This window comes from Nitrospirota bacterium (genome assembly GCA_040755395.1).
Lineage (GTDB): Bacteria > Nitrospirota > Nitrospiria > Nitrospirales > Nitrospiraceae > DATLZU01.
Window position 1 is genome coordinate 1 of record JBFMAX010000004.1, and the last position, 56158, is coordinate 56158.

Consider the following 56158-nt stretch of genomic DNA (forward strand, 5'->3'; position numbering starts at 1 on the left):
TTGGACTCGGCGGGGAACTTACTGGACTGAGGGCTCGTTCCTCCATCGTGATTCCCTCCCTGTGCCCAGAGAGGGAGGAATTTCAGATGAAAACTCAGGGGGGAGTTTCGCATGAAAGCTGACACGGGCTAACGCCCACGCTGAGCGGCCGCGGGCGAGCATCGCGAGCCCGAGGTCCGCTCAAGCGTGATGTTCGGCAACATACTTGAGCGCGACTCAATAGAGAATCGACGGCAGATATGCGCCGGTAGGCGCGTTATACAGGCCGATCGTCATGAGCGTCGCCTGAGCGACGACACGAAGATTGTTGGCCAGGCACCAGCGGAACAACTCACCGTTGCGAGACGGCAAAAGGAATCCGGGCCCAAGAAAGGACTGCGCCGCTCCGATCAACGCCTTCAGGTCATCGTTGGTCTCGCCGACGGCATGATGGAACCAGCCAATCGCAGTCGAGTAGCCAGTAATCCGTCCGAGACGTTCGACGACGTTCGCGGTTCCGTCGCGAATGGCGTCCGCCAACTCCCCGGCCCGGTCGTGGCCGTGTACGTGGAAGCAGAGCGCATTGCAAGCCGGGGCGTCCTCTGGGCGGGCTGGGCGCACGTCATATCCGGGGATCTTCAGGCGGAGAGACGGGCCCTGTAATCCCGAGATTGTCTCGCGGATCTCGAAGCCGAGCTTCGCGTAGAGCGCAAGCGAGCGGTAGTGCCACGCGATTTGCAGGAGGCGGACACCCGGAATACGACGCTCAACGGCTCGATCCATGACCGCCCGCATGAGCTGGCGGCCGAGCGTGCTGTTCATTACTGGGGGATCGACCGAAACTGGACCGATGCCGGCGATGGTCGACCGCTCGTCCAAAAAGTTGCAACCCACGACTCGACCGTCGACCTCGGCTACGACGGAATAGAAGCGAGGATGGGAGAGGAGCATCGTAACGACATCCGTGGCGGCTTCGACCGAGGGGAAATCGGGTGGGAAATTGTGTTGCTGCCCGATCGACTTGAACGCCTCGTACTGGATGCGCCCACATTCCTTGGCGTCTGCCGCAGTGCCAGGACGTAGTCGGACGTTCATGATCCCCTCCTTTGCTGCATCGCCTATGTTGCCGAACTATTAAGTGAGTTGCGACAGGGACCCTGAGGCTGGCGGCCTATTCCTGACAGTCCCCTGACCCCTGTCGAGCAAAAATCGTAGGCATTGTTGTCAGGTACGGAAAGCGTGTCAAGTGCCACGTGCGGGCAAACACTGCCACTCCGCGAAGGCAAGAAAAGGGGTCGGGAGTCGTTTCCTGAATGTCTGTGCTCTATTAAGACTCCCGACCCCGTTTTCTTCTTCCTCGACCCCGTTTTCTTCTTCGCTACCGCGGGGAGGAGGTTGCCGACAACCTATAAATGACTCCCGACCCCTTTTCCCGACCCCTTTTCATTCCCTCGTGAGGGTCGTCCAAACCGGTGCTAGAGCGCAAGTGCAAATCGCAGGGCCTGCCGGACTTGGGACATGCGGTCGGAACTCAATGTTGTGATGAGCGATCCGATCTTACCTTTGGACACGGTCTGGATGTGATCGAGGTTGACGGCGCAGGGTCGGGGCATGCCGTCGGCTTCGGTGAGCAGAACCTCGGACGGGATGTCACGGATCGTGCTGGTCACGGGCGCCACGGTCACTTCCCCAAGGAATTCGAGCGCCGAGTCCCGCGTGAGGATCACTACCGGCCTTCGCTTATCTGGACTGGGGAACTTGTACCAGCGGACCTCGCCGCGTCGCATCAGTCGCCCCAGACCTGCTCACGTTCCCAGACGTCGAACTCCCCTCGCTTGGGCGGCTTCTTGGCATACCCTTCCCGCTGCTTGCGCTCGAGGTCCTGCATGCGGAGCCGCTCCAGCGCCGAACGGAGGGCGTCCCTGGTGAAGGCCGACCGAGTCGTCTTGAGCCGCTTGGCGGCCTTATCGATCAAACTGACCAACTCATCGTCGAGCGTCATTTGTACGGTTCTCATCCTTCCTCCGATACAAGAATAGCTATAATAGACAACATTCATATAGACATCGCTGTCGAAATGCAAGCGCAGGCTCAATCGAGCCGCGTCCAGGCCAAGTCGGGCAAAGTTTCCCCTTTCAGCCGCCTCCCTACTTGGCTGCCGATTTCTTCTTGGAAGGAGTCACTTCCCACTCGATGCAGAAATTAGGTTGCCTTGTGGACCGATCCGAAGAGAGCACTGGAGTCTCTGTCGCGCAGTTCGAACGAATAGGGGCCGAAGTCGGGCAAAGTGAATATCTTGGTCTGATCGGACGGCATGACAACTGGCGGGCATTCTCCGGTCCGTTTGCAGTCCTCTACCGCCGCTACAATGGTATCTTGATTCTCATCAAACTCCTTCATGTCTATATAGTAGTTGCCATGGATACTGTCAGTCGCAGAAATCAGCCCAGGCTTTACCAGTGCGACATTGGCTAGGCGGCAGCGGGCAAAGGCACAGCACGCTGCCGCCAAAAGTGGAGTGGATGTGGGCCACCGATCATAGATTCGCTTATATGCTTCGATTCGCAAGGCCTTGTTCAGGACGACACCAGATCCGAGAGCTAATATCTCGATCAGAGGTTTCGCACCTGCTGGCTTGCGGCTCCAATATGCGTGCATCCACCGGGGATCCGCGTTCCAACCGAGGTTAAATGTGATCCACTCGGAGTCCACTTCAGTAAGTGCAGACGCGTCGAACTGAACCGCACTGATGTACCGCTTCAGATGCGGTATCCCCCAGCGATCGAGCGCTACGCGGGCGTCCTCTTCGGACCGGAAGAAGTACAGGCCGTGGAGCCGCGAGACGCAATCGCGGTAACCGCGCTGTCTGATGTACTCAAGTCGCAGCTCATTCTCGAAACGCTTCGGCTGATGATTTTGGACATAGCTTTGCAGCAGAGAATACGCCCAGAGCGAGACGCCAAATCGCTCGCCGGTGATTTCCGTAACAGACTGCAATCGACCGATAGCCACCTCCCATGCGACCATCGGATGATCGATGTTCAAGTAAGCGAAGAACGTCTCCCTGGTGGCCACGATGGCAGCAACCTAACTGTTAAGTGAGTCGCGACAGGGCTGGCGGCCGATTCCTGACAGGCCCCTGCCCCAGTCGAGCCAAAATCGTCGGCATTGTTGTGAGGTAGGGAAAGCGTGTTAAGGGCCGCGTGCCGGCAAACACTGCCACTCCAGCGGCCAATCTCCCTATTAGCTCGCAGCCTCTTTGTGCCAGCGGGTAAGAAAGGGGGTCGGTGGGTGAAAAAGGGGTCGGGAGTCGTATCATGAGTGTGCACTATTAAGACTCCCGACCCCTTTTTCTCTACTCTTGTTAGACACCGTGGGGATGACTCAGCTTTCGAAGCGCTTCGTCCAGGTCACGCAGTTTGGTTGCTATTAACCCAGTGTTGTGTTGGGCTTGGGACAGCTTGGCAAGCAGATTACTCGCCTCATCCGATTGGCCGTTCTCCAGAGAGGCTGCAAGGGACTGTACCAGTTCGGTAATTGCTTTCCATCTCTTGCCCCCGAAGCGTGTGTTACGCCAAGCGGGATGGCCGAAGAGCTTGTGGAGTTGCTCAAGGTTAACTTTGAACCGTTGTTCAAATGGAAGAAGGGCAGCTTGCACAGTCTCAGCCTGTTTCGCCTCTGAACGAGTGCTTTGCAGCGCCTTCCACGCCTCGTTGCGGTTCTTGGGCAACCCTACAAGATGCTCCCATTGCTTCTTCCATTGCTTCCATTTTTCCGGTTCGACGGCCCGCTCTCGAAGCTCTCGAATGAGATGCCGCACATTGCGCGCCTCGTGGTATACGAGGGCTGTGTAATCGACAAGCAAGGGTAGGTGTTCACAAGCGTTATTCACAGGGGACGGCCTCTCGTTTCTTGCTGGGCGTCTAACGATCGAGCCCTAGCTTGCGTGCGAACGCCTCTAGGATTGCTTTTTGTTCTCGTGTTTCGACCGCATGAGGTCGCGCCGTGCGAACGTGTTGAATCGCGTCCTCCGCTGTCTTACCCTTCGCCACCCAGTAAGCCGCCGCGAACGTGCCGGTTCTGCCGGTGCCGCCTTCGCAGTGAACGACGATCTTCGTTCCGGGAGGCAATCCATCAACGAGTCTGACGAACTGCTCAAGTTGCTCCACTGTCGGAGGACAGAAGTCCTGCACGGGTATGTTGTGTCGCTCATAGCCGAGCGCTGTGATGCGGGCGATGTCATAGCGCGGTGGCTGCTCCTCCTCACAGAGCAGAGAAACGAGCACCCCAAAGCCGTCGCTTCTCAACTGTTCGAGGTCGGTAGTGGTTGGATTCCTGCTACCCAGTAAATGAGGTCTGTCGATCCACCATGTATCCATCGTCGCTTCTGCCTTCAGTGTCTAGAACCTATCTCAAAATTGGAAATCAGCGTTCTGGACCAGAGCAGCTGCGCGAAGTTGAAAAGCCAACGCGTGCGTTTTCAGGCAAATCCGGAACTTTGTGATGCTCATGGTTGTGTTGAGGGAGCTAGGCACTCCCCAAAAAACGATTTTGAGATAGGTTCTAACTATTAAATAAGTTCCGCCACGGACCCTTCTGCTGAAGGCCGATGCCTGACAGGCCCCTGCCCCCTGTCGAGCCAACATCGTCGGCATTGTTGTCAGGTGCAGCAAGCTTGTCAAGGGCCACATGCCGGCAAACACTGCCACTCCGGCAGCCGGTCTCCCTATTGGCCCGCGGCCGCTTCACGACCCTTTTCAGTCCCTCGTGAGGGTCGTCCAAACCGGTGCTAGAGCGCAAGTGCAAATCGGATGGCCTGCCGGACTTGTGCACTATTTAAGACTCCCGCCCCCTTTTTCGCGTGCGATCACTTTTCTTGTGCCCAAGTAGCCTCTAGCGTCTAGCCGCGCCTCGGCCTTTTCGTAATATCACTTTCACCAGTTGATTGGCCGGCGTCTTGTAAATCTCAAACTCAGAAATATTCTTGTCTGTAATACCGATCTGGTATTCGATGCCTCCACGATGTTGGTGGCTGCGATACTTGCTGGCTCTTACTTCGTCGTTCGACATTACCCAATACACGATTTCATCGACCCATACCCCAATGAATACGAAGACATCGCATAGATCAAGTTTGAGCTGCTGAAAGTTCAGCCAGAACGGTTCCCTGGATCGAAAGTGGAGAGCTTTGGACACCAGGTCTCCTCGCCTTTTGGTGTGGATAGCCCTCGCGGCTTTAACTTCAATTCGAACACCATCTAACCAAAGATCATATTGCCCTTCGTGTTCGGGATCTAGCGAACGGTCGGGTTTCTGGAACCTCGGATCAACATCTCGAAGGTGAGTTTCGCCCCATACTTGACCGAAAATGCGAGGTGCCAGACCGAAAAGCCCCAAATATCGGTTGGCTGAAACGTAGTTGTGTCGTAGCTTCTCATATTCCCCGAAGCGGATAACTCGTCGGTCGACAAGGAATGTCAACATGTATTCATATTCGTTGAACGGAAAAACAGAGGTTAGACCTTGGAGTCTCGCCTTCAGCAGGCGCTTGTCCTCCCCTTCCAAGCTAAGGGCGAGGCGATCAAGGTAAGCCCGAAGAGCCTGTAAGTTCACCTGCCGCGGTCCTCTGGGTCGACTTCAGGAAACGGGCTGGCCCATTGCCATCCAGTCCTTCCTGTTTTTCGATAGTGCTCCAGGCGGCGAATTGTTATCTCGGCAAAGATTGGGTCGCTGTCGAAGGTAAACACACGCCTGTTGAGCCGCTCCCCGGCGATCAGGGTCGTTCCTGAATGACAAAAGAAATCGGCTACTAGGTCACGCTCTCTTGTGCTCGCCAGGACTATACGCTCTATGGCTTTCAAAGGTTTCTGAGCATAACATCCGGGCACGTTTTCCTCTAACCTGTAAAACACTTGTTGTATGTCAACCCAGACATTACCCGCACGGATGTTCTCGGACTTGGAGCGCTCCAGGTTTTCTTTGACCTGGCCATTAATGTCCTTGTAGTAGCCACGCAGTATTTTGGGGATGTCTGTGTACTCAGCTTCCACGTTGAAGGAGGGATTGCCCTTGACATAATACAGAAGCTCTTGGCGTACCCACATCCAATTCAGTTGAGTTCCGTAGCCTCGTTGGTTTCTCACTGTTATAAAGTTCCTCGCTTTCACTTGCTCGTGGAACTCACGCATGAGGATCATGAAATCCGGCAGAGGCTGAAATTTGTCCTTGTAATCTGCACCCATCCAGATATATAGGTGCGCGTTGTCATCAAGCGCGTCTAAAGCATTTTTGACCCATGCCCTGGAGAAATCCAAATAGGAGGAGATTTCGACTTTCGACAGGTTAGGGCTGTCTGTGTTCCCGACGATCACATTATAAGGAGGATCGCTGACTACCAACCGCGCCTTTTTAGAGCCCATGATCCTCAAGACGTCCTGGGGATTTGTGGCGTCCAATACCCCGACACGATGTCCTCTGATTGGGTCCTCCCATACTTGCCCGGATTTTAACCGACAGTAGCGCACCAGACGCTTCCTCAAGTCTGGGTTTGCGTCTACCCTTTCGAGACGTTCTCTTGTTTTCCCACCTTGTCGTCCCGTCTTGTCTAGACGAATCGGAGTCGGGCTAACTCGTGGGAACAGAGAACCTTGATCTCGTAGTTTCATTTGACGAACTCCATCAACCTTAACGTTTGCACCTCAGAAGCCCTGTGCGGCCTAACGTCCGCGATGACGCGCTAGAAGCGCACGGCGCTTTCTGGCGTCGCTGTCGATCGCACGGTTAGGCTGATACACTGCGACTCGAGTCACGGTCAGCGCCAGGCCAGATATATTTGAAAGATGAGGCCGATGGTCATGACAAACGTCAGAAACGCAAGAACTCGCGTGAGAATCACAATTTCTTGTGTCTGGCGCGATGCCACTTCGTTGAAATTGCGAATAGTCTCGTGAAGCTCGCGAGTGGCACCAGAACCGGACCACTCCGACAAAGGAATTCCTCCACTGGTCATGGGATATTTCCTTTCGTTTATTTAGCAGCAGCCTAACGTCCCGCTTCAGGCGCGCGCCGCTCGCGGCGCGCCGCTCTGGAAGCGGCGGTTAGCTTGCCCGCCCCCGTAATCCGTAGGCGTTTAGCAAGCGAGGCGTTCGCTCTTTTCCAGCGGCCAAACCAGTTCTTGAGTCCAAGATAGTCCACGTAGCGAATAAGCAGTTCGGCGTCAACGTTCTTCGTTCCGCCGCGTTCAATCTCGGCGAGTCGATATCGGGCTACCTTGAGCGCGGCGGCTGCGGCCTTCAGATCAAGGCCGCGCTCAGCGCGTGCGCTCGCGAGCCGAACAGCGAGCGGGTGAAAGCGGAAATGATCTTCGGGGGAAACGCCGTAACGGTTCAGCATCCCGACCAACAGCTCGCCCATAAGCTGTCTGAATCTTTGCCCGAAAAACCGCACCTCTTCTGCGGTGAGGAGCCTTCGCTGAAGTTTTTCGAGCTTCGACATCGGCACGGTCTCTGTTCGGGGCAATCTAACTATTAAGTGAGTTGCGACAGGGACCCTGAGGACGGCGGCCGATTGCTGACAGGCCGCTAACCCCAGTCGAGCCTAAATCGTCGGCATTGTTGCGAGGTACGGCAAGCGTGTCAAGGGCCACGTGCGGGCAAACACTGCCACTCCGGCGGCCTGTCTGCCTATTGGCCCGCAGCCTCTTTCTGCCCGATCGGAGCACCACGGTCGCCTATCCCTCACCGGTCTGCGGGGTTGCGGATATTTCGTCCCCCTCGATTCTGGACATGCGTATAGATCATCGTGGTGCTTACGTCCTTGTGCCCAGGGAGTTCATGGAAGGTCCTGGTGTCGGAGCTGTCCAGAAGCAGGTAGGCTCCAAACGCGCTAGACAGTATAGCGGCCGGTCCAGCGCGGCATCCTTTTCCTTATGGGGAAGTGGCCATGCTTGCGGTTATGTCATTGATGACATATACGAATCCTATTGGCATCAGCCGGCAAGCCGCTGGTTCGGCTGCATGGACAGGTACAAAGCCCGCCCTTTTCTCCCGCGGCCCGGCTCGAGGCCGGCGTGCTGCTACGCCGTTTGCAACGCGGTGAGAACCTGGAAATGCCACATTCCAGGCCTATGCCCAGCGTCGGCCCGCGTTGCCATGAACTGAGGATTCAGGATGAACGGGCGTCCTGGCGCATTGTGTACCGTGTGGGTTCCGATGCGATCGTGATCGTCGAAGTCTTCAGCAAGAAGACGCAAACCATTCCGCGGTAGGTCATTGAGGTGTGTCAGCGGCGCTTGCGTCTGTACGATCAGGCAGCACGAGAGGAGGTGCGGTAATGGACAAAGCAAAACGCAAGCGGCTTGAAGCGCGCGGGTGGCGAATCGGGACGGCAAGCGATTTCTTGGGACTGAATCCGGAAGAGACCGCGGTGGTCGAGATGAAGGTGTGCTTGAGCCAGGCGCTGCGCTCGCGCCGCGAAGCTCGAGGGCTTTCGCAGGTCGCCCTTGCCAAGCGACTGAAGTCGAGTCAATCGCGAGTGGTGAAGATGGAGGCGGCGGACCAGACCGTTTCGATCGACCTGCTCCTGCGAGGGTTGGTGGTGCTCGGTGCGACGCCGCGGGACATTGCGAGGGTCTTGGGGCGCGACTCCGGGGTGGCCGCTTCACGCCCACGTCAGCGGCTCTTTGCATATCCTTCCATCCTTAAGAGCTCCCCCACATTCTGATCATTGACGTACACGTCGGCGAGCAGGCGGCCGTAGATATCCCGCCCGTGCGGGACGAGGCGGATCTGCCCGTCCTTAAGAAGCCTGGCCAGGCGTTGCGTGGCGTCAAAGCCGCCGGTCTCGGTGAGTTCGGGCGTGTCGATCCCTCTGATGCGAATCCGCTCCATGCCGTACCGAATCGTGTCGCCGTCGATCGCCTGAATGTGCCACGGGTCCAGCAGATAGCCCGGTCCGCCCGTGGCGCTCAAGGCACGATGGGGGAGGGATCGCCGCAGGGATGATCGCGGCGCGCGACTGTGCCAGCGCAGTTTGCGGTGCGGGCGCCGCCCTTTCTTGATGTGATGTCCGTGCAACGGCGTTCCGGCGGACCGGAGTCGGCGTTGGCTGGGTTGAGTCGGATTCCAGCAGAGATCGCAATGGGTGCGCAGGTCGCTTCCTAAGCCTGCCGCGTAGGTGTCTGGTTGCGACGTCGATGAAGGCTGTGGACCGGCCGCGAGAATCGACTCAACGGGCTGTAGGAAAATGACCGACAGCCAGACTGCGCGCAAAACGTGTGTGGAGACCATGGGCGGCTCCGCTCCGTGTGGAATTCCGTCACATGCGCGAGACAAGAAGCACAGCCCGTGCCACTCGAAGATTGTGGCCTCCGCTCGGTTGACAAGGGAGAAAACCGCGTGCTGGAATACCGACAGCCCGATGGGCTGTCGGAGCGAGAGATGCGTGAAAGGCGGGAAATGCGAGACTCGCTTAAGGCGATCCTGGCGGTCCGGCGTTTCGCGCGGGTCTCGCGAGTCGCGCTAGGAGGTTAAAACATGGATATGTTCGGCAAAGTGGGGTTGGTCGAGATCCCTGTCCTGATTGCGCCCGATCAGAAGGCGTGGATGGATAAGATGATCAAAGAGGGCAAGATCGCCATTCCGCCCGGCGGGACCTTGGAGAAGGGCTCGCTTTATTCGATGTTCATCCGCATGCTCCTGCATAACGCGATGGAGGAGCAGAAGCGGCAGGAGGCGCTAGAGGCGCAGGACGAAGATGATGAATAGAAAAACGTGAAGCGTATCTCGTGAAGCGCGCACGACCACCGGGAAGAGACTCGAACTGTATCTTAAACGATCCGGACCTGTATCGTTCCAGATACATCTGGTGGAGTGCGGAGAATGATCGCGCTCTGTTATTCAAGCTGATTTATTAGATGACGAGATACGGCCGTCTAGAGACTTTTGAAGGCCGCGTGCGCGGCTGCGATTGTTTTCTTGATGTCGGCGTCGGTGTGGGCAGTTGAGAGGAACGCCGCCTCGAACTGGGACGGCGCGAAGTAGACGCCCTTCTCCAGCATTCGGCGGAAAAATTTCGCGTAACGCTGCGTGTCCGACTGTTTCGCCGTCGTCCAGTCCACCACCGGCCCCGCGGTAAAAAACGCGCCCAGCATCGACCCCACCCGCGTTTGCGTCAGCGGCACTCCGGCTTTCCGAGCGGCCTCACCCAAGCCCTCCGCCAGCGTCGCCGATCGTTCCTCGAGTTTTGAGTACAAGCCGCGCGCCTTGAGCCGAGTCAGCGTCTCGATGCCCGCTGTGACAGCCAGCGGATTCCCCGACAGCGTCCCGGCCTGATACACCGGCCCGGCCGGCGCGATCAGATCCATGATCTCTTGCTTGCCTCCGTAGGCGCCCACCGGCAATCCTCCGCCGATGATCTTGCCCAAACAGGTCAGGTCCGGCGTCACCCCGTACAACGTCTGCGCGCCGCCGTAGTGCACGCGGAATCCGGTGATCACTTCATCGAAGATGAGCACGATGCCGTGTTGCTCCGTCAGGTGTCGCAAGGCCGGGAGGAAATCCTGGCCCGGCGGCACGACACCCATGTTGCCCGCGATCGGCTCGACGATGATACAGGCCAACCGTTGGTGGTGTTCCCTGACCAGTTGCGTGACTGTTCTGATGTCGTTGTAGGGCGCCGTGAGGGTGTGGCGCGTGAAATCAGCCGGCACCCCTGGCGAATCGGGAAGGCCCAAGGTCGCCAGACCCGAGCCGGCTTTGGCGAGCAGGTAGTCGCTGTGCCCGTGGTAGCAGCCTTCGAACTTGAGAATCGCGTCCCGTTTCGTGTAGGCGCGCGCGACGCGGATGGCGCTCATCACCGCTTCGGTGCCGGAGCTGACCAATCGGACTTTCTGCATCGACGGGATCGCCTCGCGGATCATGCGGGCCAACCGGACCTCCAGCTCGGTCGGCGCGCCGTAGCTGGTGCCGTTCTCGGCGGCTCGCTGAATCGCTTTGATCACCGGGGCCGGGGCATGGCCGAGGATCATCGGTCCCCAGGACAGCACGTAGTCGATGAAGCTGTTCCCGTCCACATCATAGAGCCGGCTGCCCTTCGCCCGCTTGATGAAGAGCGGCCGGCCGCCGACCGAGCGGAAGGCCCGAACCGGGCTGTTCACGCCGCCGGGAATATAGCGTTGCGCTTCGGCAAAGAGCTTCTGGGACTTGGTGGTGTTCATAGTGAACAGCAGGTAGCGAATAGCCAATAGCGTAAGAAAAAAGGCGGTGCAAGGTAACATGCCGCGCGCGAATCGGTCAACGCGTGCTCATGATCGCGTCGCTTCGAGCGGCATTGCCGGAGGTGCGGGAACGGAGCGGCGGCGGTCAACCGAGCGAGTCACCGATGGTCCGTTGAGCCGCGAAGTGCGCGCCGCCGAGAAAAAACGGCTGAGGAAGGGGGCTGGTCCGCGGAAGTCGGGCTCGTGCGAAAATCTCAGCGAAGTTCCGTTCCGTGCATCCGGGCGAACAGCTCCCAATCGAACTGCTTGGGCGCGACGGCGTGCAGAGGAATCGTCTCGATGGTCGCGGGGTCGCGATAGGCCACCATACAGCCGACGATCGACTCCGGCCGTTCCACCAACCGCCGCACGGTCTCGTATGCCAGATGCTGCGCAATCGCCTTGTCCTCGGGAGTCGGCGGCGCACCCCTCAAGGTATGACCGAGAATCGTCGCTTTGGTCGCGAGCGTCAGCGGATAGCGGCCGGGTCTTGCCTGACGCTGCGGCCACCGCGCAATCGTGTTCGCGACGTAGTCGACCAGTCCGTGGACGCCTCCCTCCCGTGCATGGCGGTGGGGCGTGCGTTCGGCCACCACAAACAGATGGCTCTTGTTCGGCACTCCCAGGGTCCGCTTCAGCGTCCCGAGAATGATGTCATCGATGTAGGCGTCGGGATCGGGATGCTCGTTCACCAGGACTCCCTCCGCCCTCGCCTGATAGGCGCAGGCCAGCGCGAGGTGACCCGATCCCGCCCCCATCACCTCGACGAAAAACACGCTGCCCATCGCCGCGCTGGTCGCCTTCAGCGATTCGATGGACTGGTTCGCCAAGGCGACCGCGGAGTGAAAACCGAGTGACGTGGTGCCCGCGATGTTGTTGTCGATGGTGCCGGGAATCCCCGCCACCTGCACGCCGAAGGTTTCGTAGATGGCGCGGGCGCCGCGCAGGCTGCCGTCGCCTCCCAGGACGACCACGGCGCCGTCCTCCAGGTAGGGTTCGAGGTGGCGCATGGCGGCCACTTGAACCTCTTCGTCCTTGAAATCCTCGAAACGGCTGCTTCCGATCGGGCTGCTCGCATGACTGCTCATGCCGCGCGTATCCTCTTCCGTGACCGCCTCGATCCAGTTGTTGGCCAGGCCGAGAAATCCATGGCGGACGAAATAAATGTCGAGTCCCAGGCGGTTCCCGGTCACGCGCAGTTCCTTCAGCGCGGCTCCGGCGCCGGCGAAGTCGCCGCCCGACACCAGCGCGATGAGTCGCTTGAGGCGTCGCGGCTTCAACGTCACCCGGTCCTTCCGAGCCTGTTCGAGGGAGACCCAGGCGTCCCGCGCGGCGCGCTCGCTTTCCGACAGCCCCACCGCGGTGGAGTATCCGGAGAGCTGGCCGTTCTCGAACGTCAACAGGACGACGTTATCTTGCCCCTCCTTGTATTCGCCGAACTCGGTGAAGGCCTCGCGGAACGGCCGGGGGTCGAGGAAAATCCTGAGCGCCCGCAGTGTGGAACTGTGGGTGTACAAGCAGAAGACCGCTCCCGGCCGGGACCGGCCCAAGACATGGAGCCCGTCGATGACGTCGAGATAGAGATCGAAGAACGAGTGTCCTCCGGGATGGCTGTAGAAGGGATGCTTGAGGAGTCGCTTGGCGGTGTTTCCATCCACGCTGAACGCCGTCGCCGCTTCTTCCACTTCGGTTTGCTTGTCCAGTCCGGTCGCCCAGCCGAAATCCTGGGAGTCCAACGCCGGTTCGATCTCGACGCGCGGGCGCTCGGACACTCCGGGGAGCAGCGCGGCGACGATGCGCTCGCAAAGCTGTTTCGTATTGGGCGTGCTGCTGGTGAGATGGAGAAAGGTGCGCGGATCGAGATAATTGTGGAGACGGAGATAGTCCAGTTGCTGGCCCACCACGCCGATCATGCGCGCCAGCGCCGCGCCGACCGCATCCGCCTTCTGCACGCCCCGCTCGGGGTCCAGCACGTTGGCCAGGCGGCGCCCCACGCGATGCGTTTTGCTCTCGACCCGGGAGATGCCGTGACGCATAGTGAAAAACAGGGTGCGACCGGCCAGGTCACGCGGCAGCAACCAGAATCGGTCGTCGCCCAAATCCAGCACGATGCGACCTTCCGCCAGTTGAGGCGTCAAATGCGCGCGCGGAACGATCGCGACAGGCCGGCGGTGGACGGGCTTCTGAACCGCTCCGATCGGCGCCCGGTAGAGCGGCGCGAGTTCGCCTTCCGCGAGGAGTCGGTTCCAGGCGGCGAACCAGACCAGTTCATCGCCTCCGCAACTCTGGGCGAGCAGGGCCCTCCGCTCGGCCCGGTAGATCTGGGCGCTGGGGAGGCCGGCTTGCGCGCGCCGGACGAAGGCCCGGATGCCGTCCATCGCTTCCCGGACACGCTGTGATCGAGCGGGGGAGGGAACGGGAGGCGGCGGGAGGTCGATGCCCTCGCTCGATGTTCGGCGGGCCAGTGCCTCCCCGTACCTCAGTAAGCCTTCAACGGTCACGAAGTCCAACTTGTCCGTCGGCGAATTCATGCTCACCTCTCCGCCTCGTCAGGAGCCGGCAGGTCTGGTTTCCTTCGCGCGCCGGGTCATTCGTCGCGCACGAACGGGTGTTCCTTTGCGGCGGAAAAGCGCGTTTGCTAGAATGGCGGCGAGTTGCGACGGGCGCGGCGACGAATGTTGACGACGCGCCCCCGGACCGCGCCCTTCCGTCTCACCACAAGATGGTCCGCACGATCAATCTTGTCAAGCGGGAAGACCGAGGCATGCGCAAAGCGAAGATCGTCTGCACCATCGGCCCGGCCAGCGATTCCCCCGCGCTGCTCGATCAGCTCATCGAGAGCGGGATGGACGCCGCGCGGCTGAACTTCTCGCACGGCAGTCATGAGTCGCATGGGCGCGCCCTTCACGCGGTTCGCGCGGCAGCCGAGCGTCGCCGGGTCGCGGTGGCCGTCATCCTGGATCTCCAAGGACCGCGGATTCGCGTCGGTGAGCTGGATGACGGTGGGGTGGATGTCGTGCCCGGTCAGCAGGTGATTCTGCAGACCATGCTGTTGCGTTCCGGCGGCCAGATCGGCGCCCACACCGTCGCGCGGGCGGGAACCCCCGGCGACGTTCCCGAGATACCGGTGACCTACCCCTACCTGGCGCGCGATGTCCAGCCCGGGGCCCGGATTTTCATCGATGACGGGCTGGTCGAGATGAAGGCGAATCGGATCTCGGGCGGCGCCGTCGAATGTACGGTCGTCGCCGGCGGTCGGATCGCCTCCCATAAGGGTATCAACCTCCCCGGCACACGGGTCAGCGCTCCGACGCTGACCGACAAGGATCGAGAAGACCTGCGGTTCGGCATCGCGCAGGGGGTGGATTACGTGGCGCTCTCGTTCGTGCGGGGGCCGGAAGACATTCTTGACGCAAAGAACCTGATCGCGGACTGCGGCGGCGATCAGCCGGTCATCGCGAAGATCGAGCGGGCGGAGGCTATCACGGCCCTGGATGCGATTCTGGAGCAAGCCGACGGGGTCATGATCGCGCGCGGCGATCTCGGAGTCGAGATGGGGCCGGAAGCCGTGCCGGTTCTGCAAAAACGCGTCATCGCGGAAGCGAATGGTCGCCGTCGCCTCGTGATTACCGCGACCCAGATGCTGGAATCCATGACCCACAAGACCAGGCCGACCAGGGCGGAAGCCTCGGATGTCGCGAACGCCGTCTTTGACGGAACCGATGCCGTGATGCTGTCCGCGGAAACGGCCATCGGACGGTATCCGGTCGAGGCGGTGCGTGTGATGGATCGCATTATTCGGGCGGCGGAAGAAGGCACCGGGCCGGCGTTCGCGCGTCGGGCCGACGACGGCCGCGGCGAAGTCTCCTTTCCCGAAGCCATCTGCACGTCGGCGTCGGCGGCCGCCTCCGCGGTGGGCGCCAGCGCCATCGTGGCTTTCAGCGAATTGGGCATGACGGCTCGTCTCGTCTCCAAGCAGCGTCCGCACGCGCCGATCATCGCCTTTACCCCGTTCGGAGCGGTCCGGCAACGGATGGCGCTCTATTGGGGCGTGATTCCCCACACGATGCCGCAGATCAACCAGACCGACGAGCGGGTGAGCGAAGCCGAACGACGGTTAAAGGCGGAAGGGCTCGTCAAAGCCGGGCAGCGGATCGTGATCTTGTCGGGGACCCAGATCGGCCGGCCCGGCGGGACCAACCTGATGAAATTGCACGAAGTGACGTGAACACCGATCGTCAACGGTCAATCGTCATTCGTCAATCGATTCAGACCGCGCGCATTCACGATTGACATATGACCAGTGACGGCCGGTGCATCTTGTCGGAATGTCCGCCTGGACCATTGACGAATGACGATTGACGAATGACGAAACACCGGTGGCTGCGACTCACGATAGTGAGCCTCCTGGGTGTCGTGTTGGCGGCGGGCCCGGGGTTCACCCAGACCGGGTCGATCGCGAATTCGCCGGCTGAGGTGGTCAAGAAATACCTTTCGCTGGATGCCCGAGGGGCTCGGTTAGACGGCATGTCCTTCGACGCGGTCGTGCCGTACATCGGGTGGAAGGAAGAACCGGCCTGGGGGCATGTCGTCGTGATCGAGAGCTACGTCGTGCCCGAGCAGTTGAAGCAATGGGAGATCGTCAACATGCTGGAGGTCGTGATTCCCGTCGAGTTCCGGGTGCTCGGCGCCGTCTACCTGGAGACGGCGTCGTTCATCCCGGAGGACGCGACCGAACAGGTCAAGATCCGAGTCCGGGCGGTGAAGAACCGCTGGCGGATCGTCGAGCCGATCCTGCCGCCTCACGTGGGGCAGAAGCGCATGCTCAACTTCGTGCGGGAGGCCATCCTGCAGGAATCCGATGCCGGCCGCCGCGCGCGACTGGCCGCGCTCCGGGACGAATTGCGAAAGGCGAAGTGAATGGCCAAGAAAGCGCCGGTTGATCTCCTGATCTTCGACCTGGACGGGACGCTGATCGAGTCCAAGTGGGACATCGCCCACTCGGTCAACCTCACGCTGGAGGAACTCGGGCTGCCCCGCCGCCCGCAGGAAGAAATCTTCGGGTTCGTGGGGGACGGCGTCAAGCGCCTGCTGCGGCTGGCGGTCGGCGAGGAGAACCAGGCCGAGTACGAGGAGGCCTTGCGCGTCTTTCGCGGCCATTACCTGGCGCACTGCCTGGACCGCACCCGGTTTTATCCGGGCGTCGAGACGGCGCTCGCGCATTTCGCCGACAAGCACAAGGCGGTGGCGACCAACAAATCCATGGAATACACCAAGGTGATTCTGGACGGGTTGGGGAGCCACCACTTCGCTTATGTGATCGGCGGCGACGACGGCTACGGGCTGAAGCCCGAACCGGGGATGCTGCTGAAAATCATGGAGGCGTTGCGCGTCCCTCGGGAGCGGACCGTGCTGATCGGCGACAGCACCAACGACATCAACGGCGGGCACAACGCCGGCATCCGCGTCTGCGCGGTCGGCTACGGGATGGGGAATCGCGAGAAGATGGCGGCCTGCCAACCTGACTGGTTCATCGAACGACCGGAAGAATTGATGGAGATCTTTATATGAAGAAGAAAACGTTCCTCGTCTCTCGTCTCTCGTCGTTCGTCGCTCCTTCCTTGCGAGATACGCTTTACGCTTCACGTATGACGACGCTAATTTTCGTCCTGACCCTCGGCCTCAGCCTTAACCTGAGCCTCGATCTGCTGCACGCCGACATGTCCGGGCTGGCGGAGCGGGTCATCGAGCATCAACTCTCGAACGGCATGAAGGTGCTGATGGTCGAACGGCACCAGACGCCGGTCGTCTCGATCAACCTCACCTTCGGCGTCGGCGGCATGAACGAACACACCGGCCGCACCGGCGTGGCCCATTTCTATGAACACATGGCCTTCAAAGGCACCAGGAGGGTCGGCACGAAGGATTACGAGAAAGAACGCCCGCTGCTGGAGGAGTTGCATCGGCTCGGCAGCGAAATCGAGCGGCGGCAGCGGGAAGCGGCGGCGGTGAAAACGTCGGGCAGGAAGGAAGCCGACGGCGCGCCTGCGCTCGATCAGCTCATGCAGCGATTCCAAGAACTGCAAGACAAGGCCGGCGAGTACGTGGTCGGCAACGAGATGGCGCTGCTGTACCAGCGTCACGGCGCGGTGGGGCTGAACGCCGCCACGGGCAAGGACCTCACACGTTACATGGTCAGCCTGCCTTCGAACCGGCTGCCGCTGTGGGCGGCCCTGGAGGCGGACCGCATGGCCCACCCGGTGCTGCGCGAATTTTATAAGGAACGCAGCGTCGTGATGGAAGAGCGGCGGCTTCGGACGGACGACAATCCCCACGGGCTCTTGTTCGAGGCCTTCACGGCCGCCGCGTTTCAGGCCCATCCGTACGGACTTCCGACCATCGGGTGGGCGTCGGACATTCAAGCGCTCACGCCCGCGGCGACCGAGGAGTTCTTCAAGACCTATTATGGGCCGGCAGGGGCCACGGTCGCCATCGTCGGCGACATCGACCCGAAAGAGGTGATCGATCTGCTCCAACGGACGTTCGGCACCATTCCCCCGACGCCGCCCCCGCCGCCGGTCGTGACGGTCGAGCCGCAACAGCGCGGCGAACGCCGGGTCGAAGTCGAGTTCGACGCGGAGCCGACGCTGCTGATCGGGTATCACAAGCCGGGCATCGGGCATCCCGACGATTTCGTCTTCGACGTGATCGACGCGGTGCTGTCGGACGGCGTGACCTCCCGCCTGTACAGCCGTCTGGTGCGGGACAAGCGCCTTGCGGTCTCCGTCGTGACGGACACCAATTACCCCGGCGTGCGGGCGCCCAACCTGTTCGTGATCAGCGCCACGCCGTTGGCGCCTCACACCGCCGCCGAGGTGGAAGCGGCGATTTATGAAGAGTTGGAACGGTTGAAGACCGAGCCGGTGACGCCGCAGGAACTGGAAAAGGTGCTGAACAACCTGGACGCCTCGCTCGTCCGGTCGCTCCGGTCGAACGGCGGGCTGGCCTCGCAGTTGGCCTTTTATCAGACGGTCGCCGGAGACTGGCGATACGTCATCGAGGCGCGCGATCGCATCGCCAAGGTGACCCCGGAGGACATTCAGCGGGTGGTGACCCAGTATCTGAAGAAATCCAATCGAACCGTCGCGACGCTGGTCAAGACCCCCGCCAATCGCAAAGTCGCGGCGAAGGCGGGCGTCGAGGTGAAGCCATGAAGCGCGTGACACGTGAAACGTTACGCGTGAAGTGGCGGGAACAGAGGGGATTTATGTCGAACCGGTTTGCGGCAATGCCGACTGTGGTGGGCACAATCGTCGTGTGGATATTCATGACGGTCAATGGTGTCTCGGGCGCCTTTGCGGCCCATGTGGCGCAGACCGATCCGCGGCTCATGCGCTTCGCGCCGGTGGAGTTCAATCCGCCCGAGCCGGAGCGGCTGGTTTTGGACAACGGCATGGTGGTGTACCTGCTGGAAGATCACGAACTGCCGCTGGTCACCGTCCAGGCCATCATACGGACCGGTAGTTGGCTCGATCCGGCCGACAAGATCGGATTGGCCGGGTTGACCGGCGTGGTCATGCGCACGGGCGGGTCCAAGCGGATGTCCGCAGCGGACACGGACGAGGAACTCGAACGGCTGGCGGCCACGATCACGATCGGCATCGGCAAAGAATCCGGCTCCGCCATGCTGGATGTGCTGAAAAAGGATCTCAAGCGGGGGCTGCAGATCTTCGCCGACTTGCTGCGGATGCCGGCGTTCGAGCCGGATCGAGTCGAATTGGCCAAGCTCCAGGCGATCGAAAGCATCCGGCGCCGGCAGGACAGTCCGCAATCGATCGCCGGGCGGGAGTTCGCCAAGCTGATCTATGGCGCCGATCATCCCAGCGCGCGGGAAAGCACGATCGAATCCGTCACGCGCGTGACCCGTGATGATCTCGTGGCGTTCCACCAGCGGACGGTCCATCCTAACGGGATCATCCTCGGCATCACCGGCGACTTCGACAAGGCGGATGTGCTGGCCGCGTTGCGGGAGCTGTTCGGGGACTGGCCCAAAGGCGACGTGCCGGAATTGAAGATCCCCGAGGTCGTCGATGCGGGTGCCGACGGCGCCAAACCGATGGTCCGCTATATCAGCAAGGACACCTCGCAGACGCACCTGCGCGTGGGGCATCTCACCATCAAAGAGAACGATCCCGACTATCCGGCCCTTTCCCTGCTCAACGACATTCTCGGCGGCAGTTCCTTTCGCAGCCGGTTGTTCCGGGACGTGCGGACCAAACGGGGGCTGGCCTACTCCGTCGGCAGCGGGCTGCGGGTGAGCACGCACGATCAGGGGGTGTGGTATCTGCGCGCCGAGACCAAGCTGTCCACGACGCACGAAGTCATCGACCGGTTCATCGCCAACGTCGAGCGGTTGCGTAGGGAGCCGGTAACGGACGACGAATTGGAAGAGGCGAAGGAAGCCTTCGTCAATTCGTTCGTCTTCTCCTTCACCAGCGCTTCGAGCATCGTGGGGCGGCTGATGGGGTTGGAATATGACGGCTTGCCGAAGGATTTTCTCCAGCAGCTTCGCGACCAGGTGGTGAAACTGACCAAAGACGACCTCCTCCGGGCGGCGAGCAAACATCTCCATCCCGAGAGATTCAGGATTCTCGCGGTCGGCTCCGCCGAGACGTTGCCGCGCCTGCTGTCGGCGTTCGGGGAGGTGAAGGAGATTAAGTTGGCTCCGGAGGGATAACGCGGGGCTGGTCCATCGAGGCGGTGAACTCCGCTTCAGCGCGGCCCCGCCTAGCTGCTGTAGCTACCGGGCGAACGGCTGCGGCGCCTCCCATCCCCCACATCTGAATGTGGGGTGTTTTCCGATCCGCCGATACCTGTTTCAGCAGGCATCGGCGGTCGGGCCTCGCTCGTTCGTCCGCTACGCACATCAGCACGGCGCGTCCGCGAAGGCGCTCCGTCCACCGCCTCGATGGACCAAGCTCGTACAGAAGCAAGATCGTTCTCGTGTGATGAATGTTAGGTAAGCCAATGCCAAGATATTCTGAACCCATAATCCCCAAGTTCGTCGAGATCGTCGAAATCGTCGAAAGTAAATTCAGAGTCGTACGGGCCAGCACTTCGAACATACTCCATTTGTTTAGAGACACTGAGGGATCAATTGCGAGCCTGAGCGACCTGCAAAGCATTATGAGAGACATTGCTGGGCCGGGAGACTTTGGTCTATGCGTTCTTGAAAGCGAAGTTGACTTTTGGAGTCCCAGCGAAACCGTCTTACGGAAATTGAAAGACGATTATGCACACGATGGGCGATGGTGTTGCTAGAGAATTCTCCCACGGTTGGATTTTTCTACAACTCCGAAGAGGTCACGAATTCGATCCCTGGTTGGTACGCCAATCTTAGGATTACCAAATCCAACTTGGGTGGTTGCAGGTCGTTTTGTGGTATGGAGACGTTCTGGGAATTACCGGATGAGGCAGTTATCGGGGGAAAATGAACTTGGTTGCCGTCTGCCGATTAGATTTGGACTTGTTCGAGGCCAGTACTGTCCGGCCAAATCACAAATGGTCATTTATGTAGTTCTAACCAATTGATTCATAATGGGGTCGGTTTTCTCTTCATGTTCAAGTCGGAGACACGTTAACAATTGCGAAACGGCGCTCTGGTATTGGCTAAAAGTGACGTCATGCCATTTTCAACCGGACGCTACTGGTTCGAGGCGTCTACTTTGTATAGGCCTGACGGGCAGCGGGAACGGTGTGTTAGAATCGCGGCGATGAAGCGAGGCGGTCTATGAAACGGACCCATGCACTTGCCGAAAAGATTGAGCCGATCATCTACGAATTCCCGGTGAGGTATCAACACGACCGGACTGGGTGGATGGCGTGGCCAGAGGGGCTGCCTGTCACAGCCATTGCGCCGACGAAGACCGGAGTGCGTCGGAAACTCAGAGGCGCGGTCAAGGCGTACTTTCGCAGCACACTTCGTTATGGCGATCCCTTGCCTCCTCCGCCGCGTCGAGTTCCTGCCGAGGCTGACACAATTATGGTCTGCGCGTGGCCAAGCTGAGGGACCTGCTTCGGTTCCTCAAAGCCCACGGTTGGGAGCAAGATCGGCAGGAGTCTAGTCATCGAGTGTGGCGTCACCGCGATGGCCGGCGCATCGTGATCGCAGCGCATGAGAGCCAAGAACTCAGCCGGTCCAAGCTGTCAAAGATCCTCAAAGATGCCGGCCACACCTTGGAAGACTTTTTCGGCCGCTGAGAGCTTTCTTCCCTACGACAGTCGTCTTATCTACGCTGAGATCGTTTGACCAATGGACAAGACAAGTCTCACGATCACCGTCGTCCAAGGCAGCATTCTCGACGCGGAGGCTGAGGTGATCGTCAATGCGGCGAACAGCCAGGGCGTCATGGGCGGCGGGGTCGCGGGCGTGATCAAGCGGGCGGCGGGGCAGGAGGTGGAGGCGGAGGCGAGGAAGCAGGCGCCGATTCCGGTGGGGAGCGCGGTACTGACCTCCGGAGGCAAGACCAAGTTCAGGGGGATCATTCACGCGCCGACGATGCCGGGGCCGGCCATGCGGATTCCCGCGCAGAACGTCGCGGCGGCGACGAAGGCGGCGTTGGCGTTGGCGGATGAGAAGAACTTCGAGTCGATCGCCGTTCCGGGCATGGGCACCGGCGTCGGCGGAGTCGCGCACGAGGAAGCGGCCCGGCTCATGGTGCACGAGATCCGCGCCTTTTCGGCGCGCTCGCTGCGCACGGTTATCCTCGTCGATGTGGATGAGCACATGGTGAACGCGTGGCGCCTTGCGCTAGCTAATAGCGAATAGCCAATAGCGGGTAGCACGAAGCAGAAAGCGTTGAACCACTTTCCTCTGTGCTATTCGCTCCCAGCTTTATTTTTTATGCCGCTCGAAGACGACTTTTGCGACATCATCAAAAAGGCGCGAACCGGTCAAGGGTTGACGGTGGGGGACCTGGCCCGCATGACCGGTCTGCCCGGGCACGACATCACCGCGCTGGAGCGCGGCGATCAACCGAGGGACCGCGAGGAGGTGCACGCGATCGCCAAGGCATTGGGTCTCAGGCCCGAGCCCTTGGAGACCATCGCGTCGAAGGGCTGGATGCCCGAGCCGGCGCCTGCGTCCATCACCTGCGTCGAAACCATCCACGGCGACATCGGCGGCTACGCCGTGAAGGGCTATGTGCTGCACGATTCGGGCGAGGCGCTGCTGATCGATACGGGCTGCAACGCCGGCGCCGTGCTCGACTTCTTGAGCCGCCGGGGGCTGCGGCTGGTCGCCGTCTGTCTCACGCACGGCCACGCGGATCATGCGGAGGGGATCGACCGGATTCTCGCGGCGTGGCCTGTGCCCGTCTATGTGGGGCCGGACGATGTCGCGCTCCTCAACTGGAAGCCCCCGAGCGAGCGGCTTTCCGTTCCGGAAGACGGGCGAGCGATCCAGGTCGGGCGCCTGACGGTCCGGTGTCTGACTACGCCCGGGCACACGCCGGGCGGCATCTGCTACCGCGTCGAGCGCGGCGGGCAACCGATCTGCTTCGTGGGAGACACGCTGTTCGCCGGGTCGATCGGCCGGGCCAATCCGGCAAAACTGTACCCGGTCCATCTCGAATCGGTGCGCACGCGGGTCCTGACGCTTCCGCACGACACCGTTCTCTTCCCCGGTCATGGACCGTCCACGACGGTGCATGAGGAACTGGTGTACAATCCCTTTGCAGGAGCAGCCTGAGGGGGTGGCGAGATGGATCGTGACGAACGAGGCGGCGAGTGGCCCGGGCGCTCGATTCATGACCCCTGGCCTCGTCCGAGGTTCGAGCCTGCAGAGAGCAGCGATCCTCAAGGAGAGCGACTGATTCCGGTCGTCGAAGAACCGGCAAGACGCGCATCGTCCCAACTCTTCCTCCCTGCAGCCCTTTTCCTCATCACCGTGTTCACCACGCTCTGGGCGGGCGCGTACCAAACGAACACGACGCCGTTTCTGGGAGCCTGGCGGTTTCTGGTGCAGGATCCCAGCGTGTTGTGGCGTGGGGTGCCTTTCGCGGCCACGTTGCTCGGCATTCTGGTCACCCATGAACTGGGCCATTACGTGCTGTCGCGGATTCACCGCGTCCCCGCCTCGCTGCCGCTGTTCATTCCGGGGCCGCCGCATTTCATCGGGACGTTCGGCGCGATCATCCGGATGCGGGGCCCCATCCTGAGCCGGAAGGCGTTGTTCGATATCGGGGTCGCCGGGCCGATCGCCGGGTTCGTGGTGGCGGTCATCGCGTTGATCATCGGGCTCCGGCTGTCCAAGGTCGTGTCGGGTGAGACCGCCTACGGCCTGCACCTGGGGGAGCCGCTCCTGCTTCAATTCATGTCCTGGCTCGTGATCGGCCCACTGCCGCCCAACGCGGATGTCGTGCTGCATCCGATCGGATTTGCCGCGTGGTTCGGGTTGTTTGTGACTTCGTTGAATCTGATCCCGATCGGGCAGCTCGACGGCGGCCACGTCGCCTATGCGCTCTGGGGTTCGCGGCAGCGGACGATGGCCGTCGCGATCGTGCCGGCGCTCATTGTGCTGGGATTCGTCGGGTGGCCCGGATGGTTCTTGTGGGCCGGCATGGCGGGCCTGTGGGGGCTCGCGCACCCTCCAGTGCAGGATCCAGAGGTCGCCCTCGGCCGGACCCGCATCTGGGTCGGCTGGGGGGCCCTGGCGATTTTCGTCCTGACCTTTGCACCGGTGCCGTTCTCCGTGCACTAACAGGATGTTGAAAAAGTCCGCCAGCTTTGTTCTCGCGTCGCTCAGAGGCTCAACGTACCGCAAAGAGTACGCCTCGCCTCTTCGCTCGCTGCGGCCGCACTGGACGGCCTTTTTGAACATCCTGCGGGCCATTCTTATGCGGTCCGTCATCTCTTGCAGTCCTGTCTTTCCGGGATGCTCCAAAGTTTTTTCAACGGCCTGCCAATGAGGTGTTCCGTTGTCGGACAGTGTGATCGACCTGTGATGTCCCAAACACCACACCGAGGTTGGGCGGTGCTCTTCGGATTTGGGCTGTGGGCTCTGGCGTCGCCGCTTGCCGCGGCCGACCGGTTCACGACGGTCTTCAACGGCGAAGCCGTCAAGGACAACCAGACCGGACTCATCTGGGAACGGGAGCCGGACCGTGAGTTCGATGTCTGGAGCGCCTCGATTGCGCGCTGCGAGACGAAGACCGTCGGGGGACAAACCGGCTGGCGGGCTCCGACGGTCGAGGAATTGAAGACCTTGGTGGATCCGTCGCAAAAAGATCCGGCGCTCCCGCCCGGCCATCCCTTTGTCAACATCAAGTCGGCGATCTACTGGACGGCCACGCCGTCGCCCACCGATGAGATCGTCGCCTGGCAAGTCAGCTTCTTCTCCGGCGAAGCCGTCACCGATCAGAAGTCCGGCACGCGTCGCGTCTGGTGCGTACTCGGCGAGCCGAAGAAGTGATCGGCTCCCTCCCACCCGCCTGATGCCGACGAATCCCTTCGGGACCGTGTTCGACTGCGCCCGCCGGATTCACGGGTACCCATGGAAGCCGGTCTCGAATGGACAGTGTGCGGTTGCGCTGTCGGGGCTGGCGGGATTGTTCGCCTTGCTGGCGACGGACGACGACGGCTTCATGTTCCTCGATCACGTCAACCTCGTCTTCCATGAGGCGGGCCATCCGCTCTTCGGCATCTTCGGAGAGACGGTGGGTCTCTACGGCGGGACGCTCGGGCAGCTCGCGATGCCGTTCCTCGTCTGGCTGGCGTTTTGGCGGCAACGGGACACGCTCGGATGCGCCGTCGCGGGTGTCTGGTTCTTCGAAAATGTTCTCAACATCGCGCGGTACATGGCCGACGCCCGCGCACAAGCGCTCCCGTTGGTCGGCGGCGGAGAACATGATTGGGAACAGATCTTCGGCCGCTGGGGCGTGTTGGCGTCGGACACGGTGATCGCTTACTGGGTTGCCGTCCTCGGTTGGATCGGCATGTTGGCGACCTGTGCGTGGTTGGTGTGGCGGTGGTATCGGTCGGAACTCCAGAAACCCGAATCTGCCTGAGTATGCCCTCTCTTCGCTTCTTTTCAGCTCTTCACGATTTTACGCCGTCTTGATAGTCTCCCTTCCTCTTTTCACCTCCTTTTGATGCGGCATCGGGTACGGTTCGAAACGGGAAGAGAAAGGGAGAGAACTGATGACGAAGCGGTGGTCGGGAGCGAGCGCGGCGATGCTGTTCTGCTGGTGGATGTCGGGGGGGCACGTCGTCGCCGAACATCCACCCGCTCAGGGTCCGCGTCCGGAACACCGGGAAGACATCGTCGATCTCAGCATCCGGAAAAAGCCGAACGCGGAGCGCAAGGCCCCGACATCCGACTGGCACTACGGCGGGTTTGTCGATCTTGGCTATTCACTCGACTTCGATTTTCCTGCCAACCATCTGTTCCGGAACCGCGGCACGACACCCCGCGTCAACGAACTGGACCTGAATATGGGAGGGGCCTACATCCGCAAAGATGCCACGGAGCAGTCGCGTTGGGGCATGGAACTCATGGGGCATGGCGGCCAGGATGCGAGGGTGTTCGGGTTTCATGCGAACCAGCCGAAGGTCGGCTCTTCGGACCAGCTCCGCCACTTTGGACGGGCCAACGTGTCATATCTGGCTCCGGTGGGAAACGGGCTGACGATCCAGGGCGGGCTCTTCAACAGCCTGATCGGCTATGACTCGCTCTATGCCAAAGACAACATCAATTACACCAGGCCGTGGATCGGAGACTATTCGCCGTATGTGATGTTCGGACTCAACGTCAGCTATCCCTTCAATGAGCAAGTGACCGGTACGTTGTACGTGATCAACGGCTACTTTCACCTCTCACACCCGAACGACCAGCCGAGTTACGGCGGACAACTGGCCTATAAAGCCACTCCGCGCCTGACGGTTAAGGAGACCGTCTATTACGGGCCGGAGCAGGCCGATACCTCGCTCGAGTTCTGGCGGCTGTTCTTCGACACCATCGCAGAATGGAAAGGAGACGAGGTGACCATCGCGTTCGAGCACCAGATCGGCACCGAGAACCTGGCCGTGCCCGGCAATCCTCGGACCTTCTGGACCGGTGCGATGCTGCCGATTCGATGGAATTTCAGCGGACCCTGGAGCATCGCGGTCCGACCGGAATTCTATTGGGACCGCAACGGCCGCTTGACGGGGTTCGAGCAGTTCGTCAAAGCCGTCACGACCACGTTGGGATACAGGGTGCCCTACAAGCGGACGAACACGATTCTCCGGCTGGAGCACCGGTTCGATGAATCGACCGGCGTCGGCGGCGGGTTCTTCAAGGGCAACGAGATCAGCCCCGGGGTCATCGGTCTCACGGCAGCCCAGCACGTGCTGATCTTCTCGGCCATTGTGATCTTCGATTCGCCGTGAGATGGATGGCGTTACTGCTTGACGAGGTGAGATTTCAGATGATCCTCCAATCGCTTGCCGAAGGCTTCGAGCGCCTGGTGTTTCGCCCGCTCGATGGTGTCGTGATCGCGCACAAACGCCGCGGGACCGACGGTCTTGGCCAGTCCTTCGACTTCTATTGAGAAGCGGAGTGACTGGGTACGGATCTCCCAGAACGTCCCTTCGAGCAACACCAGCGCGTCGCTGTGTGTTCCGGACGCCAGGTAGGCGCCGAGAATCGTCCAATACGCGAAGGCAGCCTTCGCATTGTTGTATCGGTCGACGGCCGCCGCGCCGTCCACGATCAAGACCGCGTCCGCGCCGTAGCGGGCTGCGGCGAGCCTGATCTCGTTCAGCGTCGTGCCGTGAACCGATGAATCCGCAAGCAGCAGGATGTCCGACAGGAGGCCCTCGCGCTTGAGCCTCCTGCCCCAGGCCGCCAGCGTTTCCTTGTCGGCGTCAGTCCACTCGAACCGCCGGTGGAGGTAGTTCGCGGGTGTGAAGTACACCCCCAGCGTAAAGGGCACCACGAGGCGAGACACCTGAGGCGGAGATGGATTGCCTTGGGCAAGGAGCTGGTCGGCACCCCGGCGAAGCGTCTCCTGTAGCGCGGCTCGATCCAATCCCTTGCTGCCGGCGCAGCCTGTGAGAATCAGAATAGCGAAACCGAAAAGGGCCGTTCTCATCATGCCCACGCCCGTGCCGATCCAGCCGATTCAAGTCGCAGCCGGGAGAATCTGTTTCATCGGTCGCTTGGAAGGAGTCTCACCTTGCCCCAGGCACCGCGCCTTTCTAGCACAGAACTCGAGCGGGGAGAAATGGCTGTAGGAGACCGCAGGCAAAGCTCGTATAATCGTCCGGGAGGCGGTGCGCTGTCAGTGAACGTGGAGCATGGGTGCGGAATGACCGGGACTTCCTCGGCGCGCGACGGCGTGAACAGGTCGCAGCTCCTGCTTGTGCTGCTGCTCCTGACCGGGTGCGCCAGCGCTTACTTCCGCGAGGCGCCCCCGCCCTCGCAGCAACCCTTTCACTATGCGCTGTCGGCGTGGCCTTATCAGGCCTATTGGACCGGCATCGTCTTCAACGGCGAGAAGATTGGGCTCACACACTTGGCCCTGATCCCGGACGGCCCCGGCGGCGATCGGTACGAACTGCGTTCAGAAGCGCTCTTGGCGTTTCACTTTCTGGGCTTCAGCAAGACCGTGACGCTCAAGGCGCAGGACTGGGTGGCGGGCGATCTCACCTTGGTGCGGTTTGTTCATGAATACGATCTCGACGGTCAAAAGATGAAACTGACGGGACGCGTCGAGCGCGGCCGGCTGACCGTCGAGCGGGAGAACGCGGGGCGGCTCAGTCACGAGACGATCCCGGTCGCCGAGGCGGTATATCCTACCAGCGCCGTGGTCTTGTACCCGACGCTGCAGGGGCTCGAGGTCGGCAAGCGATACGACTATCTCGCCTATGACGGGCAACGCGGGCAAGTCGTCCGGGTGTCTCAAGCCATCGAAGCGTACCAAGAAAGCGACCTCTACGAAGGACGCGCCTTTCGGGTCGCCACCTCGGCGGGGGGTCAGGACTCCATGCTGTGGCTCAACGACCGGGGCGAGCCGGTGCTGGAGATGGCTTGGCACGGGGTCTTGATCTCCACGCTGGAATCAGAGGCGCGGGCAAAGGCCTACCTGGCGCGCGCAAGCCTCAACAAGCGGGAGGTCTTATTGGAATACAGCCGGGTCCGCACGAAGACGACGCTGCCTCGTCCGCGGGCGGTAACATCGATGGCCGTTACGGTGGATGGCCTTCCCGGCGCGTTCACCATGCCGGCCGACGCTTTGCAGCAGTGCGGGCGGCCGGATGAACGGCACCACGGTCGGATCCAGTGCCTTATCCTCGCCGCTGAACTTTCGCGTCTCGGCGCGACGGTCCGGACGTCCGAGTCGCAGGAGACCGACCTGACACCGTACATGAATCCGACAGCGGCTATTCAAAGCCACGATGACACAATCCGGAGCGCGGCGAGAGGCATTGTCGGTGAACACCTCGATCGGCTCGCGCACGTTCGTCTCCTGGTCGAATGGATCCGAGAGCATGTCGCGCAGAAGCCGGTGGATGTGTTCTCGGCGCTGGAAGTCCTCAAAGGCCGGAAAGCCGAGTGCCAAGGCATCACGCTGCTCTACGCAGCCCTGGCGCGCAGCCTCGGCATCCCCACGAAGGTCACGAACGGCCTGGTGTACACCGACGAGCCGGAGGGCTTTCTCTACCACACCTGGGCGGAAAGCTATGTTGACGGGGTCTGGCTTCCGGTCGATCCGACGTTCGGGCAGGTCGGCGTCGATGCGACGCACATTAAATTGATCGACGGCGAGCGCCCGGCCGATCTCCTGCCGCTTGTGGACCTGGTCGGGAAGATCCAAGTGGACATTCTCTCATTCGCTCCGATCCATGAAGAACGTTGAAAAGCCGGCCACGCGTTCGGACTCAGCCTGATGGGTGTCATGTCACGGTCGGATTCCATATTCTGGTTCGTCCTCTGGAGCGCGTGGAGCCTTCTCGCCGCCGCGAACGCGGCGGCGGACCATGACCGCGGCCGGCTGATGCGGCAAGCCGCCGACGGGAGCGCGGAGGACAGCACCGAAGTCCTCGCCGCGACGAAGAACAATCTGGCGATCATGCTTCAAAAGGACGCGGAGCGCGGCATCGATCCCGTCAACAATCTGCAGCGGGCGATGACCCTGTTCCAGGAGGCGCTCGTCCTGTTGAACGACAGACAGGGCTCCGCCATGTATGCCGGCGTCTTGACCAACTTGGGGATCACCTACCGGATGCTGTCGGAGTGGGGTGTCGAGTCCCGCGCGAATCTGGAGTATTCGGGCAGCGCCTTGCAGGAGGCGGCCGAGATCCATCAACGGCAGGGAAACAGCGCCGGTCTGGCCACGGCGATGAACGGTCTGGGGTTGACGTACCGCATGCTGGCCGAGGACGAGCCGGAGCCGGCCGAGCATCTCAAAAAATCCGAGGACGCCCTGCGGATCGCCGCCGAGCTGTGGAAGCGGCTGGAGAACGAGGGAAACCACGCGGGTGCGCTCAATAACCTGGGCATCACCTATCAAGTCATGGCGCAACGCGGCATCGAGCCGGAACAGAACCTCACGCGATCGATCGCGGTGATCCAAGACGCGATTCGCCTGCGCCACCGACAGGAAGCCTGGCTGAGCTATGGTCGCGCGCAGAACAATCTTGGGACGGCGTATCGGATGCTGGCGGACCGAGGAGTTCAGCGGTCGAGCAATCTGGAGTCGGCTCGCGGAGCGTTCGAAGAAGCGTTGCGGGTGTTCGGAGAGCTCGGCCGTCGATCGTATCAAGCCGGGGTGAAGGCCGAGTTGATCAAAGTCCTCCAGGCCCTCGTTGAATCCGGCGTGAACCCGGAGCAACACCGCGCGCGGCTGAAGGAATTGCAGGGGTCGTAAGGCCAGGGGAGCCGCGTTCAGGCGCTGATCCCGGGACCGGTGCACGCCAAAGCGTTGTCAGGCGTTTTTCTCCAAGACCTCGCGTACCTTGCGCGCCAGATCGGCGGGCGTGAAGGGTTTCTGGATATAGGTAATGGCGGATTGGCCAGCGAGGTGAGCGGGAAAGACGTTGCCGGTATAGCCCGACATGTAGAGGATCCGGATATCCGGACGGAACGACCTGATCTGCTCCGCCAGCGCTCGCCCGTTCATCTCCGGCATCAGCACATCGGTGAGAAGGAGATGGATCGGTCCCGCATGTTCGCGGCAGATTCGCAGGGCCTCGGCTCCACAGTGAGCTTCCAGCACGGCGTAACCGTGTCTCTGAAGAATGGCGCCGACAAGATCCCGCACCATCCGTTCATCATCGACAAGCAGAATCGTGGCATGGCCTGCCATGCTTCGACCTTTCCATCGACTCGCTCAGGCGGGCTGAGCCTCCCCAGCCTCCGGTCGCAGCCCAGACTGCCACATTGAATCCCCTGTGAAATGTCGCTAGACTTCTGCCCTTAATAAAGGCGGAGCGTATCGGTCCTCCAAGACAGCGGATACGCCCCGCCCTGCCACGGGCGCGCCAATGAGACAGGCCCGTGGTGTGTTCAGACACCCGTTCACCAACCGGTCGCGGAGCGTGAGCCTCGACGTGTCGGTCTTTCTCGATGGCAAGCGACGGCCTTCTGCGCTCTGAGGGAATGTAAGTAAATCCTTATTCCATGTCAACATGAAATAAGCTGATATCGAATGGGGTCAGAACCTCGCGAAATTATTGACCGGCTGCTTCAGGCTCTGAATCTGAAGACGCAGGCGCAGCTTGCCGTCAGCTTGGAGATTCGTCCCCAGTCCATCGTCTCCGCCGTCCATCGCGGCGAAATCCCTGAAGGGTGGTTGTATCGAGTCGCGTATCTCACGGGAAGAAATGTGGAATGGCTGCGGACCGGCAAGGGGCCGATCTGGCATGCGGATGTTGCCGCGGAAACGTCGCCTGCGGGTTACGGGGCAGGCAGAATCCCTGACGCGACGGTTCGGCGTTTAGCCGAAGTGTGGGAAGAGCTCGATGCGGAAGAGCAAGCCTCCCTGGAGCGCTGTGCCGAAATCCTCAGAGTCGGCGACCGGGACGTTCGGGAGCATTTGATCGGGCAGCTGAAGCTGATGGAAGAAGCGGTTCAGCTCCGACGACGCAAACGGTCCCGTGTCCGCCGCCGGTCTCCCTAAACACACCAGCCGCGACTGAACGCTTGGCTGTTGTTCTCGGCCCTCACGACGCCCGCTTGGTTTCCTTCCGCACGCGATCCAGGTATTTGCCGGTTTCCACCTCCACCAGGACGGTGTCGCCAGCGTGAATGAACTGGGGAACCAGGATCGTCAAGCCGTTCTCCAGCGTCGCGTCCTTCATGGTATTTTCGCCCTGACCGCGAATGCCCGAGCCACAGAAGGTCACGGTCATCGGGATGGACTTCGGGAGATCCACCGCCACCGGTTTTCCGTCGTAGCATTCGACCTGGATCGTGTCGCCTTCTTTGAGAAACGGGAGCGCTTTCTGCAACGCCGGCCGAGGCAGCGAGACCTGTTCATAGGTCTGCGGATGCATGAAGAACACGAGATCCTCGTCGGCGTAGAGGAACTGCATCTTCACGCGCTCGAGCAGCACGTCGTCGATCCGGTCGTCCAAGTTCCAGCGGATCTCCCGCTCCTTTCCCGTCTCGAGATGTCGAAGCGTCGCCCGCACGATGCCGGAAAATTTCGCGGTGCCCGAATGATGCTCGATGGACAGGACCTTATAGAGTTCACCGTTGAGGAGAATGGCTTGGCCTTCCTTGAGTTCCTGTGCGGCTCGCATCGGATCTCCCTCCTTTCATCGTCGTGGGCCTATCCTACCGGAATGTTCGGGGACGGGGTCAAGAGCCGGGGAGTCTCGATGGGCGGGAAACGGCGAAGCCGACCGCGTTACTCGGCCGACCGTTCGATCCTGGTCGCGACGGCTTGCACCTGCCCACGTTCCGCCGTGGAGATGCGCAGGCCCTCCAGCGTCAGGTAATAACTGCCGTGGCCCGGCGCCTGAATGGTGGCCGTGACCGTCACGCGGTCGCCTTCCTCGACGTCCGGGTCTCGGAACACCGGCACGCCGCAGACGCCCAGGACGGCGACGGGCAGGGACCCCGTGTCGTCGTCGAGGCGAAAGAGATAGGCGCTGTAACAGGTGACTCCGCTCGGCTGCGTGTAGGGGTCGAGCGGCTGGATGTCCCGCGCGGTGCCGTGGACCGTCACGAGCCGCAAGTGGTAGGCGTCGGGATTGGCGAGGATGTCCTGAACCGGCGTCGGCTCGTCGGCCCACACGAGGGGCGGGCTGAGCATCAGGAGGAACGTCAACAGCGGCAGCGCCGGTGCCGGGTTCGCGCTCATCGTCCGCGATTCTACCATGCTTCTGCCGGCTTTCTCCCACCGCCGCGTCCGGCTATAATGCCGCTCCCGCGCGATGTGTGACGGGAGGAGGAGCGGCGATGGCAACGAGCAAGAAATTGATCGATGCGTACGTTAACGAGGCTCGGCCGCGATTTGAAGAGATGCTGGCCGAGATCGTCCAACTTCCGTCGATCAGCATGGACCCCCGGCGGGCGACGGATATCCGGCGGACGGCCGACCTGGCCGTGCAGTTTCTGACCAGTCTCGGGGCCGAGGCGCGCGTGGTGGAAACCGGCGGCTATCCGGTCGTGTCCGGCGGCTGGACAACCGGCGCAAGGCACCCGACGGTCACGGTTTACAACCATCTCGACGTGCAGCCGGCGCAGGAGCCGGAGTGGCGCCACGCGCCGTTCGCCTTCCGCAAGGAGGACGGCCGCTACCATGGACGCGGCGCCACCGATGACAAGGGCCCGGCGCTGACCGCGCTCCTCGGCGCCCGGTACGCGGTCGAGCGGGGCGTGCCGATCAACATCCGTTTTCTCTGGGAACTGGAGGAAGAAATCGGCAGCCCGAATTTTGCGGCCGCCCTGCGCGATCACGAGGCGGTCCCGCGTCCGGATTCCGTGGTCGTGTCGGATACGATCTGGATCGCGAAAGGGCGACCCGCTGTGCCGTACGGGTTGCGCGGGTTGCTGGGCGCGCGGCTGATGTTGCGCACGGGCGACAAGGACGCGCACTCGGGCCTGACGGGCGGCGCGGCGCGGAACCCGCTCGCGGAACTGGCCGATCTGGTGCACGCCTGCGTCGATGCCAAGACCGGCCGCGTGAAGATTCCCGGCTTCTACGACGATGTGGTCAAGCCGACCCAAGCCGAGATCAAAAGCTTCCTGGCGTCGGGCTTTCAGGTGCAGCGCTTCATGCGGGCCTACGGCTTCCAGACGCTGCGCACGACCGAGCGGGCCGATGTGCTCCGGCGGATCTGGGCTTCGCCCACGTTCGAAGTGCATGGCATGGTCGGCGGCTATCAGGGACCGGGCGTGAAGACGATCGTTCCGGGCTACGGAGAGCTGAAGGTCAGTATGCGGCTGGTGCCGAACCAGACGCCGGAGAAGATCTTCCGGCTGCTGCGGCAATTCGTCGCCAAGCAGAATCCCCGCGTCGTCGTCGAGCGCGAAGGCATGCTGCAGCCGTTCCGCGGTCTGTTCGACGGGCCCTATGTCGACGCGGTGAAGCGGGCGCTGAAGGCAGGGTTCGGGAAAGAGCCGGCCTTCATCCGCGAGGGCGGGTCGATCGGCGCGGTGGTGACGATGCAGCGGGCGTGGAACGTACCCATCCTCTTCCTCGGCCTGAGCCTGCCCGAGCACGGCTACCACGCGCCCAACGAGTTCTTCGACTGGGGCCAAGCCGCCGGCGGCATGAAAGCCTTTGCGGCGTATTTTGACGAGCTGGCGAAGATGAAGAAATGAGGGATGGTGCGCCCCGCGCTGCTCAGGTGCTCCAGCTCGACCGCACGTAAGCCTCACATCTGACTCGGCTGCGCAACTTGTTCAGTCCTGAGCCTCGCTCGAACGGACATTCGAACAGTGCTCGCCGTCGCTTACAGCGACCGCATCTGCTCGGCAAGTGCGGAACCGAGCCTCCGCGCAATTCGCGACGCAAGCCGCGCCATCCCTCAAAATAGAACCGTCGAACATAGGAACATATGAAGAGCAGTGCCGAGGAACCTATTGCTCTTCATGATGCAAAGGGTGGTGATGCGTACAGTGGAGGACCAACGAGGCCGCCTATGCGACAGGGGCAAGAATCTCGGCCAAGGGGTACTTCTTCGCAGATCAAAGGTCCTTAGCCTGTTGTCTTCACCGGCGGCAATCACTATATTACCTTCATGTTTGCTGTACCTTCCTATGAGAGGCCTCCAGTCCGTGAGGCGTTGATTGATATTAGGGTTAACCGACTCCCAGCAGAAAAACTTCCTGCTTTAGAGAAACTTCATGAGGCTCTTCGGGCACAGTATCCCCACAAGAGGCCTCAGCAGACATGGGAGGGTAAGTTTGAGTTCCGTGAAGATGCTTTGCTGTCGGCACAGAAGGCTTACGGAATTACTGGCTTCCACTTCGAATCAGACGACAAAAAGAGAATTATCCAGTACCGGTTGGATGGGTTCACCTGCAATTTCTTGAAGCCAGACCCCAAAGAGAGATGGCCAGGCTGGGAGGCTCTCCGTGACGAAGCCAAGCGTGCTTGGGAGTTATATGCAAACAGCGTTGGTATCGTCGAGGTTAAGCGTCTCGCGGTTCGTTACATTAATCAGATCGTAATACCTGCGCCAATAGTTGAGTTGAGCGATTATCTAACTGCTCCACCTAGCGCTCCCAAGGATTGTAAGTATCAGGATTTTAGGGATTTCCTGAGCCGGGTTACACTTGATATACCAGAACTGAACGCAATAGCAATTGTGACCCAAGCACCAGCCCAAGAAATGCAGCCGGACTCGGTCCACTTACTGCTCGACATTGACGTCATCCGTGCGGAGGCTTTACCTGCACATACTGAAGCAATGTGGAGAATTCTTGAACGATTTCGTGATATAAAGAACGAAGTATTTGAGAAAAGTCTTCATCAGAAGGCCAAGGATCTCTTCGGACCTCTGCAATGAGCCGAGCTCTTGCTATTGGTGTACGCCGTACCTGGCTGGTTGAGCCTGGACGAAGTGAGGAATCGGTCAAGCTTCGGCGTAAGCTTTCGAGCGTCCGCGAGCACACATACGAGCCGATTTCGCTGGGATGGAAACGTCTACTGTACGATGAGGCTATGGAAATCGGGAAACAATGCTCAACCGCGGCTTGGGATGGATATGATGCTCTTCCGATTTCAGATGAGGCAGTTGTCAGAACGTTGAAGCTTATTCAATCACTTCCCGACACGATTGCATCGCCGGACCTTGTACCATCTCCCGAAGGTGAAATCTCGTTTGAATGGCACGATTCGCAGCATAGAATGGTGTCGGTCACGCCTGGGCCGGATAGACTAATCTGGGCTGCGATGATGTCGGATGAACATGCTCAGTATGGCAAAGCCCCGCTCTCCGAAGGTTGGCCCAGGGTCGTGCTAGAAATACTCGATTGCTATTTCCCGAATGCAAGATTCTTTACCACAAGAGATTGACCCAAGAGAGCGCATTACCCGCTTTCTGACTAACCCTAAGTGGTTTAACACCGGAACTCAAAATATCTCTCCTCAGGCATTTAAGCCTTCCTCTCCTAGACCACCAACTCGTCCAGTTCGACGAACCTCCGTCTATAGAACCCAAGACTGTAGTGATGGAGAAATATGGATGATTGGCGAGGAGTATGTTACCAAACAGCTCGAACGGAAGTTGCCGGTTCTGGGACGGGCAGACGTCCAAGCCCAGATCATTCTGGACGAAAATTTATTCATCGTTCCACGGCCCCATCCCCACCCTCGCCACGCCGACATCGAGAATTGGCCTGAGGACGACGTACAGCGCCAGATAAAAGCAGTTGCGCTTGCTCGAAAGGCCACGCTGCTGGTTAAGTGTTAACGTGAATTCGGCGTCACTTGACGCGATTTTTTATGGTCTAACGCTCTGGCGGACGCCAAATGAGCTCCACGAGCGGCATAGTCCAAACCTCACGTTTGGTGAGGTTTCCACTGTAAGCCCCGAATTCATTTCAGACCAGGGGCTACAATGAGAATTCCGAACTGAATCTGGGGATCGCGCTGGATTCAGGTTAACGCACCATAAACTGGGCGGGTCTTAACAAGACGGAAACCTGTACGGAGCGGTGATTCACAGGTAATTGGGCGAATGTGAGGCGACGTGCTGATGCAGGCACGAGGGTCGTTTTGTATCCTTGGCTTGCCTTTACACGTCCTCACCACGCCGAGACTCTCCTCGCTCTCTGTCCTTCTTCCGTTCGTTCAGCAATTCTTCCGTGATAGAGGTGACGCTCTTCAGCATGCCGCACATGCTTCGGATGTATTTCTTGGTCAGCGGCTGAAGGACAATTTCACTACCTTGTTCGATGAAGCGTACCTTGGTGCCCGGTTTGATTCCGAGCTTCCGACGAAGCCGGACCGGGATGACAATCCGACCCCTGGTTGTCACATAACCAGAATCCATGACTTCACCGTGCTGAAAGCTGACCGCTGGCGTCTGAGAGCTTGAGTTACGACGCCGCCAGCAACGGCTTGAACTTGGGGTCCGCGTCGAGCACCGCTTTCAGGAGTTCCTGCCCGAGCCAGTAGTGCCACACTTCCTGCGACGCGCCCGGGATCTGCTCGTACCAGCGCCGCGCTTCCGTGAGATGGTTGAGCATGGCGTCATGGTCGCGGTTCGGCATGAAGAGCATACTGTAGGCCATCGTATAGGCGGCGGTGAATTTGTCCAGCGGCTGATCGGCGAGCTTCAAGGCTTCGCCCGCTTCCCGGTACGCCTGTTGGATTTCCGGATCGTCGTAGAACCGGTTCCAGGCGACTTTTTCGATCCGCGACCAGGCCAGCTCGATGAGCACCCGCGCCCGCAGCGCCGCGCGCTCCGGCGGGACATCTTTCAGCAGCGCCTCGTGGGTTTGAATGGCCGCGAGCTGATCATTGTTCCAGCGGTAGGCGATGCCCAGCCGCAGCCGATTCTCGGTGACTTCCGGCCGCACCCGGGCGAGCTTCTCCATGGCGGGAATCACGCGATAGAGATAGTCGGCCGCCGTCGGCTTGTCGAACCCGCCCATTTCCATCCCGAGCGACAAGTCCGTTCTGGTCGTCTGGGCATAGGTGTTCCAATAGAGCTCGCTGACGCGGTCGGCCAGCGCGCCATCCCTCACGGGGACCTGATGCGCGGCCGCCCCTTCCCGCAGAAGCATTGCGTACAGGTCGCGCGTGAGCACCGTGAGGGCTTCCGGCTGGTTGGGATCGATGATCAGCACCCGGTTCAGCATCGCGACGCGGTCGCGCAGGTCCGGGAACAACGCGGCCCGCCCGACGGCCGCGATCAGCAACCCTGGCGCGTCTTTCGGTCCCCACCAGACCAGCGAGTCGCGAACCGCTCCGCTGGTTTCCGTGACGAACGGAATGGCCTCCTGTACCCCTTCGGTTCCGTCACCCAGGGTCGCCACCGGTAGATTGAGGACTGCGAGATCGCTCGGGAACCCGTGCTTGCCCAAGCCCGACATGACGACCCACTGCACCACCAGCGACTTGAGCGCCCGACGCGGACGTTTGATCGTGTTCGCCCACTTGTACGTGCCCGGCGCGTACGTCACCGGCGAGGTGAGGGGATCCTGATAGGTGACTGTGAGCTTCACCAACGTCGCCGGCGCCCCGAGTACCGGCCCGTCCGGCAGCACGCGAAAGGAAGCGGCGGGCAGCGGCGCAGTTCCTTGGGGCTCCACGCGCAGTCCGCTTCCCGGCGGCGACAGTCCCAGCTTGTCCATGACAAAGGCCGAGGCCGGATAGCGATTCAACTCCTCGCCGAAGAAGACAAAGTCGCCCTTGCTGGGCCATAAGAGGTCCATACCCTGATCGCTCGTGTCGATGGCGGGCGTATGGGCGTCCGTGATCTGTTTCCAACATGTTTCGTACACGGGGTCGGATTCCGCCGGGAATGTCTTAAGCTTGCCTCCGGCCGCCTTCACCATGGTATACGAGCACGCGAAATCGAGCCGGCCGACGGTGACGCGATCGCCCTTGGCCAACGCTTCCGCATACCGCTGAGCGGCGGCAACCGGCGGTGAGGGGCGACCGGACGGCTTGGCTTTCTTGCCGGTCTTCGAGGCCGACGCGGCAGACGCTTGACTGCCGTCCGTCAGCCCCCATGCGATGAACGCACTCACGGCAAGGCACAGAAGAACAGGAGCGGTTCGCAACGAGGTGTGCCAGAACATATGATCGATCCTCCGTTCCAAAGAATATCCCGAAAAAATGACACCTTAGCATGTCATTCGCGCGAGAGGAAAGAGGGACGAGAGAGGACGGGCTTTATTGACTGCCGGCCGGTGGAGGCGGGGTCAGCAAGGGCTGGCTAAAGCGGATCAACGACCGGATGTACCTCAACACGTCTCGCTGCTCCTCCTCGCTCAGGGTATCCTTCCACGCCGGCATCGCAGTCCGGGGTTTCCCGTTCGCGATGACGCGCAGCAGTTCCTGATCCGTCTTGGCCGACGTCGCTGCCGAAATCAGACTGGCCGGCCTAGGCGAGAGGAAGGGCGCCTGCACCCCGTCGCCCCGGCCTTCCGGCCCATGACACCCGGCGCAGCGCTGCTCGTAGATCGCCTTGCCGCGCTCCAGATGACCGGGTTGGACGCTGCCGGCCAGCGCCGCGGCGGCGATCCCGACCGGACCGATCATCACGACCCAGCGCACCAAGCCACCGGCGGCCCGGCTGCGACAGGAACCGGGAAAGGGATGTCGCTGCGACGAACGACTTCGCGCCCTCATGCCTCACTGGACGACAATCGTCGCCCGCATCTCATGACCGGGCATATCGCAGAAGAACGCGTACTCGCCGGGCCGGTCGGGAACGAACCGAATCTCGGCGCGGCCGTCGGGGGGGATAATCACGCGCTTGAATCCATGCGCATCAAATTCCGGCGCCCCGTTGCCGGCGATATTGACGTTGACGCCCGCGAAAAGCCCCACCGGGACAAAGGCGTGCAACTCCGAATCCTGGTTGAGAAAGACAAGCGCGGTCTTTCGCCCGGACTGCAGCACGACGCGATCCGGCAGAAATTGTCTGGAGCGAATCTCGACCGTGACCGGCTGCTCCTGCCCGCTGTCGGCGCCGGCCCGTCCGGGTGGAGCGGGCCAGAGGAGGCCGATGATGGTGAGGCAGAGAACTATCCCGATCCGCAAACCGGGTTGCTCCATGAGTTCCGTTCGGGTTGGGTTGCCCATCGGCATCGCCGCTTGCATCTATCATACTGCGGAGCCGCTCGGCGACGCCACCCGCTCCTGTGGGCGGGCGGGTCTGTCTCCGGCAACAGCCGCGGCACGACGGCGTCCCGAGTTCTTGATCAGAGGGAAGCGGCTACCTCGAGGATTTGACGGCGAAGCCGGGCTTTGGCGGTCGGGGACAACGGCCGGACGGGGTGGTGTCGGCAGAGGGTGATGGTTTGTTTAAGGGATTCGATAAATTCTTCGCAGTTGGGACAGGCGCCCAAGTGTTTGCGGATTTCTTCACACACTTCGCGAGACAGCTCTTCATCGAGGTACGCGGACAACTGTTTCAGGATTTTGAGACAATGAGCTTTCCCATGACCGTGGCGTTGATGGGACTGGTTCTTTCCCGCCGGCGCCGTCCGGGACCGCCTTGTCATGGGACCATCCTTTCTTCGGTGCCGGTCCCGCCCTGTCGGGCGATGCCGCGCGCGCTCAACTCTCGTCGCACAAACAACCGGGCCCGGTGGAGACGCGATTTCACCGCCCGTTCGTTCAGTCCCATGATGGTGCCGACCTCCTTGGCGCTCAGTCCTTCCATATCCCGCAAGACCAGCACCATCCGATACTTGGGCGGCAGTTTCTCGATGGCCTGATCGAGAGCCCGCCGCAATTCCTTGTTTTGCAGCGCTTCCTCGGGCGTGAGGCCGTCCATCGGGATCTGCAGCTTGAATTCGCCTTCGGACGTGGGGATGAATTCTTCCAGGGAAAGTTCCCGCTCCGGCTCTCCTTTCCGCTTCCGCCGCATCCGAAGGCATGCCCGAGAGGCGATGGTGTAGAGCCAGGTGGAAACCTGCGCATCTCCTCGGAATTTCTTGAATCCACGATAGGCGTTGAGGAACGTGTCCTGAACGATGTCTTTGGCCGCGTCCGCTTCGCCGCAGAGCCGCTGGGCAAAACGATAGATGAGATCGACATGATCTCGGTAGAGCTGATCGAAGGCTGCGGGCTCATTAGGTCCAGGCGATGGGCGGGTCCCCGGATGGCGGCCCTGGGAGCGAATCTTCATACGTTGGGCGGAGTCTACGGGGGTTCCGTAGGCCTGTCAAGCCAGCGCCGGGCGAGGGGTGCGAGGCGACGGGCAGGCGCGAGAGAGGAGGAAAGGAAGAGACCCCCGACCCAGAGCAAGTGGATCCGTTAGAGAGGAAAGCGGCGACCGGGTCGGAAGGAACGGGCAATTTATCCGGCCTTGCGGATGTCGATCACCATGCCCCGATCATTGATCTCGACCGTGATCGGGGTGCCTTCCTTGATCGTGGCGAGGACGGCCTTCCCTCGCTCGGCCGGGAAGGTTTGTTCCCCTTCCGGCGCCCACAGGGTCACGGCCTTGCGATCCGGCGAGGCATACGTCAACCGGCCCGTCAGAAAGCGGGTGCTCGGCGTGGCGGCGCCGTTCTGCTGCAGGTCGATGACCACGCTGGTATCGTGCGCCCAAAGCGTCAGCGCGTGACCGACTTTCGCGTTGCGAACGCCCGTTTTGGCGCTGATGGTGACGACACCGATGGGAGTCTTCAGAAAGACGAACCCCGATTTGAGCTTGGCGACGGTCCCGGTCAGTTTCATATGCAGGTCGGATGAATGCTGCGGCGGATGGCTGATCTGCAGATCATATTGCAAGTCATGGAACCCCGTGATCGTTCCCGCTTCATCCACCTCGACGGTGATCGGCCGGTTCTCCGCCTTCCCGCTCAACTTTGCCCCGTAGGCCTCGACCGAGAAAGTTTTCTCCCCTTCGGGAGTCCACAACGACACCGCTTTCTTGTCCGGCGCGGTGTAACGGAGGTCGCCGGAGACATAGCGGTGCACCAGCGAGGCGTCGCTTTTCTTTCTGATGTCGACCACGGCGCTCGTCCCGTTGATCCAGAGCGTTACGGTGTGACTGCCCTTGACATCCCGCAGACCGGTTTTCGAGCTGAGCGTCAGAAGACCGACCGGCGTCTTCAGGAAGACAATTCCTGATTTCATTCGCCACACGGAGCCGCTCAACTTGATCGACGGCCAGACTTCCTCTTCCGTCGGCGAGGCCGGCTCAGCAAGATTGGCCGCGGGGCGGGCCGTGTCGGCCGGGCTACCGGCGGGCTGTTCGGCGGCGATTGGAGAGAGGCAGAGCGCCAGAACCATAGCGACGACGGGCGGAAACAAATATCGTTGGCCAGCCCCCATGATGCTCTCCTGCAACGTCGGATTCAGGGTGATGGTTCGGATGCGTGAGACACCGAACGTGGATGACGAGAGAGATCGGGTCCCGCTCCCCGCCGAGAACAACTGTTGTGCGAATAACATGAGGCTGTGAGACAGTCAAGCAGAAAGCCGCGCTCGAGTGGGAGAGTCGGTGAAGGCTGGGATGGCAGCAGGCGGCGGCTCCGCAGGATCGAACGGGGCGCGAGCCACGCGGACCAGGGCTATGAACAGAAAGAGCCTAGCGGCGGTGAAGAGGAAATCAGCATCGCCTGCAGTGTAATGACGACCCGCGATCGTTGGCGTTCCTGCCGATCGGGCAATCCGAACCCGCGCAACAGGATCGGCTGTTCGGGGGTACCGGCGATCCGCTTGATTTCGAATTGGGTCCAGTCTTCCGCTTCCATGCGCCGGTTCAGCGACTCCACAATCTCGTCACACAGGTCTCTGAGCGCCTCCGGAAGCACTCGATCGCCGTCTCCGCATTCCGGAGTCTGCTCCTGCACGCTGTTGAGCGTTCGCGAAAGGACCAGCGCCTGTTCATTCATGTGCAACAACCGCATGGACGGGGAGAAGACAATGACGCCGGGGCCGATGGCCGAACCGGCCGAATGGGAGGAACGACGGGAAGCTGAAAATTCGATGTTCATAGGACATTTTCTCCAAAATTCACTCGTACCTCCGATGGTCTGTCGGATGGCAAGACGATTGAGCAGATTCTCGCAGGCTGACCGCAACCGCTCGGCGCTCCGTGGTCTTTTAAGCGAGCAAGTTCCGGGCCCGATAGGAACGAACAGAAGAAGCTGGGGAAATACCGGCTTTTGAGCCATCCTCAGCTCTTGCGGAGACATGGGATAGGGACAAAAACCGTATCTTTCTTGATCCGGTGGCGTATCTGTTTGTGCTCACGACCCGAGGCGGAGTGTCACAGTCGGCGAAAGCCTGTCGCCGTCTGTCTGTTCATTTTCTCCGCACCAGGATGCGGATGGGTGAGCCGGAGAATTGATATTCCGCTCTGAGGCGGTTCTCCAGGAATCGGAGATACGAAGGCGTCACGTTTTCCGGTTGGCCCACGAACAACGCGAACGCCGGGGGTCTGGTGGCCACCTGCGTCATATAAACAGATTTCGTCGTCCGGGAGGGCGTGCCCTTTCGAACCGGCAGGGGATTTTCTTCGACGATCTCCTGCAGGAATTTATTGAGCGGTCCGGTCGGGACCCTTGAGGTAAAGGCCGCCGCCACTCGGTCGATCAACGGAAAAATCTCGCGCAAGGAGTCCGGTTTCAGGGCCGAAGCGAAGAGCACCGGCGCCCAAGACAGGAACGGAAACCGCCGGCGCAGATCGGCTTCGTACTCCGCTCGAGCCCGCGCGTCGCCTTCACGGAGGTCCCACTTGTTGACCAGCAGGACACAGGCGCGTCCTTGCCGCAACACCAGGCCGGCGATCTTGGTGTCCTGCTCCGTGACGCCCTCGACCGCATCGAGCAGCAGGATGGCGAGATCGGACCGTCCGATCGCGCGCAACGACCGGGCGACGCTGTATCCTTCGATCCCCCGATCGACTCGCCCCCGCCGCCTGATACCGGCCGTATCGGTGAGCAGATAGTGACGGTTTTGATAGGTCACGATTGAATCGATCGGGTCGCGCGTGGTGCCCGGCGCCTCGCTGACGACGACTCGCTCCTGTCCCAGCAGCGTATTCACCAAGGTGGACTTGCCGACATTAGGTCGCCCGATGATGGCCACACGTGGCATCTCCCGGGCATCATCCTGGTCCGCGGATTCCGGCAAGAGGGGAAAGATCGCGTCCAGCAGCTCGGCCACCCCAAGCCCATGCTCGGCTGAAAGGGGATAGAGTCGGTCCTGTCCCAACCGATAGAAGTCGGCGATCAACGGGTCGGACTTCGGCGTGTCGAGCTTGTTGATCGCAAAGAAGACCGGCTTGCGCGTGCCTCGCAGGAGGCGGACGACTTCCTCGTCCGGCGGGGTCAGGCCCGCACGGCCGTCCATTACCAGGATCAGGATGTCCGCTTCCGCGATCGCGATCTGCGACTGCCGGCGGATGAGGGCCAGCATGCCTTCGGAGGCCGACGGGTCCAATCCTCCGGTGTCCACGAGACGGAAGCGCCGGCCTCGATACGTGGTGTCGGCGTAATTCCGGTCCCGGGTGACGCCGGGCACGTCGTCCACGATCGCCGTTCTGGCGCCGAGAACACGGTTGAACAGGGTCGATTTGCCGACGTTGGGGCGGCCGATGATGGCGACCAGCGGAACCGAGGGTGTCATCGGTCACTCGTCATTCGTCATGGTGAAAGATCCGGGGCGGGAAGACCGTAACACACGAGTGCCTCGAAGACAAGAAAGCCCGCCATGGAAAGCCCGCCATGGATTCCCGCGGTGCGTTATAATTACGCTCCTGCCACGATTGACGAGTGACCGATGACGATTGACGGTTTTTCCTGGGATCTGGTCGACGATGTCCTGCTCGACATGGACGGGACGCTGCTGGACCGTCATTTCGACAATTTCTTCTTTGAAGAGGAATTGCCGCGTCGCTACGCGGCCCTGCACGGCCTGGCGTTCGACCAGGCGCGCGAGCGTCTGATGGCGATGTATCACGCCGTGGAGGGAGAGCTGGACTGGACGGATCTGAATTACTGGACGGGACGAATCGGCGTCGACGTGGTCGCGTTGACGAAAGAGCTCGATGCGATGATCGATTTTCTTCCCGACGCGCAAGACTTTCTGCGACATCTTCGAACGCTGGGGAAACGGGTCACGATTCTGACGAACGCCCATCGATCGGGCGTGGAGATCAAGATCGCGAAAACCGGCGTGAACACGTACGTCGACCGCATCGTGACGGCCTTTGAAGTGGGGTATCTGAAAATGCGGTCCGAGTATTGGCCGAGTTGCCAACGGCTGCTCGGTTTCGATCCCGCACGGGCGCTGTACATCGACGACGATCAGGCCTGCTTAGCCGCGGCCGGACGGTTCGGCATCGGGTATCTCGTTCATCGCGCCAAGTCCAGCTCCCGTCTCCCGCCCGAACCATCGACGCGGTTTCCCGCCATCGAAAGTTTTCACGCTTTGATGCGTCGGCCCGACCTTCGATAGGCGGCTTGTCGGCGCCGGGTTTCCGCCCGATCAACGGGTCGCCACGCCCCGGTACATCTCGGCGGCGATCTGAGGAAGCTCGGGTATCCGGTAGCGGTCCAATTGTGTGATGCGAAAGCCGGCTTGTGCGATGAGGTCGTCGATCCTGCGATTGAGGTGACAGCCGCAGGCGATGAGGCGCTGCACCGGCGTGAGGAGATCCTGCCATCTGGCGATTTTGGCGTCGTCGCTGCGTCCGTGCTCCAGGAACAAGAAGAGGCCCCCCGGCTTCAGGACGCGGCGGACTTCGCTCAGCACGGGCTTGGGGTCGCGGACGCTGCACAGCGTGAAGGTGCTGACGGCGCAATCGAAACGCGCATCTTCAAACGGCAGGGCTTCGGCGCTGACGTACTGGATCTGAATCGGGAAGGACGCCTGCGACGCGCGTTGCTTGACTCTCTGAGGCAGCATGTTGACCGGGTCCACCGCGCGCAACCATGAGAGCTTGGACGGGTAGTGCGGCACGTTCAGACCTGTCCCGAAGCCGAGTTCCAGGACCTCCCCGTGAGCCTGGCTCAGCGTGCGTTGCCGCTCCTGCTGGAACCGCTCTCCGCTGAGCATCCAGTCCATGAGGTGCGGGAAAATTCGTCGTGCATACACGCCCACAGGTCTCCTCCGGTCGATGAGATGCGTTCCGCGACACTGTAGCACGAACGCCGGCGCTTGCCACATCAAACTATGGGGCAGGTGAACCGTCACGGCGGCCCCGGCTGCCGGGGTTGATTCTTGTGACCCCCGGCGGTCTATGTTAGATTCCCTCGGAGCCTCGGCCGGGAAGTCGTGAAGCCGGAAAGTCCTCACTTTCCAGGTGTCCGCTCTAGCGTGTGCTGACTCGGAGACTTGCCGATCCGTCATGGGCAAAACCTACGAACACCACGCCATCGAGGCCAAGTGGCAGGCCTATTGGGAGGAGCATCGGATCTTCAAGGCCACGGAGGATCCGGTACGTCCCAAGTTTTACTGCCTGGACATGTTCCCGTACCCTTCAGGGTCCGGCCTGCACGTCGGCCATCTCGAGGGCTATACCGCGACCGACATCGTCTCGCGTTACAAACGCATGCGGGGCTTCAACGTGCTGCACCCGATGGGCTGGGACGCGTTCGGTTTGCCGGCCGAACAGTACGCGGTGAGGACGGGTATCCATCCGGCGATCACGACGGCGCAAAACATCGCCACTTTTAAACGGCAGATGCGGCGGGTCGGGCTGTCCTATGACTGGGACCGCGAGATCAGCACCACCGATCCTTCGTACTACCGCTGGACCCAATGGATCTTCTTGAAACTCTTTGAGCGCGGGCTGGCTTACGTGGCGGAGGTGCCGGTGAACTGGTGTCCGGCATTGGGGACTGTGCTCGCCAACGAGGAGATCGTGGACGGCCGCAGCGAGGTCGGGGGGTTCGAGGTCATCCGCAAGCCGATGCGCCAGTGGGTGCTCAAGATCACCGCCTATGCGGACCGGCTGCTGGACGATCTCAAGCTGGTCGATTGGCCCGCAAGCACGCTGGAGATGCAAAAAAACTGGATCGGCCGCTCGGTGGGGGCCGAAGTGGAATTTCCATTGGCCGGGGTGCACGGAAGCATCCGGATTTTCACGACCAGACCCGATACCCTCTTCGGCGCGACCTACGTGGTGCTGGCGCCGGAACATCCGCTGGTCGAGGTAGTGACGACGCCGGACCGGCGGATCGAAGTGGATGCCTATCGCGAGGCGGCGGCGCGCAAGAGCGACTTGCAACGTCAGGATCTGGAAAAGGAAAAGACCGGCGTTTTCACCGGCGGCTATGCCGTCAATCCGGTGAACGGGGAGCAGCTGCCCATCTGGATCGCCGACTATGTGCTGATGAGTTACGGGACCGGCGCGATTATGGCGGTTCCCGCGCATGACCAGCGCGACTGGGAGTTCGCGCACGCACACAAGCTGCCGATCCGCGAGGTCATCTCCGGCGGCGACATAGAGAGGGAAGCCTTCGTCAGCATCGATCAGGGCACGGTCGTGAATTCCACGACGCCGGACGGGTCGTTCTCGATCGACGGCATCACGCCTGCCGACGCGATTCCCAAAATCACGGCTTGGCTGGAAGCCAAAGGGAAGGGGCGCAAGGCCGTCAATTACAAGCTGCGCGACTGGCTCTTTGCGCGGCAACGGTACTGGGGTGAGCCGTTCCCGATCATCTGGGTGGATGGCGAACCGCGACCTCTGCCCGAAGAGCAACTTCCGTTGACCTTGCCCGAGACCAGCAACTTCAAGCCATCGGGAACCGGAGAGAGCCCGCTCGCCAATCTGACGGACTGGGTTGCCACCACCGATCCGGTCACCGGCAAGCCGGCGCGCCGAGAGACCAATACTATGCCCCAATGGGCCGGTTCGTGTTGGTACTATCTGCGGTTCATCGATCCGAAGAATGACCGCCAGTTGGTCGATCCGGCCAAGGAACGGTACTGGATGCCGGTGGATCTCTATATCGGGGGCAGCGAGCACGCCGTGTTGCATCTCCTCTATGCGCGTTTCTGGCACAAGGTCCTGTACGACATCGGCGTCGTGAGCACCCCCGAGCCGTTCATGAAGCTGGTTCACCAGGGCACCGTGTTGGGCGAGGACAATCAGAAGATGTCCAAGTCGCGCGGCAACGTGGTGAACCCGGACGAAATGATCGACAAGTTCGGCGCGGACGCCGTGCGGCTGTATGAGATGTTCATGGGCCCGCTCGAAGCGATGAAGCCTTGGAGCACCAGGGGCGTCGAAGGCATCACCCGTTTCCTAGACCGGGTCTGGCGGCTCGTCGTGGGCGAGGACGGCGGATTGAGCCGCGCCGTCGTCGAGTCCGAGCCGACGCTCGACCAGAAGCGATTGCTGCACCAGACGATCAAGAAAGTCACGGAGGACATCGAGGAGCTGCGCTTTAACACCGCAATTGCGCAGATGATGGTGTTTACCAACGAGATGACGAAGCTCAACGAGCGACCGCGATCCTTGCTGGAACCGTTCATCCTGCTCTTGTCTCCTTTCGCTCCCCATCTGTGCGAGGAGTTGTGGGAACGATTGGGGCATCAACCCAGTCTCGCCCGGCACCCATGGCCTTCGCATGATCCCGCGCTGATTGTCAGCGAGCGGATGACGATCCCCGTCCAGATCAACGGGAAGTTGCGAAGCAAAATCGAGGTGACCGCGGATGCCGCCCGCGAACAGGTGATCGCGGTGGCCCGGCAGGATGCGAAGGTGCGGGAGTGGTTGCAAGGCAAAGAACCGCGCAACGTGATTTACGTTGAAAAGAAGCTCATCAACTTTGTGGTGTGAGGAAATTGTGCGAGACAGGCGAGACACGTCGGAAAGGCGCGGAAAGCCGGGGGCACCGAAAACTCTGGCGACCAGAGGCTATGTTGCGGCTCCCGCTTTTTGGGCGTTTCTCGCATTTCTCGCGGCGGCGGTGTTTGCCGCGTGCGGCTATCAATTTCGCGTCGAGGGGGCCGGGCCGACCATCGGCGGATCGGCCGGCGTCGAACCGACGAAGGACGCGCCGCGCCTGGCGGTCCGTATGCTCGAAAACAAAAGTTTCGAGCCGAACCTGGAAATCAAGTTGACGGACTATGTCCGGCACGAGTTTTCGGTCGGAAGCGGCGCGCGGGTCGTCTCGGATTCCGAATCGGCCGATCTGGTGTTGACGGGGCAGATCATCGGCGTGAGTTTGCCGACGCTGAGCTTCAGTCAGACGACGACGCTGGAAAGCCGCGCGGAAGTGATCGTGGCCGTCAAAATCGAAGAGGTTCGCACCAAAAAGACGGTGTGGACTCAGACGGCCAAGGCGTCTTCCGAGTTCTTTGTGACGCCGGATCTCCAGTTCAATCGCGTGTTGCAAAACCGGGCATTGGAACAGGCGGGGCGGCTGATCGCGGAAGATCTGGCGTCGCGATTCCTGTTGCACCTGGAATCGAACGTCACGGCCGTTGACGGGTCGGCGGCCCCCGTCTCCGATGAAAGCCCGGCGAAGTCGCGCTGATCCCACTCCTCGCATCGAGCACGTTGCGTGAGATACCAGGACCTCGCTGCCGCGTTGAAGAAGAACGGTCCGGCTCCTGTGTATGTGGTCACAGGTGAAGAAGATTATCTGCGGGATCAGGCTCTGGCCCAGATCACGGCCGCCGTGCTGGGAGATCAAGAGATCGCCGGGTTCAATTACGACCTCTTTTACGGAGGCGAGGCGGCCGCGGCGGACGTCGTGGCCTGCGCCGCGGAAGTTCCCGCCTTCGCGCCACGGCGGTTGGTCGTCTACAAGGCGGCCGACAAGATTTCGGCCCGGGACGCAGACGTGTTGTTGCCGTATCTGGAGACCCCCTCCGAGTCTACGACGCTTGTCTTCGTTGCAGCCAAGCTGGACGGACGGTTGAAGCTCAGTCAAGCCCTGAACCGTTGCGCGGTGACGATCGACTGCGCGCCGTTGAGAGACGCGCAGCTAGCCGCCTGGATTCGGGAGGAAGCCCGGCGCATTGGTCTTCGACTGCAAGAGGAGGCTGTCACCCTGCTCAAGGACACGGCCGGAGAGGCGCTCTACGCTGTGCGGCAGGAACTTGAAAAGCTCGCGGCTTATGTGCCTCCCGGTGCTCTGGCCGGCCCTCGTGAAGTCGAGATGCTGCGAGGGACCGAGCCGGGAGCGTCGGTCTTCGATCTGGCGGCCGCTATCGGTGCGCAAGACCGCCGGCGCGCCTTGGCCATTCTGGCCAGGAATTTGGAGGCAGGAGAAGCGCCCTTGCGCATCCTGGGCGCGCTGATCTGGCAGTACCGCCGTCTTTGGAGAGTGAAAGAGACGCTCCGTCAGAACGGCCAAGAGTTCGAGGCGGCGCGAATGTTGCGGATGGATCATCGCAGGGTCCGTCCATTTCTGGCACAGTTTTCCGACGCGCATCTCCGGACGGCGTTCCAACTATTTCTGGAAGCGGATTCGCGGTTGAAAGGCGGGAGCGCCGGGTCGGGCCGACGGGTCCTGGAAGCCCTGTTGCTCGGATTATGCGAGATGACCGGTGCATCATCCGTCGCCGGATCCCAGCCGGACCAGGAAATTTTCCCTCGTCAGGGTTCGGGGAAGAAAGCGGTTCGGCCGACGGAGACGGTCACGCGGACTGGGAAGCCGTGAGCAAGTTGACCCTGGCGGCGAGCCGGGCAATGCGGCGGGAGGCGGTGTTGCGCTTGAGGACGCCTTTGGTCACCGCTTTGCTCAACGCCGAGGCGGCTTCCCGCAACGATGCTCTCGCCTCGTCGACCTTCTTTTCGTCCACCGCGACCAGCACTTTCTTAACGAGACTCTTGACCGCGCTCAGCGTCGCCCGGTTGCGCTGGCGGCGCCGTTCCGATTGGCGCGCACGGCGGATCGTGGACTTGTGAACCACAGCCATAACGATACTCCTATTCCGAGAAGGCCGAGTTTGTAACACAAGACTCATGAGACGGTCAAGGAGATCGCGGAAGGACCGAGAGATGGGAGGCGGCACACTGCGATGAAGCCCACGACGGCGTACATTGACGCCCGTGATCGGTTGATCTTCGCGCTGGATGTCCCGACCTCAGATGAGGCCGAACGGCTCCTGTCCCGTGTGGGAGACTCGGTGACGTTCATCAAGGTGGGCTTGGAGCTCTATACGGCCGCCGGCCCCGAGATGGTTCAGCGTTTGATCACGCGGGGGAAGCGCGTGTTTCTCGATCTCAAGTTTCTGGACATCGAAGAAACCGTGCGCCGGGCCACGGCGAGGGTTGCGGAGATGGGTGTCGACTTTCTCACGGTCCACGCGAACCGGAAAGCCCTCACGGCGGCGGTCCAGGGGCGCGGGCAGTCTCGCTTACGGGTGCTGGCGGTTACGGTCCTGACCAACTTCGATGGGAACGACCTGCGTGAAATAGGGATCCAATGGACCATCGAGGACCTTGTAACGGCGCGAGCCGCGCTTGCAGCTGAGGTCGGATGCGACGGCGTGATCGCCTCGGGCGAGGAGCCGGCAGCGATTCGGCGCAAGGTCGGGTCGCGCTTGTTGATTGTCACGCCCGGCGTCCGGCCGGCCGGGAAAAGGACGGACGACCACGCCCGCGTGACCACGCCTGCTCAGGCCATCTCGGCCGGCGCAGACTACCTGGTCGTCGGCCGGCCGATCCGGGACGCCGCCGACCCAGCCTCGGCAGCAGCGGCGATCCTAGCGGAAATGCAGGCCGCCTTTGATGCCCGAGGCACGAACCCGCCGGATCTCTTGTGAAGCGCGAAGCGTTGCGCGCGAGTATCCAGGAGTTGTCCTCTCCGTTTGACGAACGACCCGCCGCGAGCGGCGCTTCATGCAGGCGGTTGCGGCTGTTCTTTCCACTTTGCTAAGATTCCTTCGCCACGTCTTTTCATGCCGACCTGAGTGGTGGGTGTAGCTCAACGGTTAGAGCGCCTGGCTGTGGCCCAGGAGGTTGCGGGTTCGAAACCCGTCACTCACCCCAACTTCGCTTTCAACTCTCCCGGCTGGTTGTCTAGTTTGCCCTTGAAGGAATCCGGTGCGAAATCAGGCTCAGGAATGCGATCACTTCCTCGACAGTTACGTCGTGCGACGATCTGCCATTCACTTCCATCTAAAACCGGTTTGCCCCCTCCTTCGCGGTACATCCTCTGAGGAATAGCGAACACGCCGGACTCCATCTACATTTGGAGCGATAATTCGTCCATCGGAGTAGAGAGGTGCGTTGATGGCATCCATCCTTCTCATTGACGACGAGCCGGGAATCCGCGCCCTCCTCCGCACCGCTCTTGAAAGTGTGGGACACGAGGTGATCGAAGCCGCGAACGGCCGAATGGGCGTGGATCTGTACCGTCGCCGCCCGACAGACTTGGTCATCACCGATCTGTACATGCCAGAACAGAATGGGCTTCAGACCATCCTGGAGCTGACCCGCGAATTCCTGGATACCAAAGTGATCGCCATGTCAGGTGCCCACGGGGAACAGAATTGCTTGGATGTGGCGAAGCTCTTGGGTGCCCGGAGGACGTTCCGGAAGCCATTCAGTATCCAGGAGTTGCTGAACGCGGTCCAGTACGAACTCCACCACTAGGGCGGCCTGCCCTGTTTTCGGTTATCTGCGCGATTCTTCCATTCAATCTGCCGTGTTGCCCGCATCTGCTCTACGCGGCGGCCCCCCATTCGCGTAGGGCCGTTGGACTCTATTTCGTCACTGAACTATGTGCTACGAGTTGGCCTATGGAGCAGCCAAGCATGGAGGATGTCCGCTTGCACACCCGAATTCCAGTTCAGTTTCGAGCAAGTTTCACATCGGTGCGCGTGGGAACGGGGGAGGGAGCGATCGTGGACTTATCCCCGGTAGGCTGCCGCATTGAAAGTTCTGAACCTGTGCCCGTGACGACCTATCTGGAGCTGCGCCTTGAGGTCTCGTTAAAAGAGCCACCGATCCTCGTGGATCTGGCGGCGGTCCGTTGGGCGCGGGGGACACAGTTCGGCGTCCAATTTCTCAGCCTGCGTCGTGAACACCAGGATCGGCTGAATCGCGTTATCGAGCGGGTTCGTTGAGGCGCGTCAGGATAAGAGTCCGGGCGAGTCGAACTGATTACCGACAGGTATAGCGGGGACTTTCTTCAATCCGCCATTTACATCGTTCCGGCGTGGGAATGATGTGTGGAAAATTGGGCGATGGCGCGCATCTGCAGCATGAGGGTTTTCGCAGCATCGACGGCGGAGAAGCGCCGAACGGCTTCTGCAATTCTTGCTCGCAAGGAGTAAGGGCACAGAACCAAGAACCTCTCATCGCTCCCCTGTGATGTTTTGACACGGCTGCCCGCCGTCGAAACGCTGCCCGCACGGCTCGCGGGTCTTTTCCTCGTTGCCGATATTTCTGGCGACCCCTCGGTGCCCAATCCAACCGGCTCCCCGGCTGCTCCGCTGTGAAAGTTCACCTGAAATAAGTCATCGGCTCTGCACCGGAAGATCTGGCCCGACTTCACCGCTCCACCCAGCTCATCTGATCAGCACAAGAGACTAGGCTTCTTGGAGATCATGTTGAATCCACTCGCGCGTGAACTCCTCGAGAATCGATTGCAACGGTTTTCAAAGGCGTCTTGTTCTGCATTGTGCATGGATGTACCGGCGAGGAGACATTTTGCGTCCCGTTCAATTCGTGTCGGTCGGATATCGAATTTTGGTACCAAAGGCGGAAACGTTTTACCCCGGGCCAGGCTATGGGGACTTCCTAAGTGCTGAGAGAGCCTGGACAAAGGGGACAAGCCAGGCCACACGGCATACCGCTTGCGACCTAGGGTTTGGCAGAAGCACGAGTGGATCTGTGCCGAGTTGTTTCAAGAACGGAAAAAAGTCGGCGCGGGCCACCTGGCACTGGAAGGAGGAGAAAAATATGAACACCTCACATGATGGGCGATGCTTTTCTTGCATCAAGGGGTGCTCTGGAAATATCTTAGGTAAAAACATATTTGTCAGTCTTCTGCTTGTCTGCATAATGGGCATAGGAACGCCGCTCACGGTCTTCGCAGGAGACCGGCACGGTGATCGTGACAGCGAGCGGTATCGACTGATTAATCAGCGCTTGAAGGCCAAAATTGAAGCTCTGCGAAATAAGATCAAGGAACACAAGCGGGAACAGCACAACAATTCTGGAGGCGGTCTGGCCGATCTACAGACTCAGGTGACGGATCTTCAAAATAAAGTGGCCGCATTGACGAGCACTCAGGAGTCTTTGCTGAACCTACTCGGGGAAGCCCAGAATCAGATCGGAACCTTGCAGATCAGAGTGAATACGCTGGAATCCGCTGATGGTGCGAGCAGTATCCCACCCAGCCTGACAGCGCTTTCCAAGTACCTGACTGTCGATCCGAATCCGATCAACGGCTTGAATGGCCCTCACGTGATCTTCACGGGAGTCAACCTCCATGTTCGTAGCGGATCGGGTTCGACCGGCGACAACGGCACGCCCACTGGCTTGGGCAACCTCGTTGTGGGGTATAACGAAGGTCCGCATCCCACAGGCGGTCGGACCGGTTCCCACAACCTTATCGGGGGGACGCTCAATGCCTTTACGTCTTCGGGAGGTCTCGTGTTCGGGTCGCGCAATTGGATTTCTCGCCCTTACGCCGCAGTCCTCGGAGGAGAAGGCAACCAGGCGGACGGTTTGGCGTCGAGCGTCCTTGGAGGGAGAGGAAATTGGCTAGGCTCCTCCTATTCTTACTTCCCCAGCACATCCTCTTCAGGAGGGTGCGCGGGTTGCTGAGTCTTTTGCGCTTGCTCAGTGGGTAGGCCACTCCTCCCCAGGGTAGTTGAGACTGTCGGGCCCGGCTCGCCAAGAACCGGGCCCGCGCATTTTGTAGGTGGGAATTGGGGTATACGGCTTGGGCTCTTCATGTGCACTTGAAGCGGCTCGGGTTCCTTTCCGATCCCTTTGATTTGTCTTCGGTTATGAGCGGCAAAGATCCTCAGAAAATTTTTAATCTTTGTGGAACAGGCTGGAGTCGGCGGGAAAGGACCAGTGCGAACTGTCATGAGTGCTATATTTTTGAGAAGAAGCGCGAGATCGGTTTAACGTGGAGAATGAGCCATGAAGATTCGCGACATCACATTGACCTGTTTGGCGGCCGCGTTACTGCTCACTGTGGGAGCCGGTTGTACAAGTAAGTGGCTGGGCGGCGGATCTGAGTCCCAGTCGTCTGAGCGACGGCTTTCCGGAAGCCAATCCGGACGCACAGCCGACACATCCAAGGACGGAATAGAACGAAGAGCGGAGCAGGACGCGCAGGAGCGGGAATCGACTCGACGACAAGATACCGGTGGGGACGTTCCGGATCTCGCGGTTTCCGGTCCGGACTCCAGCAGCACCGGCCCCGGTGCTTTCGGGCTCAGCGGGCTTGATCCCGTGATTCCAGGCGTAGCGCCGCCGGAGGAGCAGTTGACCCCTAACAACCTTGTGGCAAGTGCACCGCATATTCAAGATATTCAAGGCAGGGATCAACAGGATCGGGATAAAGAAATACGCAGGATTGAAGCTGCCGCTGCAGCCGCCGCAGGTTTGAACGACGTCTTTTTCGGTTATGACAGTTGGATGTTGAGCGAAGAAGGTCAACGCACACTGAGCGCCAATGCAGCGTGGATGAAGGCGAATCCTGCGGCCATACTCAGGGTTGAGGGGCACTGCGACGAGCGAGGCACCCACGATTACAACCTGATTCTGGGCGAAAAACGCGCCAAAACAGTTCGCAGCTATCTGGTTGAGCTGGGGGTCAACAGTTCGCAGGTGTCGATCGTGTCATATGGCAAAGATCGGCCGTTCTGCCAGGAACACCACGAGACCTGCTACCGACAAAATCGCCGGGGGCACATGACGTTGCGGCTCTCTAGGTCCTCGGCTGCAGCACCGCCTGCTGTACGATAACTGAACTCCGGAGGGTGAAGCGGAAGGCTGCCGGGCAGCCGAGAGTCTTTGCTCAGGTGGCCTCGTCCACGCAGCAGACAGAGCTTGAGGTCTGGTAAGCCTTGTCTGCACAGTCTTGGCGTTTGCTCTCCCCTCCCTGAGATCCCTTTTTAATCACGACATTCTGTTCTCAACCAACCTCAGTCGTTCACCCTCTTCGACGATCAGTTGAGTAATGTGATCGCAGGAGCAGCTCTCGTGAGCCTGTGTCGGAGCCCGGCTGCGGTATTGGAGCGACAGCGGCCCTTGGGATGGTGAACGAGTGAAAGGACCGGCATATTCCAGGCACTGGTGGAGATCACGTCACCCCATACATCACATCCATCTGCACAGAGCCGCCCGCACGACGAGTGAAACTGAGCGACAGTCATTGCACAACTCATTGATGTCAATGAGCGTTTTCACATTTCATCGCCAAGACATTTGCGGTATTGGGTTTGCTATTAGACTTTGAGCTCTCAGAAAGCTACAGACTTTGTCGGTCCAAGCCGATGAAGCGCATAAACAGACGGTAATGGCAGGTCCTTCGCTCTTCCTTGTATCTGCTAAGGTTGTACTGTGCGAACAGATAAACGATTTTCTAAGAAGGCGCCTCCCCGGGCCCCCAAAAGGGGTGTCGTCGGGTTCAGCAAGAAAACTGCTCTCCTCGAAGAAGCCGTGACACAGATGAATGCCGGCAAGTATGGCCGGTCGTCTTCTGTGTTGAAGGAGCTGCTGGCTCTCGACCCCCAGAATCTCGAAGCACGCCGGCTTTTCGCCACCTTGCACCTCAGGCTGGGCAGCCTCATGACGGCTCGAGCGGCGTTCGAGTCGCTCGCGATGGAGGCGTTGCAACGGCAAGACTATTGG

At 60.7% G+C, this 56158-nt stretch carries 60 protein-coding genes, 1 tRNA gene and 1 pseudogene (1 of these 62 cut by a window edge); 33 read left to right on the forward strand and 29 right to left on the reverse strand.

Going from position 1 to position 56158, the window contains the following annotated elements; all coding sequences use genetic code 11:
- Positions 1 to 216: 216 nt before the first annotated feature.
- From AB1555_08010 to AB1555_08060, 11 genes and pseudogenes are all read right to left on the reverse strand, one after another.
- Positions 217 to 1074, reverse strand: coding sequence for a GNAT family N-acetyltransferase (locus AB1555_08010; GenBank protein ID MEW6246638.1), 858 nt, complete (start codon positions 1072 to 1074; stop codon positions 217 to 219).
- A 380-nt stretch (positions 1075 to 1454) separates the two neighbouring features.
- The gene (locus AB1555_08015) at positions 1455 to 1766 is read right to left on the reverse strand and encodes a type II toxin-antitoxin system PemK/MazF family toxin (GenBank protein ID MEW6246639.1); all 312 of its coding nucleotides are present in this window, start codon (positions 1764 to 1766) and stop codon (positions 1455 to 1457) included.
- The gene (locus tag AB1555_08020) at positions 1766 to 1996 is read right to left on the reverse strand and encodes a ribbon-helix-helix domain-containing protein (GenBank protein MEW6246640.1); all 231 of its coding nucleotides are present in this window, start codon (positions 1994 to 1996) and stop codon (positions 1766 to 1768) included. Before AB1555_08020 ends, AB1555_08015 begins: the two co-directional genes overlap by 1 nt.
- A 185-nt stretch (positions 1997 to 2181) precedes the next feature.
- Complete coding sequence (locus tag AB1555_08025) at positions 2182 to 3054, reverse strand: hypothetical protein (GenBank protein MEW6246641.1); 873 nt, start codon at positions 3052 to 3054, stop codon at positions 2182 to 2184.
- Positions 3055 to 3343: 289 nt separating this feature from the next.
- Positions 3344 to 3799, reverse strand: a complete 456-nt coding sequence (locus tag AB1555_08030) for a hypothetical protein (protein MEW6246642.1) — start codon at positions 3797 to 3799, stop codon at positions 3344 to 3346.
- A gap of 103 nt (positions 3800 to 3902) precedes the next feature.
- The gene (locus AB1555_08035) at positions 3903 to 4358 is read right to left on the reverse strand and encodes a dual specificity protein phosphatase family protein (protein ID MEW6246643.1); all 456 of its coding nucleotides are present in this window, start codon (positions 4356 to 4358) and stop codon (positions 3903 to 3905) included.
- Positions 4359 to 4872: 514 nt separating this feature from the next.
- On the reverse strand, positions 4873 to 5592 hold the full coding sequence (locus AB1555_08040; GenBank protein ID MEW6246644.1) for a hypothetical protein: 720 nt from the start codon (positions 5590 to 5592) through the stop codon (positions 4873 to 4875).
- Entirely contained in the window at positions 5589 to 6398 is an 810-nt protein-coding gene (locus AB1555_08045; protein MEW6246645.1) for a site-specific DNA-methyltransferase, read from the reverse strand. Before AB1555_08045 ends, AB1555_08040 begins: the two co-directional genes overlap by 4 nt.
- A gap of 392 nt (positions 6399 to 6790) precedes the next feature.
- Positions 6791 to 6988, reverse strand: coding sequence for a hypothetical protein (locus tag AB1555_08050; protein ID MEW6246646.1), 198 nt, complete (start codon positions 6986 to 6988; stop codon positions 6791 to 6793).
- Positions 6989 to 7020: 32 nt separating this feature from the next.
- Positions 7021 to 7473, reverse strand: coding sequence for a helix-turn-helix domain-containing protein (locus AB1555_08055; GenBank protein ID MEW6246647.1), 453 nt, complete (start codon positions 7471 to 7473; stop codon positions 7021 to 7023).
- Positions 7474 to 7715: 242 nt separating this feature from the next.
- A pseudogene (locus tag AB1555_08060) lies at positions 7716 to 7862 on the reverse strand (integron integrase).
- 98 nt (positions 7863 to 7960) lie between these two features.
- Here AB1555_08060 and AB1555_08065 point away from each other — a divergent pair.
- Together AB1555_08065 and AB1555_08070 are read left to right on the forward strand one after the other, a co-directional pair.
- Positions 7961 to 8245 carry a type II toxin-antitoxin system RelE/ParE family toxin gene (locus AB1555_08065; GenBank protein ID MEW6246648.1) on the forward strand — a complete coding sequence of 95 codons (285 nt, stop codon included), beginning with the start codon at positions 7961 to 7963 and terminating at the stop codon, positions 8243 to 8245.
- A 65-nt stretch (positions 8246 to 8310) separates the two neighbouring features.
- Positions 8311 to 8700, forward strand: a complete 390-nt coding sequence (locus tag AB1555_08070; protein MEW6246649.1) for a helix-turn-helix transcriptional regulator — start codon at positions 8311 to 8313, stop codon at positions 8698 to 8700.
- Here the strand turns inward: AB1555_08070 and AB1555_08075 are convergent.
- The gene (locus AB1555_08075) at positions 8649 to 9266 is read right to left on the reverse strand and encodes a thermonuclease family protein (protein ID MEW6246650.1); all 618 of its coding nucleotides are present in this window, start codon (positions 9264 to 9266) and stop codon (positions 8649 to 8651) included. The genes AB1555_08070 and AB1555_08075 overlap by 52 nt on opposite strands.
- A 246-nt stretch (positions 9267 to 9512) precedes the next feature.
- Between AB1555_08075 and AB1555_08080 the strand changes: the two genes are divergently transcribed.
- A complete protein-coding gene (locus AB1555_08080; GenBank protein ID MEW6246651.1) occupies positions 9513 to 9743 on the forward strand; it encodes a hypothetical protein in 231 nt (76 codons plus the stop codon).
- 167 nt (positions 9744 to 9910) lie between these two features.
- On the opposite strand, the gene hemL is transcribed toward AB1555_08080, so the two are convergent.
- Positions 9911 to 11194, reverse strand: coding sequence for a glutamate-1-semialdehyde 2,1-aminomutase (gene hemL / locus AB1555_08085; protein MEW6246652.1), 1284 nt, complete (start codon positions 11192 to 11194; stop codon positions 9911 to 9913).
- Between the two features lie 254 nt (positions 11195 to 11448).
- Positions 11449 to 13764 carry a 6-phosphofructokinase gene (locus AB1555_08090; protein MEW6246653.1) on the reverse strand — a complete coding sequence of 772 codons (2316 nt, stop codon included), beginning with the start codon at positions 13762 to 13764 and terminating at the stop codon, positions 11449 to 11451.
- Positions 13765 to 13997: 233 nt separating this feature from the next.
- Here AB1555_08090 and pyk point away from each other — a divergent pair, with 233 nt between their 5' ends.
- The 12 genes from pyk to AB1555_08150 all read left to right on the forward strand — a co-directional run bounded on the left by pyk (position 13998) and on the right by AB1555_08150 (position 26662).
- Positions 13998 to 15461: a pyruvate kinase gene (gene pyk / locus AB1555_08095; protein ID MEW6246654.1), complete on the forward strand. Its 1464-nt coding sequence runs from the start codon at positions 13998 to 14000 to the stop codon at positions 15459 to 15461.
- 137 nt (positions 15462 to 15598) lie between these two features.
- Positions 15599 to 16153, forward strand: a complete 555-nt coding sequence (locus tag AB1555_08100) for a hypothetical protein (protein ID MEW6246655.1) — start codon at positions 15599 to 15601, stop codon at positions 16151 to 16153.
- Positions 16154 to 16804 (forward strand): HAD-IA family hydrolase, encoded by a 651-nt coding sequence (locus AB1555_08105; protein ID MEW6246656.1) that lies wholly within the window; start codon positions 16154 to 16156, stop codon positions 16802 to 16804.
- Positions 16805 to 16881: 77 nt separating this feature from the next.
- Positions 16882 to 18447, forward strand: a complete 1566-nt coding sequence (locus AB1555_08110) for a pitrilysin family protein (GenBank protein ID MEW6246657.1) — start codon at positions 16882 to 16884, stop codon at positions 18445 to 18447.
- Positions 18444 to 19970: a pitrilysin family protein gene (locus AB1555_08115; protein ID MEW6246658.1), complete on the forward strand. Its 1527-nt coding sequence runs from the start codon at positions 18444 to 18446 to the stop codon at positions 19968 to 19970. Before AB1555_08110 ends, AB1555_08115 begins: the two co-directional genes overlap by 4 nt.
- A gap of 1316 nt (positions 19971 to 21286) precedes the next feature.
- A complete protein-coding gene (locus AB1555_08120) occupies positions 21287 to 21493 on the forward strand; it encodes a type II toxin-antitoxin system HicA family toxin (protein ID MEW6246659.1) in 207 nt (68 codons plus the stop codon).
- Between the two features lie 52 nt (positions 21494 to 21545).
- Positions 21546 to 22061 (forward strand): macro domain-containing protein, encoded by a 516-nt coding sequence (locus AB1555_08125; GenBank protein MEW6246660.1) that lies wholly within the window; start codon positions 21546 to 21548, stop codon positions 22059 to 22061.
- Between the two features lie 75 nt (positions 22062 to 22136).
- Positions 22137 to 22982, forward strand: a complete 846-nt coding sequence (locus AB1555_08130; GenBank protein MEW6246661.1) for an MBL fold metallo-hydrolase — start codon at positions 22137 to 22139, stop codon at positions 22980 to 22982.
- 12 nt (positions 22983 to 22994) lie between these two features.
- The gene (locus AB1555_08135; protein ID MEW6246662.1) at positions 22995 to 23993 is read left to right on the forward strand and encodes a site-2 protease family protein; all 999 of its coding nucleotides are present in this window, start codon (positions 22995 to 22997) and stop codon (positions 23991 to 23993) included.
- A 273-nt stretch (positions 23994 to 24266) separates the two neighbouring features.
- Positions 24267 to 24704: a DUF1566 domain-containing protein gene (locus AB1555_08140; protein ID MEW6246663.1), complete on the forward strand. Its 438-nt coding sequence runs from the start codon at positions 24267 to 24269 to the stop codon at positions 24702 to 24704.
- 22 nt (positions 24705 to 24726) lie between these two features.
- Positions 24727 to 25299 (forward strand): hypothetical protein, encoded by a 573-nt coding sequence (locus tag AB1555_08145; protein MEW6246664.1) that lies wholly within the window; start codon positions 24727 to 24729, stop codon positions 25297 to 25299.
- Between the two features lie 133 nt (positions 25300 to 25432).
- A complete protein-coding gene (locus tag AB1555_08150) occupies positions 25433 to 26662 on the forward strand; it encodes an outer membrane beta-barrel protein (protein MEW6246665.1) in 1230 nt (409 codons plus the stop codon).
- Positions 26663 to 26673: 11 nt separating this feature from the next.
- Here the strand turns inward: AB1555_08150 and AB1555_08155 are convergent, their stop codons facing one another.
- Positions 26674 to 27369 (reverse strand): hypothetical protein, encoded by a 696-nt coding sequence (locus AB1555_08155; protein ID MEW6246666.1) that lies wholly within the window; start codon positions 27367 to 27369, stop codon positions 26674 to 26676.
- 213 nt (positions 27370 to 27582) lie between these two features.
- Between AB1555_08155 and AB1555_08160 the strand changes: the two genes are divergently transcribed.
- Both AB1555_08160 and AB1555_08165 read left to right on the forward strand, forming a co-directional pair.
- Complete coding sequence (locus AB1555_08160; GenBank protein MEW6246667.1) at positions 27583 to 29133, forward strand: transglutaminase-like domain-containing protein; 1551 nt, start codon at positions 27583 to 27585, stop codon at positions 29131 to 29133.
- Between the two features lie 39 nt (positions 29134 to 29172).
- On the forward strand, positions 29173 to 30144 hold the full coding sequence (locus AB1555_08165) for a hypothetical protein (protein MEW6246668.1): 972 nt from the start codon (positions 29173 to 29175) through the stop codon (positions 30142 to 30144).
- A gap of 57 nt (positions 30145 to 30201) precedes the next feature.
- On the opposite strand, the gene AB1555_08170 is transcribed toward AB1555_08165, so the two are convergent.
- Complete coding sequence (locus tag AB1555_08170) at positions 30202 to 30582, reverse strand: response regulator (protein ID MEW6246669.1); 381 nt, start codon at positions 30580 to 30582, stop codon at positions 30202 to 30204.
- A gap of 342 nt (positions 30583 to 30924) precedes the next feature.
- Here AB1555_08170 and AB1555_08175 point away from each other — a divergent pair, with 342 nt between their 5' ends.
- Positions 30925 to 31395 (forward strand): helix-turn-helix domain-containing protein, encoded by a 471-nt coding sequence (locus AB1555_08175; GenBank protein ID MEW6246670.1) that lies wholly within the window; start codon positions 30925 to 30927, stop codon positions 31393 to 31395.
- A gap of 43 nt (positions 31396 to 31438) precedes the next feature.
- Here AB1555_08175 and AB1555_08180 read toward each other — a convergent pair whose 3' ends face one another.
- A complete protein-coding gene (locus tag AB1555_08180) occupies positions 31439 to 32020 on the reverse strand; it encodes an elongation factor P (protein MEW6246671.1) in 582 nt (193 codons plus the stop codon).
- Positions 32021 to 32127: 107 nt separating this feature from the next.
- Positions 32128 to 32583: a hypothetical protein gene (locus AB1555_08185; protein ID MEW6246672.1), complete on the reverse strand. Its 456-nt coding sequence runs from the start codon at positions 32581 to 32583 to the stop codon at positions 32128 to 32130.
- Positions 32584 to 32681: 98 nt separating this feature from the next.
- Here AB1555_08185 and AB1555_08190 point away from each other — a divergent pair, with 98 nt between their 5' ends.
- From AB1555_08190 to AB1555_08205, 4 genes are all read left to right on the forward strand, one after another.
- Positions 32682 to 34049: a M20/M25/M40 family metallo-hydrolase gene (locus AB1555_08190; protein ID MEW6246673.1), complete on the forward strand. Its 1368-nt coding sequence runs from the start codon at positions 32682 to 32684 to the stop codon at positions 34047 to 34049.
- 419 nt (positions 34050 to 34468) lie between these two features.
- Positions 34469 to 35239 (forward strand): TIGR04255 family protein, encoded by a 771-nt coding sequence (locus AB1555_08195; protein MEW6246674.1) that lies wholly within the window; start codon positions 34469 to 34471, stop codon positions 35237 to 35239.
- A 155-nt stretch (positions 35240 to 35394) separates the two neighbouring features.
- Positions 35395 to 35748: a hypothetical protein gene (locus AB1555_08200; protein ID MEW6246675.1), complete on the forward strand. Its 354-nt coding sequence runs from the start codon at positions 35395 to 35397 to the stop codon at positions 35746 to 35748.
- Positions 35749 to 35917: 169 nt separating this feature from the next.
- Positions 35918 to 36145, forward strand: coding sequence for a hypothetical protein (locus AB1555_08205; GenBank protein ID MEW6246676.1), 228 nt, complete (start codon positions 35918 to 35920; stop codon positions 36143 to 36145).
- Between the two features lie 324 nt (positions 36146 to 36469).
- Here the strand turns inward: AB1555_08205 and AB1555_08210 are convergent, their stop codons facing one another.
- The 9 genes from AB1555_08210 to der all read right to left on the reverse strand — a co-directional run bounded on the left by AB1555_08210 (position 36470) and on the right by der (position 43998).
- Positions 36470 to 36727, reverse strand: coding sequence for an AbrB/MazE/SpoVT family DNA-binding domain-containing protein (locus tag AB1555_08210; protein ID MEW6246677.1), 258 nt, complete (start codon positions 36725 to 36727; stop codon positions 36470 to 36472).
- A gap of 46 nt (positions 36728 to 36773) precedes the next feature.
- On the reverse strand, positions 36774 to 38483 hold the full coding sequence (locus tag AB1555_08215) for a hypothetical protein (GenBank protein ID MEW6246678.1): 1710 nt from the start codon (positions 38481 to 38483) through the stop codon (positions 36774 to 36776).
- Between the two features lie 94 nt (positions 38484 to 38577).
- Positions 38578 to 39036: a cytochrome c gene (locus AB1555_08220; protein MEW6246679.1), complete on the reverse strand. Its 459-nt coding sequence runs from the start codon at positions 39034 to 39036 to the stop codon at positions 38578 to 38580.
- Positions 39037 to 39039: 3 nt separating this feature from the next.
- On the reverse strand, positions 39040 to 39465 hold the full coding sequence (locus AB1555_08225; GenBank protein MEW6246680.1) for a cupredoxin domain-containing protein: 426 nt from the start codon (positions 39463 to 39465) through the stop codon (positions 39040 to 39042).
- A gap of 146 nt (positions 39466 to 39611) precedes the next feature.
- Entirely contained in the window at positions 39612 to 39914 is a 303-nt protein-coding gene (locus AB1555_08230) for a zf-HC2 domain-containing protein (protein ID MEW6246681.1), read from the reverse strand.
- On the reverse strand, positions 39911 to 40543 hold the full coding sequence (locus AB1555_08235) for an RNA polymerase sigma factor (GenBank protein ID MEW6246682.1): 633 nt from the start codon (positions 40541 to 40543) through the stop codon (positions 39911 to 39913). Before AB1555_08235 ends, AB1555_08230 begins: the two co-directional genes overlap by 4 nt.
- Positions 40544 to 40713: 170 nt before the next feature.
- Positions 40714 to 41697, reverse strand: a complete 984-nt coding sequence (locus tag AB1555_08240) for a hypothetical protein (protein ID MEW6246683.1) — start codon at positions 41695 to 41697, stop codon at positions 40714 to 40716.
- Positions 41698 to 41936: 239 nt separating this feature from the next.
- Entirely contained in the window at positions 41937 to 42362 is a 426-nt protein-coding gene (locus AB1555_08245) for a hypothetical protein (GenBank protein MEW6246684.1), read from the reverse strand.
- 310 nt (positions 42363 to 42672) lie between these two features.
- Positions 42673 to 43998: a ribosome biogenesis GTPase Der gene (gene der, locus AB1555_08250; protein MEW6246685.1), complete on the reverse strand. Its 1326-nt coding sequence runs from the start codon at positions 43996 to 43998 to the stop codon at positions 42673 to 42675.
- 153 nt (positions 43999 to 44151) lie between these two features.
- Between der and AB1555_08255 the strand changes: the two genes are divergently transcribed.
- On the forward strand, positions 44152 to 44829 hold the full coding sequence (locus AB1555_08255) for an HAD family hydrolase (GenBank protein MEW6246686.1): 678 nt from the start codon (positions 44152 to 44154) through the stop codon (positions 44827 to 44829).
- 30 nt (positions 44830 to 44859) lie between these two features.
- Here AB1555_08255 and AB1555_08260 read toward each other — a convergent pair whose 3' ends face one another.
- Positions 44860 to 45468 carry a class I SAM-dependent methyltransferase gene (locus tag AB1555_08260; GenBank protein ID MEW6246687.1) on the reverse strand — a complete coding sequence of 203 codons (609 nt, stop codon included), beginning with the start codon at positions 45466 to 45468 and terminating at the stop codon, positions 44860 to 44862.
- Between the two features lie 253 nt (positions 45469 to 45721).
- Here AB1555_08260 and leuS point away from each other — a divergent pair, with 253 nt between their 5' ends.
- Genes leuS through holA form a run of 3 tightly spaced genes read left to right on the forward strand, consistent with a single transcriptional unit; the run spans position 45722 to position 49994 of the window.
- A complete protein-coding gene (leuS, locus tag AB1555_08265) occupies positions 45722 to 48163 on the forward strand; it encodes a leucine--tRNA ligase (GenBank protein ID MEW6246688.1) in 2442 nt (813 codons plus the stop codon).
- Between the two features lie 7 nt (positions 48164 to 48170).
- On the forward strand, positions 48171 to 48863 hold the full coding sequence (gene lptE / locus AB1555_08270) for an LPS assembly lipoprotein LptE (GenBank protein ID MEW6246689.1): 693 nt from the start codon (positions 48171 to 48173) through the stop codon (positions 48861 to 48863).
- Between the two features lie 27 nt (positions 48864 to 48890).
- A complete protein-coding gene (holA, locus tag AB1555_08275) occupies positions 48891 to 49994 on the forward strand; it encodes a DNA polymerase III subunit delta (protein ID MEW6246690.1) in 1104 nt (367 codons plus the stop codon).
- On the opposite strand, the gene rpsT is transcribed toward holA, so the two are convergent.
- On the reverse strand, positions 49972 to 50253 hold the full coding sequence (gene rpsT / locus AB1555_08280; GenBank protein MEW6246691.1) for a 30S ribosomal protein S20: 282 nt from the start codon (positions 50251 to 50253) through the stop codon (positions 49972 to 49974). The two genes, holA and rpsT, sit on opposite strands and share 23 nt — an antisense overlap.
- A gap of 102 nt (positions 50254 to 50355) precedes the next feature.
- Between rpsT and pyrF the strand changes: the two genes are divergently transcribed.
- From pyrF to AB1555_08315, 7 genes are all read left to right on the forward strand, one after another.
- Entirely contained in the window at positions 50356 to 51102 is a 747-nt protein-coding gene (pyrF, locus tag AB1555_08285; protein MEW6246692.1) for an orotidine-5'-phosphate decarboxylase, read from the forward strand.
- A gap of 150 nt (positions 51103 to 51252) precedes the next feature.
- Positions 51253 to 51328, forward strand: a tRNA-His gene (locus AB1555_08290).
- Between the two features lie 243 nt (positions 51329 to 51571).
- Positions 51572 to 51934, forward strand: coding sequence for a response regulator (locus AB1555_08295; GenBank protein MEW6246693.1), 363 nt, complete (start codon positions 51572 to 51574; stop codon positions 51932 to 51934).
- Between the two features lie 161 nt (positions 51935 to 52095).
- A complete protein-coding gene (locus AB1555_08300) occupies positions 52096 to 52407 on the forward strand; it encodes a PilZ domain-containing protein (protein MEW6246694.1) in 312 nt (103 codons plus the stop codon).
- 838 nt (positions 52408 to 53245) lie between these two features.
- Complete coding sequence (locus AB1555_08305) at positions 53246 to 54115, forward strand: hypothetical protein (GenBank protein ID MEW6246695.1); 870 nt, start codon at positions 53246 to 53248, stop codon at positions 54113 to 54115.
- Between the two features lie 324 nt (positions 54116 to 54439).
- Positions 54440 to 55270, forward strand: a complete 831-nt coding sequence (locus AB1555_08310; GenBank protein MEW6246696.1) for an OmpA family protein — start codon at positions 54440 to 54442, stop codon at positions 55268 to 55270.
- 696 nt (positions 55271 to 55966) lie between these two features.
- A protein-coding gene (locus AB1555_08315; GenBank protein MEW6246697.1) for a hypothetical protein crosses the window boundary here: on the forward strand, positions 55967 to 56158 show its beginning. Its footprint extends 3639 nt past the window's final position; 192 of the gene's 3831 nt are visible here — the first part of the coding sequence; its start codon is at positions 55967 to 55969; the stop codon falls past the right edge of the window.

Bases quoted from the DNA above. Each gene is read 5' to 3' on its own strand.
- AB1555_08155 (MEW6246666.1), bottom strand. From the start codon at position 27,369: ATGATGAGAACGGCCCTTTTCGGTTTCGCTATTCTGATTCTCACAGGC.
- AB1555_08090 (MEW6246653.1), bottom strand. From the start codon at position 13,764: ATGAATTCGCCGACGGACAAGTTGGACTTCGTGACCGTTGAAGGCTTA.
- AB1555_08180 (MEW6246671.1), bottom strand. From the start codon at position 32,020: ATGCGAGCCGCACAGGAACTCAAGGAAGGCCAAGCCATTCTCCTCAAC.
- AB1555_08305 (MEW6246695.1), top strand. From the start codon at position 53,246: ATGAACACCTCACATGATGGGCGATGCTTTTCTTGCATCAAGGGGTGC.
- AB1555_08100 (MEW6246655.1), top strand. From the start codon at position 15,599: ATGACGAAACACCGGTGGCTGCGACTCACGATAGTGAGCCTCCTGGGT.
- rpsT (MEW6246691.1), bottom strand. From the start codon at position 50,253: ATGGCTGTGGTTCACAAGTCCACGATCCGCCGTGCGCGCCAATCGGAA.
- AB1555_08055 (MEW6246647.1), bottom strand. From the start codon at position 7,473: ATGTCGAAGCTCGAAAAACTTCAGCGAAGGCTCCTCACCGCAGAAGAG.
- AB1555_08135 (MEW6246662.1), top strand. From the start codon at position 22,995: ATGGATCGTGACGAACGAGGCGGCGAGTGGCCCGGGCGCTCGATTCAT.
- AB1555_08310 (MEW6246696.1), top strand. From the start codon at position 54,440: ATGAAGATTCGCGACATCACATTGACCTGTTTGGCGGCCGCGTTACTG.
- AB1555_08105 (MEW6246656.1), top strand. From the start codon at position 16,154: ATGGCCAAGAAAGCGCCGGTTGATCTCCTGATCTTCGACCTGGACGGG.
- AB1555_08170 (MEW6246669.1), bottom strand. From the start codon at position 30,582: ATGGCAGGCCATGCCACGATTCTGCTTGTCGATGATGAACGGATGGTG.
- AB1555_08015 (MEW6246639.1), bottom strand. From the start codon at position 1,766: ATGCGACGCGGCGAGGTCCGCTGGTACAAGTTCCCCAGTCCAGATAAG.
- AB1555_08210 (MEW6246677.1), bottom strand. From the start codon at position 36,727: ATGGATTCTGGTTATGTGACAACCAGGGGTCGGATTGTCATCCCGGTC.
- AB1555_08205 (MEW6246676.1), top strand. From the start codon at position 35,918: ATGATTGGCGAGGAGTATGTTACCAAACAGCTCGAACGGAAGTTGCCG.
- AB1555_08165 (MEW6246668.1), top strand. From the start codon at position 29,173: ATGTCACGGTCGGATTCCATATTCTGGTTCGTCCTCTGGAGCGCGTGG.
- AB1555_08185 (MEW6246672.1), bottom strand. From the start codon at position 32,583: ATGAGCGCGAACCCGGCACCGGCGCTGCCGCTGTTGACGTTCCTCCTG.
- AB1555_08225 (MEW6246680.1), bottom strand. From the start codon at position 39,465: ATGGAGCAACCCGGTTTGCGGATCGGGATAGTTCTCTGCCTCACCATC.
- AB1555_08175 (MEW6246670.1), top strand. From the start codon at position 30,925: ATGGGGTCAGAACCTCGCGAAATTATTGACCGGCTGCTTCAGGCTCTG.
- hemL (MEW6246652.1), bottom strand. From the start codon at position 11,194: ATGAACACCACCAAGTCCCAGAAGCTCTTTGCCGAAGCGCAACGCTAT.
- AB1555_08215 (MEW6246678.1), bottom strand. From the start codon at position 38,483: ATGTTCTGGCACACCTCGTTGCGAACCGCTCCTGTTCTTCTGTGCCTT.
- AB1555_08190 (MEW6246673.1), top strand. From the start codon at position 32,682: ATGGCAACGAGCAAGAAATTGATCGATGCGTACGTTAACGAGGCTCGG.
- AB1555_08130 (MEW6246661.1), top strand. From the start codon at position 22,137: ATGCCGCTCGAAGACGACTTTTGCGACATCATCAAAAAGGCGCGAACC.
- AB1555_08255 (MEW6246686.1), top strand. From the start codon at position 44,152: ATGACGATTGACGGTTTTTCCTGGGATCTGGTCGACGATGTCCTGCTC.
- AB1555_08075 (MEW6246650.1), bottom strand. From the start codon at position 9,266: ATGGTCTCCACACACGTTTTGCGCGCAGTCTGGCTGTCGGTCATTTTC.
- AB1555_08125 (MEW6246660.1), top strand. From the start codon at position 21,546: ATGGACAAGACAAGTCTCACGATCACCGTCGTCCAAGGCAGCATTCTC.
- AB1555_08070 (MEW6246649.1), top strand. From the start codon at position 8,311: ATGGACAAAGCAAAACGCAAGCGGCTTGAAGCGCGCGGGTGGCGAATC.
- pyk (MEW6246654.1), top strand. From the start codon at position 13,998: ATGCGCAAAGCGAAGATCGTCTGCACCATCGGCCCGGCCAGCGATTCC.
- AB1555_08020 (MEW6246640.1), bottom strand. From the start codon at position 1,996: ATGAGAACCGTACAAATGACGCTCGACGATGAGTTGGTCAGTTTGATC.
- der (MEW6246685.1), bottom strand. From the start codon at position 43,998: ATGACACCCTCGGTTCCGCTGGTCGCCATCATCGGCCGCCCCAACGTC.
- AB1555_08045 (MEW6246645.1), bottom strand. From the start codon at position 6,398: ATGGGCTCTAAAAAGGCGCGGTTGGTAGTCAGCGATCCTCCTTATAAT.
- AB1555_08240 (MEW6246683.1), bottom strand. From the start codon at position 41,697: ATGGGGGCTGGCCAACGATATTTGTTTCCGCCCGTCGTCGCTATGGTT.
- AB1555_08220 (MEW6246679.1), bottom strand. From the start codon at position 39,036: ATGAGGGCGCGAAGTCGTTCGTCGCAGCGACATCCCTTTCCCGGTTCC.
- AB1555_08080 (MEW6246651.1), top strand. From the start codon at position 9,513: ATGGATATGTTCGGCAAAGTGGGGTTGGTCGAGATCCCTGTCCTGATT.
- AB1555_08200 (MEW6246675.1), top strand. From the start codon at position 35,395: ATGGAAATCGGGAAACAATGCTCAACCGCGGCTTGGGATGGATATGAT.
- AB1555_08145 (MEW6246664.1), top strand. From the start codon at position 24,727: ATGCCGACGAATCCCTTCGGGACCGTGTTCGACTGCGCCCGCCGGATT.
- AB1555_08235 (MEW6246682.1), bottom strand. From the start codon at position 40,543: ATGAAGATTCGCTCCCAGGGCCGCCATCCGGGGACCCGCCCATCGCCT.
- AB1555_08035 (MEW6246643.1), bottom strand. From the start codon at position 4,358: ATGGATACATGGTGGATCGACAGACCTCATTTACTGGGTAGCAGGAAT.
- AB1555_08245 (MEW6246684.1), bottom strand. From the start codon at position 42,362: ATGAACATCGAATTTTCAGCTTCCCGTCGTTCCTCCCATTCGGCCGGT.
- AB1555_08115 (MEW6246658.1), top strand. From the start codon at position 18,444: ATGAAGCGCGTGACACGTGAAACGTTACGCGTGAAGTGGCGGGAACAG.
- AB1555_08300 (MEW6246694.1), top strand. From the start codon at position 52,096: ATGGAGGATGTCCGCTTGCACACCCGAATTCCAGTTCAGTTTCGAGCA.
- AB1555_08160 (MEW6246667.1), top strand. From the start codon at position 27,583: ATGACCGGGACTTCCTCGGCGCGCGACGGCGTGAACAGGTCGCAGCTC.
- leuS (MEW6246688.1), top strand. From the start codon at position 45,722: ATGGGCAAAACCTACGAACACCACGCCATCGAGGCCAAGTGGCAGGCC.
- AB1555_08110 (MEW6246657.1), top strand. From the start codon at position 16,882: ATGACGACGCTAATTTTCGTCCTGACCCTCGGCCTCAGCCTTAACCTG.
- AB1555_08295 (MEW6246693.1), top strand. From the start codon at position 51,572: ATGGCATCCATCCTTCTCATTGACGACGAGCCGGGAATCCGCGCCCTC.
- AB1555_08050 (MEW6246646.1), bottom strand. From the start codon at position 6,988: ATGACCAGTGGAGGAATTCCTTTGTCGGAGTGGTCCGGTTCTGGTGCC.
- AB1555_08195 (MEW6246674.1), top strand. From the start codon at position 34,469: ATGTTTGCTGTACCTTCCTATGAGAGGCCTCCAGTCCGTGAGGCGTTG.
- AB1555_08150 (MEW6246665.1), top strand. From the start codon at position 25,433: ATGACGAAGCGGTGGTCGGGAGCGAGCGCGGCGATGCTGTTCTGCTGG.
- AB1555_08010 (MEW6246638.1), bottom strand. From the start codon at position 1,074: ATGAACGTCCGACTACGTCCTGGCACTGCGGCAGACGCCAAGGAATGT.
- AB1555_08230 (MEW6246681.1), bottom strand. From the start codon at position 39,914: ATGACAAGGCGGTCCCGGACGGCGCCGGCGGGAAAGAACCAGTCCCAT.
- pyrF (MEW6246692.1), top strand. From the start codon at position 50,356: ATGAAGCCCACGACGGCGTACATTGACGCCCGTGATCGGTTGATCTTC.